Here is a 54,164-nt window from a genome sequence, read left to right as displayed (position 1 = left end):
CGACCTCGATGGAACCGTCACCCGTGACGGCCGCGTGCCGGCGAGCAGCCTGGCTGCGATGGAACTCCTGCAATCGGCCGGCATTCTCACCCTGGCTGTGACCGGACGCCCGGCCGGCTGGTGCGACCTGATCGCTCGCTGGTGGCCGGTCGATGCCGTGATCGGCGAAAATGGCGCCTTCTGCTTTGCCCGCGAGGCCAGTGGGCGGATCACCCGCGACTGGTTTTGCGACCTCTCCGACACACGTCGCGAACAGCTTGAGGGCCTGGCCCGGACCAGTCTCGCCCTCGCCGACAATCTCGCCCCCGCTGTCGATAATGACTGGCGAGCCTGCGATATCGCGGTGGATTTTGCCGAAGACGTCGCCGGTGCCTCCCTGGCCGATGCCGAGCGGGTCCGGCTCCATTTCGAAAAGGCCGGCGCGACGGCCAAGACCAGCTCCATCCATGTCAATGCCTGGTTCGGCGATCACGACAAGAAGACCACCGCCTGCCGCGTCCTGACCGAGCGCTTCGGCCTGGCTGCCGACACCCTCACCCAACATGTCGCCTATATCGGGGACGCGCCCAATGACGAGCCCATGTTCGCGGCCTTCCCGATCAGTTTCGGCGTCGCCGGCGTGCGCCGTTTCCTGCCCCATATGACCGCCCACCCTGCCGAGATCGCCAAAGGTGATGAAGCCCAGGGCTTCGCCGAGATCGCCGGTCGTCTCCTCGCCGCCAGGAAGGCCGCACCCGCATGCTGACCCTGCCCAACCTTCTGACCGCGTCGCGCATCGGCCTCGTCCCACTGCTCTTCCTGGCCCTGTCGCTGGACGGATCAATGCGCTTTGTGGCGGCGCTGGCCATCGCCGTCCTGGCCGAGATCACCGACCTGCTCGATGGCTGGGTTGCGCGGACTTTCAATCAGCAATCGGAGTTCGGCGAGCAATTCGATCCGCTCGCGGACAGTCTCTACCGGATCGGCGCCTTCACCGCGCTGGCGACCGCCGGCCTGATCCCGGTCTGGGCCATTCTGGTCTTTGCCTGGCGCGATGTGCTGGTCAGCTATGCCCGGCTTATGATGCAGTCGCGGGGCGCCGCCGTCGGCGCGCGCCTGTCAGGCAAGCTCAAAGCCATCGTTCAGGGCATTGCCATCATCGCTCTGCTCGGTGCGCCGCTCATCCCGGCCAGCTGGCTGGCGCCGAACCTGGCTGCAAGCCTCGCAGAGGCCAGCTTCTGGGTCGCAGTGGCGGTCACGGTCTGGTCGTGCGTGGATTACCTGGTGGCCGGCGTGAAGCCAGCCTCGGACCGGGCCTGATACGCGCATGTCACTTCCGTCCCAAGCGCTCGAAATCCTTCATCACCGCTCTCTGAATTCGCCGGCAGCCTTCGAGCGCGGCCTGGCACTGGCGGCGCGTCTGCCGGAAGCCAGGCACGCCCATGAGGCCGATATCTGCTGGATCGCCGAGGGTGACGGTCCGCCCCTGCTCTACACCCGCCATCCAGCCATGATGATCGACCGTCTCGGACGCCGCGCCGTCATGCGCGATTGCGCAGCGGGAAGCATGTGGACCCTGGAGGACGCGCTTGCCGCGGCCCGTGGCCACGCGGTGATCCTGGAACTCAAGATCGGCAAGGGAGACCGGCGCACCGCCCTCGCCGAACTGGTCCGCCAGGCCGCCGCCCATGACGCGCCCGTCCTCATCGACGCCTTCTCGCTGGACCTGCTGACGATCACGCGCGAACTCGCGCCCGAGGCCCGGATGAGCGTGCATACCGGCCTCTACACGCCACAAAGAACCACGATCAGTGCGGTCGGCTGGCCGCCTTTCCAGCGTGTCCAAAGTGCGCTCCTGCCGGTCAATGTCGTCTCACTGCGCCTCTATGGCGCCTGGGCGCGCATGCTGCCGCAGATCGCCGCCGTCCATGCCGCAGGCCTGACCCCGCACATGTCGCGCCTGCTCACGCCGGACGAGCTCGTCCTCGGCGCCCGCGCCCCGCTGGCCGCGATCTATGCCGATCCGGAGCCCTATGAGGCCGGGCTCGAGGCCTTGCGCAGCGCCTGCGCGGAACGGCTTGAATCATCGGATGATTTGCTGGTCCGCGCCGATAAAGCACCTTGAGCGGCTGCCGCCCACGGGTCATGATCGAAACTCGCAATTCGGCAGGACTTCATGGCCCAGACGCCCGGTGATGACCCGCACATCCTTGTGGTCGATGATGACGACCGCATCCGCAACCTGCTCAAGCGCTTCCTGCAGGAACGCGGCTATCGCGTCTCGACTGCCCCGAATGCCAACAAGGCGCTCTCTACCCTGAACTCCCTGGCCTTTGACCTGCTGGTGCTGGACGTGATGATGCCCGGCATGGACGGGTTTGAGCTGACCCAGGCCGTGCGCGAGCGCGGTGAAACACCGATCCTGCTCCTGACCGCGCGCGGCGATGCCGAGGACCGGATCAAGGGGCTCTCTCTCGGGGCAGATGATTATCTGCCCAAGCCTTTCGAGCCGGAAGAACTCGTGCTCCGGATCAATGCCATCCTGCGCAGGGCCAAGCCGGCCCAGGCGGCGATCCAGCATGTCAGCTTTGGCGATTGGCGCTTTGATATCCAGCGCGAAAGCCTGACCCGGTCCGGCGATGCTGTTCGCCTGACCGGCGGTGAAGCGGCGCTTCTGGCCGCGCTGGCAGCCTCGGCCGGGCAGACGGTTTCTCGCCTGACGCTGTCAGAGCGCACGGGCGGCGGCGAGCGCGCCGTCGATGTCCAGGTCACACGCCTGCGGCGCAAGCTGGAGAGCGACCCGAAAGAACCCCTCCATCTCCAGACGGTCCGCGGCGAAGGCTATCGTCTCCTCGCCGACCCGATATTCGAGGACTGATCCGGCGTGTCCCTCTTCAAGCGCTTCATGCCCAAGGGGCTGTTCGGACGGACCCTGCTGATCATCGTCCTGCCTGTGGCGATGATGCAGGTCGCGGTGGCCTGGTCCTTCTTCGAGGAACACTGGGAAACGGTGACCAGCCGCCTGTCCGAAGGCGTCGCCGGCGAGATCGCCATGGCGACCCGGCTTTATGAGGAAGAAGGCGGCGAGACCCCGGCGTTCCAGCGCCATATCGAGACGGCGCTCGGCACAACCCGCCTGTCCATCGACTTCCGGCCCGACGATACCCTGCCGACCTCGCGCCGCTCCTCCTTCTTCCGCACGCTGGACATCACCCTGCGCGAGGCCCTGTCACAGCAACTCGACAACCCGGTCTGGTTCGATACCACCCGCTATCCCAGTTATGTCGACATCCGCGTCGAGGTTGAGGGCGGGGTCCTGCGCTTCATCACGCCGCGCGACCGGGTCTTTGCCACGACCGGGCATATCTTTTTGCTGTGGATCATCGGCGCGACGACGCTTTTGACCGCCGTCTCGGTTGTCTTCATCCGCAATCAGGTCAAGCCGATCCGCCGCCTCGCCGATGCGGCCGAGCAATTCGGCCGCGGCCAGGATGTCGCCCATTTCCGCCCCGCCGGAGCCACCGAAGTGCGCCAGGCCGCCCACGCTTTCCTGGAGATGCGGGCCCGCCTGAAACGCCATCTCGAACAACGCACCGCCCTTCTGGCCGCGGTCAGCCATGACCTGCGCACGCCCTTGACCCGACTCAAGCTGCAACTGGCGCTGATGCCGCAAACTGACGAGACCGCCGATGCGCGGCGCGATCTCGACGAGATGGAAGCCATGCTGGACGAGTATCTCGACTTCGCACGCGGTGAAGGTAGCGAGGAAACCCAGCGCATCGACCTGATCGGACTGACCCGCGAAGTGGTCGAGGATGCCCGCCGCCATGGCGGCGATATCCGCTTTGACACGGAGGGCGAGCTCGATGCCGAACTGCGCCCCGGCGCCATCCGCCGGGCGCTCGCCAATCTGATCGGCAATGCCACCAGCTTTGGTGAAATGGTCGCGGTCGCGGTTGAGCCCAATGGCTCACGGATCGAAATCCGGGTCGAGGATGACGGCCCCGGCATCCCGGAAGACCAGTATGACGAGGCCCTCAAGCCCTTCAACCGCCTCGATGAAAGCCGCAACCAGAACCGCAAGGGCGTCGGCCTCGGCCTCGCCCTGGCCCGCGACGTCGCCCGCGGCCATGGCGGGGATATCAAGTTGGGGAAATCGGAGCTGGGTGGTTTGCTGGCGGTGATCAGCCTGCCGCAATAAGTAGCTTTGGTGTTTTGGCGGTGACTCGGCGCGTAGCCGCTAGATGGAGCGGGTGATGGGAGACCGGGACCCAACGACTTTCACTACGGGACGTGTACGGAGGAAATTTCGAACTTCGGAACAATATCATCATGCACTTTGAGATGGAGGGCGAGGTCGCTAACCCCTTCCTCCTCCGAACATAGGTCAACAATCACCTGCCAGTGGTCTTCGAAGCAGATATAGACCGCGTGCTTCCATACGTCCGCGCGCAAAGCGATCAGGGTGCACCCATAGTCACCAATAGATTCCCTGATATAATCTTGGAGCTTTTCACTCGGCGGTTCGACCCGCACATTCAAATCTTCAAAACTGAAATCATTGCGTACAATCGCGCCCACGATGTCGGCAATCATCGGGCGCCATTTTTTGGGAACGGGTAGCTCCCGGTCAGAATTCTTCTGAACACCTTCGGTCATCATTTCCGGACCACTCCAATGTCGTGCGAACGCCAAGCCTATACCCGTCCACCCGATTGTTAGCACGTATGACCCTATCGGGCACAGAATTGCCCCTACTATAAAATTGGCTTAAATTGCCAGTGACTGGAGATGCTCGAATGGCCACCAAGAACGTCGTCCTGACAGACACGCAAACAGATCTCGTCGATCGCCTCGTAGCGACCGGGCGCTTCCAAAATGCCTCTGAAGCACTGCGCGCTGGTTTGCGGCTGCTGGAAAGAGAAGAAGTCGAACTCAGTGACATTCGCGACCGATTGCAACGGGGCCTCGATCAGTATCGGGCGGGGGAGTTCGCCGCGGGTTCGGGAGAGGATGTCATTCGCCGGGCTTTTGCCGCTGCCCGGGATTGAGAATTGGGCCGCGACTGGCGCCTCACACCATTGGCGGAGCAATCACTTCGCGAAATTGCGCGGTGGACAATCGAGACATTTGGTCAAAACCAAGCTGCTGCATACATGAACGACCTGATCGCTCGCTGCTCGGAGCTCGCCAATGGCCAAGCATTCGAGCAGAATTGCAGCCAGCTCGTGGACTCCGCTATGCCGGAAGACATGTGCTTTTCGCGTTGCGGCCAGCATTTCATCGTCTTCGTTCGCGACAGTGATTTCGTCACAATAATCGAAATTTTGCATGCCCGTTCGAATCTACCCGCCAGGTTAAGCAACCTCGGCGAAAAATGACCGTACAAAGGTCGGCAGAAAAACCTACCGCTTGCCCGGATCCTGACCCATCTGCCGCGAACGGCGCTCAGCAGCACCGACCGCCTGACGCACAAGTTCCGGCAGGCCGCCCCCGGCGCCCATGAGGACATCAACGGCGGCTTGTGTGGTGCCACCGGGTGAGGTCACGGCGCGGCGCAATTCCTGGGGCGTCTTGCCGGACTTGGCCAGCAGGGCGCCGGCACCGATGATGGTTTCGCGGGCCAGCTTGTCGGCGAGGTCGCGCGGCAGGCCTTCGGCAAAGGCGGCACCGGCAAGCGCTTCGGCGAGCAGGAAGACATAGGCGGGGCCCGACCCGGAGACCGCGGTCACGGCCCCGATCATGCGCTCATCCGCCACCCATTCGACGGTGCCCACCCCTTTGAAGAGGCGGGTAACCGGTTTTTCCAGCGCTTCGCCGGCATTATTGGCAATACAGACGGTCATGGCCGCGCCGACCGCGGCCGCCGTATTGGACATGGCGCGGATCAGGGGTCGGTCGCCCAGGGCCGTGGCCATGCGGCTGAGGGTGACACCCGGCATGAGTGATATCACGCCGGTTTCCGGCGAAAGACGACCGGCAAGGGCAGCCGCAGCCGGCTCGAAAGCCTGGGGTTTGAGCGCGAAAATGACCAGTTCCAGACCCGCAGCGGCCTTGGCGGTCAGCTCCGGCAGAACAGTAAGACCGGCATTGGCGACGAGGGTCTGGACCGCATCACCGGGATGCGGATCAATAACCAGCAATTCCGGCCCGGTGACCGGACCGCGCTTGGTGCGCAACAAGCCGGCCGCCAGCGCGCCGCCCATATTGCCACCACCGATCAAAGCAATCCGAAAGCTGTCTGCCATAGTCGGTGTCAGGCCTCACCAGCAGTTTCGAACATGGCGGCCGCAACCGCCTCTTCGACGCCCTTGCCGCCCCAGACGAGGAAGTGGAAGGCAGGATAGAAGCGCTCGCCGGCATCGCGGGCAGCCGTGATCATTGCAGCCGCCTGGGACGGCGACACGGTTTCGCCACTGGGCAGGGACAGAGCGTGACGATAAACGATCGAGCCATCCTCGGCCCAGATATCGAAATGCCCAAGCCACAGCTTCTCATTGAGCCGGGCGACCAGCTCACAGACATCGCGGAAGCGATTGGCCGGGACTTTCAGGTCGAGGCTGCCGCAAATATGCAGGGCTTCCAGCTCCGGCCGCCAGGCGAACCAGATCTGATGGTCGCGCCAGGCCCCGGATGCGGTGAGATGGATCTCACCGGTTTCGTCACGGTCATAGGGGTATTGCTCGGCGATCACCGCCTGCTCGACCGCGTCGAGCGGGTCAGTCACAGTCGGCGAAAATTCGTCTGACAGCAGGTCCATCAAAGTGGCTCCATCGTCTGCGCGGCGACTCACACCGTGCCATGACGGTATGTCTGCGCCGCGTCAGGCGCAATAAAAAGCGCGCTGGGCGCGTGTTCGGAAAGGTCAGGCCTTGCCCGTCGCGGACTTGGTCGTTTTGGCCTTGCTGGTGGCCGGCTTGGCAGTTGTTGCTTTCTTGCGGGCCGCCGGCTTCGGCTTGGCTGCAGCCTCGAGCGCCTCGAGGCGTTTGGTCAGGGCGGAGACCTCCTCCTGGGAGGCATCCAGGGCCGCTTTCACAGCGTCGAATTCCTCGCGCGTGACCAGGTCCATCTCGGCGACCATGCGATCGGCGCGGGCCCGGAAAACCGAGCGCGCCTCTTCGCCCATCGCCTGCGCCGCACCGAAGGCGTCGGTCATGAGATCAGCAAAATCATTCAGAAGCGGGTTGCGCGTTTGCATCAAAGAAAGCCATTAGAGTGTTCGACATCGCCTATATGCGGCTCTGGCCCGAAAAGCGCAACGCGCCGTTCCGTCAAAGCTGCACCTCGCCGAGCCACGAGCCGAGTACACCATGCAATATTGCCCGCCAAGCTTTGACCTGATCGATCCCGTCCTGTTCTCGATCGGACCCGACGGATTCGCCTTCGGCAGCCAGGAGGCCATCTGGTTCGCCCTGCGCTGGTATGCGCTGGCCTATATCGCCGGCCTGATGCTGGGCTGGCGCTATATGGTCGCCCTCGCCCGGCGCCCCGCCATTTGGCATGCACCGGGCAAGAAGAAGCCCAAGGCGCCCTTCTCGGAGCCGCAGGTCGATGATCTCTTGATCTGGGCGACGCTGGGAGTGATTGCCGGCGGACGGCTGGGCTTTGTGCTGTTCTACATGCCGGACATGATCTGGGAGCGGCCGCTGGACATTGTCCTGGGCATTACCGATGGCGGCATGTCCTTCCATGGTGGATTGATCGGCGTCTCGCTGGCGCTGTGGTGGTTTGCCCGCGGCCAGAAGCTGGACCTGCTGCGGATTGGCGATGCCGCCGCTGTGGTCACGCCGCTCGGCCTGCTCTTCGGCCGCCTGGCCAATTTCATCAATGGCGAGCTCTGGGGCCGTCCCACTGACGTGCCTTGGGCCATGCGCTTCGCCAATGACCCGCAATGCGCCCTGCGCCATCCCAGCCAGCTGTATGAAGCGGCGCTGGAAGGCGTGCTTCTCTTTGCCATCATCAATATCGCGACCTGGAAATTCCGCTCGCTGGAGAAGCCGGGCCTGAATGCCGGCCTCTTCCTGCTTTTCTACGGTCTGTTCCGGACCTCGCTGGAGCAGGTGCGCGAGCCGGACCTCTACATGCCGGAAGCGCTGCGCGGCTACATCACCATGGGCATGATCCTCTCCATCCCGATGATCATCGCCGGTGCCTGGCTGATCCATCGCGCCCTCAAGAGCCCGACCCCGTCCAAACCATGATCGCCGACACGCTACGTGACCGCATCCGGTCGGGCGGTCCGCTCTCGATAGCCGCTTTCATGACCGAGGCCCTGTTTGATCCGCGGCACGGCTTCTATGCCACCAAGGACCCGATCGGCGCCGGCGCGGACTTCATCACGGCACCGGAGATCAGCCAGATGTTCGGGGAGCTGCTCGGCCTGGTCGCGGCCCAGACCTGGCTCGACATGGGCCGACCGGACACGCTCAAACTGATCGAGATGGGCCCGGGTCGGGGAACGATGATGGCCGACGCCCTGCGCGCCGCGCGTACCGTGCCGGGTTTCCTGGACGCGACCGAAGTCGTGCTGATCGAGGCCAGCGCCGCCCTCAAGGCCGTCCAGGCGCAGACGCTGGGTCCCTCCGGGGCACAGATCCGCTGGGTCGACCGGCTCGAAGCGGTTGCGCCTGGTCCCTCCATCATCCTCGGCAATGAATTTCTCGACTGTCTGCCTGTACGCCAGGCGCTGCGTCATGAGGGCGTCTGGCATGAGCGCCTCGTCGGGCTCAATCCGGACGATGATGGTGCCTTCGTCTTTGTGCTCGGCCCGCCCCTGGGCGAGGACGAAGCCCTGATTCCGGCCCGCCTGCACGAGGCTGAAGACGGCGCCCTGGTCGAGCTGCGCCCCGGTGACCGCCAGGTCGTCGACCTGTTGGCCGCACGCTTTTCCGAACAGCCCGGCCGTGCCCTCTTCATCGACTATGGACCGGCACAGAGCGAGATGGGTGACACGCTGCAGGCCATTCGCGCTCATAAGAAACAACCGCCACTCGAGGCCCCCGGCACGGCGGACCTGACCGCCCGTGTCGACTTCGAATCCCTTTTGCAGGCAGGCCGGGACGCCGGTCTGAAGGCCTATGGTCCGGAATGCCAGGGAGACTGGCTGCTGGGTCTTGGGCTGGAAGCCCGCGCCGCCGCGCTGAGCCAGTCCCAACCCGGCAAGCGCGCGGAAATCGCCCGACAAATCTGGCGCTTAACCGACAATGAGCAGATGGGCGAGTTGTTCAAACTGGTCTGCCTGGACAGTGCGGATCTGCCACTTCCGCCGGGATTCTCCGCAGGCTGATCATTTCAGCTTCATTCCCCGGCGCGCCTCTGTTAAGCAGCCCGCGGTTTCTAAAGACTCGGGGGTCGAAACGATGAAGCTGATGTCGGGCACTGCCAATCCGGACCTGTCCCGGTCCATCGCCGACTATCTCGACGCGCCCTTGACCGCCACCGAGATCGAACGATTCGCCGATGGCGAGATCTTCGTGCGGATCGACGAGAACGTGCGCGGCGAGGATGTCTTCATCCTGCAATCGACCTCCTACCCGGCCAATGACCACCTGATGGAATTGCTGATCTGCATTGACGCGCTGGTCCGCGCCAGTGCCCGCCGGATCACCGCCGTCATCCCCTATTTCGGCTATGCCCGACAGGACCGGAAGACTGGTGGCCGGACCCCGATCTCGGCCAAGCTGGTCGCCAATCTGATCGCCAAGGCCGGCGCTGATCGCGTGCTGACGGTCGATCTCCATGCCGGCCAGATCCAGGGCTTTTTCGACATCCCGACGGATAATCTCTTCGCCACGAAGGTGATGGAGGATGATATCCGCCGCAATTACCAGACCGATAATCTGCTGATTGTCTCGCCGGATGTCGGCGGTGTCGTGCGGGCCCGCGCCCTCGCGAAGCTGCTCGATGCCGAGATCGCCATCGTCGACAAGCGGCGCCCGAAGGCCGGCGTTGCCGAAGTGATGAATATCATCGGTGACGTCGAAGGCCGGCGCTGCATCCTGTTCGACGACATGTGCGACAGTGGCGGCACGCTGGTGAATGCCGCCGACGCCCTGCTGGAAAAGGGCGCGGTGGAAGTCTCTGCCTATGTCACCCATGGCGTGCTGTCGAATGACGCCCAGGGCCGCGTCGCCAAGTCGAAATTGCGCGAGCTCGTGGTGACCGATTCGATCGTCCCGCCGCCGGGGTCGACCGAAACGCCGAAAGTCCGCCGCCTCTCCGTCGCGCCTTTGCTCGGCGAAGCCATCCGCCGCATTGCGAATGACGAGTCGGTGTCGAAGCTGTTCGACTGACACCGCAACTGATGGCGGGCATGAATTCGCTGCTAGTTCCCGTGCAGCGCTGTTGCGTGGGGCGTTTCTATCGGCTATAGCCCGCCGCTCGAAATAACACTGTAGGCATGACGCCTGGATAGATCGCCGCCCGCACTCAATCTGCTGGAGGCGGCGTTTGCATTTAAGGATCTGGACCGATGAGCTCCAACATCGTTCTCACCGTTGACGTTCGTGAAGGCACCGGCAAGGGCGCGGCTCGCGCTGCCCGTCGGGAAGACCTCGTTCCGGGCATCGTTTATGGCGGCAAGCTTGAGCCGGTTTCGGTGACCCTGCGCGGCAATGAAATCCGCAAGGCCCTGCTGGGCGGTCACTTCCTGTCCAACATGATCGAGATCGATCACAACGGTAAGCGCCAGACGGTCATCGCCCGGGACATCCAGTTCCACCCGGTGTCCGACAAGGCGATGCACATCGACCTGTATCGCGTCGATGAAGACACCAAGATCAAGGTCAATGTGACCGTGAACTTCGTCAATGAAGACGCCTGCCCGGCCCTGAAGCGCGGCGGCGTGCTCAACATCGTCCGTCACGATGTCGAGCTGCTCTGCCCGGCTGGCTCCATTCCGGAATCGGTCGAAGCCGACCTCACCGGCCTGGACATTGGCGACTCGCTGCACATCTCGGCGGTCAACCTGCCGAAGGGCGTCAAGCCGACCATTCTGGACCGCGACTTCACCATCGCGACGCTGCAAGGTTCGCGCGCTGTCCTGACGGATGCCGAAGACGAGACCGATGAAGCACCGGCCGAACCGGAAGCCATCAAGCAGAAAGGCGACGAGGAGTAAGCTCCTTCGCTTTTCAGCACTGGAATTGAGATCAGCGAGGCCACACCATGGCTTCGCTGATTTCGTATCCGGCACCTGTTGCCGGTCCTATGGGGAGACCGCGCGATGATGATCCTGGCCGGCCTCGGCAATTACGAGCCCAAATATCTGCGCAACCGGCACAATGTCGGCTTCATGGCGATGGATATCATCGCCCACGCCTGGAGCGCCGGTCCCTGGCGCAAACGCTTCCAGGGCCTTGCCACCGAGCTCACCATCGGTTCGAACAAGCTCCTCCTGCTCAAGCCGCAAACCTTCTACAACAATGCCGGCAATTCGGTCGGTGCCGCAGCCGCCTTCTACAAGGTGAAGCCGGAGAATATCGTCGTCTTTCATGACGAGCTCGATCTGGCGCCGGGCAAATTCCGCATGAAACTGGGCGGTGGCGCGGCCGGCAATAATGGCATCAAGTCGATCACCAGCCAGCTCGGCCCGGACTTCCGCCGCGGCCGAATCGGCATTGGCCATCCCGGCGACCGGAACCGGGTCACCGGCTATGTCCTGTCCGACTTTGGCAAGGCCGAGGAAGACTGGCTGATCGACCTGCTCGACGCCATCGCCGACAGTCTCGATCTGCTGGCAGCGGGTGACTATGACGCGTTTCAGACACGGGTGACGCACAAGGCGCCAGCGCCTGAGGTGGTGAAGCGGGGTTCGGACGGCGAGGATTGAGGGCTCAATATTTCTCGATGTGGTCGAGGGGCGAAACCACCTCGGTCTCAATATCGAAGGTATAGCGATAACCTCGGAAGTCGGTCACATAGACCCTGTCCCCATCTTCGTGCAGGTCAACCAGGTAAGAGTTGGCACGTGTGATCGGTGGAACCTCGATGGTCCTGATCACGCTGCCTGCGCCATCGACCAACACAAGATTCTGGACAAATCTGGGCGCGCGGCTTGGAACGCGGCGAGCCGAACCGGATTCTACGACCTGCCGCAATGCCAGTCCCCGATCGCTTGAGTACATCAAGGTTTTAAAGTGGACCATTGTGCAGGTTAGCATCGTGCCCCCAGAAGAGACCTTATCGGAACGGCGAGCCCCGGCTCGCAATGAACCATAGATCGCTTGTCGGCCAGCAGGCCGTATCCGGTTCTTGCGGTCAAGNNCTTGACCGCAAGAACCGGATACGGCGCACTCCCGACAAGGGATTTATGGAACGGTGGGCGCCAGAGCGCCACGTCTGAAAATCCTCACTTTGGTCGGCCCCTTCGACCCGACGCGTGCGCGTTGGCCCACCTCCCCGCAAGCGGGGGCAAAAAGACCTGCCACTGACTCCACAGTCGACCTTGCGCGCCATCCTCCCTATAACGCGCGCCAGACCACACGAGGGATATCCATCATGGGATTCAAATGCGGCATTGTCGGGCTTCCGAACGTCGGCAAGTCCACCCTGTTCAACGCCCTGACCCAGACGGCAGCGGCGCAGGCGGCGAATTATCCCTTCTGCACGATCGAGCCGAATGTCGGTGATGTCGCCGTGCCCGAACCGCGCCTGGCCAAGCTGGCCGAGATCGCCGGCTCGAAGGAAGTCCTGCCGGCACGGATGAATTTCGTCGACATTGCCGGCCTGGTCGAAGGCGCGTCCAAGGGCGAAGGCCTGGGCAATCAATTCCTCGCGAATATCCGCGAGACCGACGCCATCGCCTATGTGCTGCGCTGTTTCGATGATGATGACATCACCCATGTGAACAACAAGATCGACCCGCTCGCCGATCTCGAAACCGTCGAGACCGAGCTGATGCTGGCCGATCTGGAGAGCCTGGAGAAACGCAAGGCAGGGCTCGAAAAGCGGGCCAAGTCAGGCGACAAGGAGGCCAAGGCTGGTCTCGGCCTGATCGATGTGGCGCTGGCACAGCTCAATGAGGGTCGCCCCGCGCGCTTTGCCGAGATTGCCAAGGATGACCGCAAGGCCTGGCGCGGCCTGCAGCTCCTGACCACCAAGCCGGTCCTCTTCATCGCCAATGTCGATGAGGAAAGCGCGGGTACGGGCAATGCCTATTCCGAGATCGTTCTCAAGCGGGCCGCCGAGGAAGGCGCCCAGGCTGTGGTCATTTCGGCCAAGATCGAGAGTGAGCTGGCGCTGCTGGAGAATGAGGAGCGCGACGAATACATGGAAGCGATCGGCCTGGAAGAACCCGGCCTCGATCGTCTCATCCATACCGGCTACTCGCTGCTGGGCCTGCAAACCTACTTCACCGCCGGCCCCAAGGAAGCCCGCGCCTGGACGATCCGCGAAGGCTGGACCGCCCCGCAGGCTGCCGGCGTCATCCATGGTGATTTCGAGAAGGGTTTCATCCGCGCCGAGACCATCGCCTATGACGACTATGTCACCTGCGGCGGCGAAGCCCCGGCCAAAGAGGCCGGCAAGATGCGCGCCGAGGGCAAGGACTACATCGTCAAGGACGGCGACGTCCTGCACTTCCGCTTCAACGTCTAGACGCGGTAGGCGACAGTCAGGGTAGCCCCATGTCCTCACCCATCCCTGTCCGCGTGACCGAAGCCCGTCTGGCGGCCCGCAAGGAAGCGGCCGAGATGGGGATCACGCGCGAACAGATCTCGGATCTGGTGGAGAGCTTCTACGGTCATGTTCGCAGCGACGATCTGCTCGGACCGGTCTTCGCCCGGGCGATACCGGGTGATTGGGGGCCGCATCTGGAAACGATGAAGTCCTTCTGGTCGGCGCTTGTCTTTCACGATGGCGGCTATGCCGGCCGACCGATGCCGGCGCATGTGAAGCTGAAGCCGCAGATTTCTCCGGCACATTTCGAGCGCTGGCTGGGCTTGTTCGAACAGACACTGGATGACATCGGTGCCACGCCGGCGGCAAAGGCCGCCTTCCTGGAGCGCGCTCATCGTATCGCCGCCAGCTTCCAGGCCCATCTTTTCTACGACCCATACGCAAACGCCTGAGCTGTCATGCACCCGCAAGACTTGCACTTTACGCGCTGAAGTCGCATTTCACCCAAGCGGTATGGTCCCATGCCGCTCCCCGGGAGCCTGTCATGACCCAGCCCAAAAAGGCCGCCGGCGACGCCTTGCCGATGTCGCTTACGGAACTCGTCGCGCTTCTGGTCGCGATGACGGCCGTGGTCGCGCTGGCGATCGACATGATGCTGCCGGCGCTGGATGACATCGCCGGTGATCTTGGTGTCCTGGCCGAGAATGACCAGCAATTCGTGATTGGCGTCTATCTGATCGGCTTCGGGGCCGCCCAGCTCATCTATGGGCCGCTGTCCGACCGCTTCGGACGCAAGCTGGTCATCCAGGGCGCCCTCGCCTTCTTCATCCTGACCAGCCTGATCTGCACGCTGACCCCGACATTCGAGCTTCTGCTCGTCGCCCGCTTTTTCCAGGGCGCCGCCGCGGCGGCCTGCCGGGTCATCGTCACAGCGATCGCACGGGACCTGACATCGGGTCGCCGCATGGCGGAGGTGATGTCGATGGTAATGACGGCCTTCATGGCCGTTCCCGTCCTCGCGCCCATGCTCGGCCAGGCCATTCTCATGATCGCACCCTGGCGCTGGATTTTCGGCTTCCTGGTCGTGTTCGGGGCCGGCTTGATGGTGTGGCTGCAAGTGCGCCTGCCGGAAACCCTGCACCCGGAATTCCGGGTCGCCTTGCGCGTGAAGCCGCTTCTGGCGGCGTTCAAGGAGACATTCCGGCATCGCCTCATGGTCGGCTATACACTCGCCGGCGCCCCCTTCTTCGGCGGGCTGTACGGTTTTCTGGGCTCGTCACAGCAGATCTTCGTCGGGCATTTCGGCCTCTCCGACACGGCCTTCCCCTTCGCCTTTGCTGCCATTGCCGGCGGGATCGGAGTGTCGAGCTATGTCAATTCCAAGCTGGTGATGCGGCTCGGCCAGCGCCGCCTCTCCCACGGTGCGCTGATCGCCTTCACGCTGATCTCTGCCGTCCACGCTGTCATCCTTGCCAGCGGGGTCGACAATTTCGTGCTCTTCCTGATCCTGCTGTCGGCGGCCATGGCCTTCCTCGGCCTGATCGCAGCCAATTTCTCGGCCCTTGCGCTGGAACCGGTCGGCCATGTCGCAGGCACCGCCTCTGCCGTCTACGGATTCACCACGGGGGTCATCGGCGCCGCGATCGGGGCGTATGTCGGTCAGCTCTATGACGGCACGGCCACCCCGCTCGTGATCAGCCAGGCCCTGATGGCCGCCACCGCCCTGCTCATCGTGATCATCACCGAGCGCGGCAAGCTCTTCCAGGTCGGCGAGTAATCCGCTTGCGGGAACCGGACGGGTTTCCCGGCGCCCGGCGACCAGCAGGGATGACAAGCCCGGACCACCACCCCATCATGCGGCAAACGCCACAAGCATGAGGGGGCTCGGTTGGCCTATTCCACGATCCAGTACGATGTCGACGAGCAGATCGCGACCCTGACGATGAACCGGCCACACCGGCTCAACGCCTTCACCTATGAGATGGGTGACGAGATGATCGCGGCGCTGGATGAGGCCGATGCCGATGACAGGGTCCGCGCTATCATCATCACCGGTAGCAAGCCTGCATTCTGCGCCGGTGCCGACCTCTCCACCGGCACCGAGACCTTCAACATGGTTGCCCAGACCCAGCATGACGGGACATTCGATGCGAGCGATCCGAAATGGCGCGATCGGGGCGGTCTGCTCAATCTGCGTATCTGGAACACGCTGAAGCCGGTCATTGGCGCGATCAATGGCGCCGCGGTGGGCATTGGCGCCACCATGATCCTGCCGATGGATATCCGGCTGGCCTCGATGGACGCCAAATTCGCCTATCCCTTCGCCAAGCGTGGCATTGTCTGGGATGGCTGTGCGAGCTGGTTCCTGCCACGGGTTGTGGGCATCTCGACAGCCATGGACTGGGGCCTGACCGGGCGCACCTTCAGCGCCGCCGAAGCGTTCGAATCCGGTCTGGTCGCGCGCGCCCTTCCGGCGGAAGACCTGATGAGCGAGGCCCGCGACCGGGCGCGGATGATTGCCGAGCGCTGTGCCCCGGTCTCGGTCGCCATGATGCGGCGCATGGCCTGGCGGATGCAGGGCGCGGCCCATCCGATGGAAGCGCACCGGGTCGAGACCCAGGGCATCCTGCATGCCGGCATGGGCGCCGATGCCAAGGAAGGCGTGATGTCCTTCCTGGAAAAACGCGCGCCGGATTTCCCGATGACAGTGTCGGAAGACCTGCCACCCTGGCACCCCTGGTGGGATGACGCCGAGGATGAATACGAGTCCAGCTGACAAGACACGGCGCCAAGTGGTACCCTCCGGAAAAATCCCCGGAGGTTGCAATGTCAGAACACGTCCTCTTGATTCATGGCTGGAGCGCCAGCGACAAGTCCATGGCCGGAGTTGGCGAACTCCTCGCCGCAAAGGGATATGAAACCTCGGACGTCTTCCTCGGCGGCTATCCGTCGATGGATGATGATGTCCGCATAGCGGATTCCGGCCGACGCCTGAACGCCGTCATCGCCGAAATGCAGGGTGATGGGCGACTGCCCGCCCGCTTCCATGTCGTCGTTCACTCGACCGGAGCACTTGTCGCCCGCTGGTGGATGGCGGAATATTTCCCCCGCGGTGGTGCGCCGGTCGCCAATTTCCTGATGCTGGCACCGGCCAATTTCGGCTCGCCACTGGCCACGATCGGGCGCTCGACACTGGGGCGACTGACCAAGGGCTTCACCAATGGATTCCAGACCGGCACGCATTTCCTCAACTCACTGGAGCTGGCCTCGCAATTTCAGGAAGACCTCGCCCTCCGCGACCGGCTGAGCGAGGACGGGCACACAGAAAGCCCCTTCTCCGAAAGCGGCACCCGCCCCTATGTCATCGTCGGCGCTGACCCGATCTTCGGAACCGGTATTCTTGGCGAGAAGGCCTGGGACGGGACGGTGCGGGTCGCGACCGCCAATATCGATCCGCGTGGCGTCACGGTCGATTTCTCCAAAGGCTCCATCCTGAAGCCGGATTTCCGCGCCTGGACCCGGCGCGGACCGGATGAAACACCCTTCGCCGTCATCCCGGATCGCAGCCATCTGAGCATTCTCAAACCGGCGCCCAAGGAAAGCGCATCAAAGGACAAGACCGTCTCGGAACGGCTCGAAAAGCTCATCCTGCAGGCCCTCGACGTGAAGGGAGCGGACGGGTATCGCGCCGTGATCGACGACTGGACGGCGATCTGCCAGGAGACCCGCCAGCTCGCCCAGGATGGCGTTGAGGCTGACGCCTTGCGCGACCGTATTCTCGGTCGCGCCGGGGCCGATGGCAGTCGCTTCCGCGAGTTCTACCAGATTGTGGTCGAAGCCGTGGATGATACCGGCCTGCCAGTCGATGACTTCTCGATCTGGCTGACCGCCCCCAAGAAAACCCGTGAGACCCAGTTCAAGGCTGGCAATAGCGTCACCCGAATCGAGATCGACGCCCAGCTCTCCCTGATCCAGGACCGACATGTGAATTCCTGCCACAAGAACCGGCTCTCCCTGCATGTCGACCGCCGCGAACTGCTGGCCAATTTTCTGCGTGACCGCATCCCGCCGAGCTATGAGGCCTCGCTGGCCGCCGGCATCACGGCCGCCTCGCCGGGCAAGCGCGTCGGCTATTTCGACATGGATGGCAAGGAACACAGCGCGCTGATCCGTCTGCGGGCACTCGACCCGGGCGACGAGACCAGGGGCAAGCGCTTCCTCAAGCGCTACACCACCCATTTCCTCAGGGTCATTCTGCCCCGGGCGACCAGCGATGATGTCTTCACCGCGCGATCGCTGCGCTAGCGGATCGCGATCCGCGGCGGTCTAGAGCTTGGTGAACTCAATCAGTGTTTTCCAGGCGACCCGACCGCTATTGTTGAAGCTGCGGGGATCGCCGAATGGCAGCGTGTCATAGCGCATGCCGGCCGCCTCTGCTGCGGTCTCGAAAAAGCTCGGCCCGGCTTCTGAAATGGGGAAACCACGCCACTTTCCCGTGACAGCGAAATCATCACCCTCTTCCTGGACCCTCGCCGTCACCCAAGCCTTGCCACCGGGTTTGAGCATGCGGCCAATCTGCGAAATACAGTCCAGCGCGACGTCTCGAGGCATGTGTATCATCACCTGATAGCACCAGATCCGGTCCGCGAACCCGAACCGGTTCAGCTCGACCCGGCCGAATGTTTCGCTATGGATCAGGCGGGCCTGTTTGCCCTCCAGGCCAAAGCGTCGCACCAACGCCTTGCCTGCCTCGATCGAGCCCGCATCAATATCAATACCGACATAGCGTCCCTCATCGAGATAGTTGATCAACTGGAGACCCGCCCGCAAGGGACCGCATCCCAGATCGACCAGGGTCATGTCCGGACGGAGGCCGAGGTCTGAAAGCTCCTTGAGCTGGGCGTCGCGGGCCTGGGTCCATTTGCCGACGGGGCCGACACGGGCCTCAAGTTCGGTCTCGACCGCCTCGCTCTCCATCTCAAAAGCAACTGGAATCATCGCCGCCCCCACGCGTCTCCGATCTCTAGCCAGCCCGCACATAAGTGACAAGCCGCCGCTCAAGCATGCACGCGGTCGCGCACCGCTCCACTCAGCGGATATCGCCCGTGAACAGCTCGCCCTCGGCGATCTTCACCGCATCCCCACCCAGCATGAGATCGGTCAGCTTGCCGCCTTCATGCTTGAGGCGCAGGCGGATCAGGCTGGGCCGCCCCATCTCGACGCCCTGATAGATGTCGACGCCATGCTCGCCCTCGCCGAGACCGCCCTGCTCGCTGATCAGGCCGGCAAAGGCCGCCGCGGCACCGCCCGTGGCCGGGTCCTCGACAATGCCAAGATGCGGACCGAACATGCGCGCCCGCCAGTCGGTCGTGTGCTCGGTCAGGGTCGCTTTTGAAACCACCAGGGCGCAGACCGGCTCCGCGCCGCCAAACACCTGCTCGAAGGTCGACAGGTCCAGATTGATCGCGGCCAGTCGAGCAGGATCCCGCACCGGCACGATGGCAAAGGGCACGCCGGCCGACCAGATACCGCCGCGCACCGGCGTGTCCAGCAAATCACCGGGCTGAAGACCCAGCGCCGCAGCAATGCCGTCAAACTCCGGCAATTCGCCAACCTGCTCGGGCAGTTTCGGGGCGAAGAAGCGCGCCGAGCCATGGCGCGGTCCATTGACCCGTCCATCGGCGGTGATATCGCCGACCGTCTCCTCGAGTACAAAGCGCTTGCGCTGGCCCTCTGAGGCCCCGCTGGCGAGCGTCAGGGCGATTGTGGCTCCGATGGTCGGGTGTCCGGCAAACGGCAATTCCTCGCGCGGTGTGAAGATGCGCAGGCCGTAATCGGCATCGCGTCCGCGCGGCTCGGAGATGAAGACCGTCTCGGACAGGTTGAACTCGCCGGCGATGGCCTGCATGGCGACGTCGTCGAGATCATCGGCACCGAAAACAACGGCCAGCGGATTGCCGGCCAGGGCCTGGTCGGTGAAAACGTCGAAAATGGCATAGCGATGGGTGGTCACGGAGCAGACTCCTTACGTCTTGAGTCGGTAGCCGGTCTTGAAAATGCGCCAGACAATAACGAGGCAGAGCGCGAAGAAACCGGCAATCGCGGCCAGCGAGATGCCGATATCGACGTCCGCGACACCATAGAAGCTCCAGCGGAAACCGCTGATCAAATAGACGACCGGATTGAACAGGGTGACGGTCTGCCAGAAGGGCGGCAAGACAGAGATCGAATAGAAACTGCCCCCGAGGAAGGTCAGCGGCGTGACGATCAGCATGGGCACGATATTGAGCTGTTCGAAATTATCCGCCCAGATACCGATAATGAAGCCGAACAGGGAGAAGGTCACCGCGGTCATCACCAGGAAGGCCAGCATGACGAACGGGTGCTGGATCTCCATCGGTACGAAGAAGCTGGCCGTTGTCATCACCAGCGCGCCCAGGATCAGCGATTTGGTTGCAGCCGCGCCGACGAAACCGGTGACAATCTCCAGCGCCGAGATCGGCGCCGACAGCAGCTCATAGACCGTGCCGTTGAACTTGGGAAAATAGATGCCAATGGCGGCATTCGAAACCGACTGCATCAGGATCATCATCATCACCAGGCCCGGCACGATGAAGGCGCCATAGCCAATCCCGTCGATCGACTCCATGCGCGAGCCGATGGCGGCCCCGAAGACGACGAAATAGAGCGAGGTCGAGATCACCGGAGCGAGGATGGACTGCATCAACGTCCGCCCGGTGCGGGCCATTTCAGCCTTGTAGATGGTCAGTGCGCCGCGCCAGTTCATGATGCGCCTCCCACGAGATCAACGAAGATCTCTTCCAGCGAACTTTGTTGTGTCTCCAGATCACGGACCGAAACACCGGCCGCATTGAGATTGCTCAACAGGGTGGTGATCCCGGTCCGGTCGGACTGGGTGTCATAGTCGAAATGCAGGGCATGACCGTCCTCGGCCAGGCTCAGCCCGTCCACGGCGAGCGCCTCCGGCAAGGTCGTCAGCGGTTCGGCGAGCTGCAGGGTGAGCGTCTTGCGGCCCATCTTGGCCATCAGGGTGGCGGTCTCCTCGACCAGCACGATCTCGCCCTGGCGGATCACCCCGACCCGGTCGGCCATTTCCTCGGCCTCCTGGATGTAGTGCGTGGTGAGGATGATCGTCTTGCCGCGCTGGCGCAGCTTCTCGACCACCTGCCACATGCCCTGTCTCAGCTCGACATCGACCCCGGCCGTCGGTTCGTCAAGGAAGAGAATGTCGGGGTCGTGCGACAGCGCCTTGGCAATCATCACCCGGCGCTTCATGCCGCCGGACAGGGCGCGCATCTGCTCATTGCGCTTGTCCCAAAGGGACAGGTCCTTGAGCACCTGTTCGATATAGTCGGGGTCGGCCGGCTTGCCGAAGAGGCCGCGCGAATAGGCGACCGCATCCTTCACCTTGGTGAACATGTCGATCGACATTTCCTGCGGCACCAGTCCAATGCGCCCGCGGGTCAGCCGGAAATCGCCGCCAATGTTGTGACCGAACACCTCGACCTGTCCGCCCGACGCGTTGACCAGGCCGCATATAATGCCGATCAGCGTGGTCTTCCCGGCCCCATTGGGTCCAAGAAGTGCGAAAATCTCGCCCTTCCTGATATCCAGGCTGACAGATTTGAGCGCAGTAAAACCACCGGCATAAGTCTTTGAAATTCCGTCGATCGACAGGACAACCCGCGCCCCGCCGGCCGGCGACGTTTGAAGTGTCATGGAAGCATCCAGCCTTGTATCAAAGTCAGTCGCGCACCCCCGCGCGTTGACCCAAGGTGGCGACTTGTTGGCGGAATTCAACCCGCCAGGGAGTGTTGCATGGATAGCTTGCGCGTTCCGCGCCTGCCGCTACCCCAATGAACGCCCGACCGAGGTCAGGCCCCCTACCCGTCCTCGTCCAGATCATCCTCGGTCAGGGCGCCGTCAACGCGCCAGCCATAGCCATCGCCCTGGGCCAGGGTCTCGGCCAACCGCGGAATGGCACTCACCAGCTTGTCTGCCCCGGACACGACGGCAAGCGGGTTGCCGCCCAGGGCCTGATCGGTGAAGACGTCGAGAGTGGCGTAGCGATGAGTCATGGTCCGTCCTGAACAACGCAGATCAAGGAGCGAGGCAAGCACCCCTAGCAACCGGCACAATTGACATGTGTCCGCCAATACGCTCGATGGCTTCAGGGAGATCCGCTCATGTTATCACGCGTTGCACGTTTCAATCCGGGTCTGGTCCTGTGTCTGGTCATTCTGGGACCGCTCACCTACCTGATCCACCAGTTCGGCCACTGGGCGACCGGTGAAGCTCTCGGCGTGGACATGTGGCTGTCCGTCGCCAAGGCTGGCAGCGTCGACAGCGAATTCGGATCCCGGCTCAATCGCATCCTCGTCGTCATGGCCGGGCCGGTTCTGACGGTCCTGATCGCGTCCATCGCCTGGTGGGTGGCGAAGCGGACCGGCTCCATGATCGCCTATGGCGTTCTCTGTTTCCAATTCATGATGAGACTGGTCGCCGGCAGCATCGCCCTGATTTCAGGCAACCTCAACGACGGGGCAACGTGGGCATCGAGCTCGGCATCGGACCCTATCCGGTGTCGGTTGCCGTTACCGCCATCCTTTTCGCGCTGACCTGGATGGCCGCACGGCGGGTTCTCCCGGGCCGGATCCTGACAATCGCCCTCTGTGCCGCAAGTGGTGCGATCGTTTTGGCGATTGTCCATTCTGACCGGTTCGTTCCCGGTCTGGACCAGGTCCGCCTCTAGCGTCGATCAGTTCTAGCTGTCGCCAATATCCTCGAGGTCTTCCTCGGTCAGGCCGCCATCAACGCGCCAGCCATAGCCATCGCCCTGGGCCAGGGTTTCGGCCAGCCAGGGCATGGCGGCGACCAGTTTGTCCTCAAGCGTGAAGGGCGGATTGATGATGACGACGCCGGCACCGGCCAGCTTGCCCTCGGCGGAGAGGTCACGAATCCACAGATCGGCGCGCAGGATTTTCTCCGGCTCGAACTCCTTCTCCGAAATCAGCCATTGGGCGAGACCATTGTCGAAACGGTCCGCGGCCCAGAGGTTTTTCAAAGAGCGCCAAAAGATGAAGGTTCCGGTCGGCCACTTGGCCAGGGCGCCCATCACGGCTTCCGCCATATGGGCCAGCTCGTCGCGATCCTCAAAGGGCGGGTCGATCAGGACCAGGCCGCGCTTTTCCTTCGGCGGCACCAGGCTTTTCAGCGCCTTGTAGCCATCGCGGCGTTCGACCTTTACGCGGGCGTCGCGGCGGTAGCGATTGTCCAGCGTCTCGCTGTCAGCTTCGTGCAGCTCGCACAGATGCACGCGATCCTCGTCCCGCGTCAGGCGGGCGGCGATCTCCGGTGAACCGGGATAAGCGGTGACAGCGTCCGGATTCATGTCGCGGACAATATCGAGCCACGGGCCGAGCATGGCCTGGACCGGCTCGGGCAGGTCGGCATCGACGAGACGGCCGATTCCGTCCTTCCACTCCGGCGAGCGCTCGGCTTCCGACGAGGCGAGGTCATAGCCGCCAATTCCCGCATGGGTGTCGATCACCCGATAGGGTTTCGGCTTGGCGTTGAGATGTTCAAGGCACAGGGCGAGCACCGAGTGCTTGAGCACATCGGCGAAGTTTCCGGCATGGAAGGCGTGGCGGTAATTCATGGCGGCGCTATAGCGCGGAGCGGCGCCGGACGCCACCACCTGCAAAACCGCCCTCGCCTCCGGCGCGGGCTTGTCCTAGCTTTCGCGGGGCTCGGAACAGCATTGAGGGACGCCGCACCATGTTCGTGAAACTCTATCGCCGCCTGCAGGACGAGGCCGCCCATGGCGAGCGCCGGGTTATGAAGGCCGGCTGGTTCCTGAAGGACGACAAATCGAGCCTGATCTGGGATGCGCCGAAGCCGGTCAGCTTCGATCATGACAAGCCGGCGACCTCGAAATCCGCCCTGTCCTGCCCCGCCGCGATCGAGTTCGACCGTCGGCATTATGCCATTCCCTGCCCGATCGATGTGCATCTGCGCATGGTGCGCAACGCCCAGGGCCAGCTCCAGCTGACCAATATCGAGGGCCCGCAGGCCTCGACCCGCCCTGCCGGTCTGCAGCAAATCCTGATGATGTCGCCGCAAAATGAGTGGCGGCATCCGGCCCGGCCGATGCTGCAGCTGGTGACACCCTATGTCTTCGTGTCGGACGATCCGCTCTATGTGAACCAGTTCCCGCCCTTCCTGCATTACGAGACCCAGAGCCGACCCGGCGTCATGCTGTGCGGTCGCTTCCCGGCCGACATCTGGCCGCGCCCCCACATGTGGGCCTTCGAATGGCATGATGTGGAGAAGGATCTCATCCTCAAGCGCGGCGAACCGCTCTTCTATGTCCGCTTCGAGGGCGGCGATCCGGCCGCGCCGCTGCGCCTGGTCGAGGCCGAGAAGACCGAGGACTTGATGAGCTTCATGCGCTCGCTCACCGATGTGACGAATTTCGTCAATCAGAGCTTCCAGCTTTTCAAGACCGCCCGCGAACGCCGGCCCGCCACCTTGCTGGTCGAAAAGAAGCGCTAGCCCCGGCGGTTGCAAAGCCGCACACCATGCGGGCTTTGCCTGATCGCACGAGCGCCCTACTCTCCCCGGCAACCAAAACCGGTCCAATCCTCGGGGAGTTTCACCATGTTCCGACTTATCGCCGCGGCCGCAGCCGCGGTCGCCCTCACCCTGCCGGCCTTCGCCCAGGACGACGCGATGGACGAGCCGCGCAGCTGGGAAAGCCGTGGCCAGGTCACCGTCAATGGCGAGCGTATCCGCTATACCGCTACAGCGGGCGAGACCTGGCTGCGGGATGCGGACGGCAATCCGACCGCCTCCATCTTCGCGACCACCTATATCGCTGACGGCATGGATGACCCGCGCACACGCCCGGTCGCCTTTGTCTTCAATGGCGGTCCGGGCTCCGCCAGCCTGTGGCTGCATATGGGCGTTTTCGGCCCGCAGCGCCTGGTCCTGCCCGACGCGGGTGATGACGGGGCGGCCCCCTTCGACACAGTCGAAAACACGGTCTCCATTCTCGACGTGGCCGACCTCGTTTTCGTCGATCCGGTCGGTACCGGCTGGTCGCACACTCTGGGCGAGGGCTCGACCGAGGATTTCTGGGGCGTCAATGAGGATGGCGAGAGCCTGGCGCAATTCATCCGCATCTGGCTGTCCGAACACCAGCGCTGGAATTCACCGAAATACCTGCTGGGCGAGAGCTATGGCACGCTGCGCATCGGCTCACTGCTGAACCAGCTGGAAGGCGGTTATACCGACGTGGCCATCAATGGCGTGGCGCTGATCTCCACCGTGCTCGATTTCCGCTATGACGACACGTCGAACGGCAATGATATCGGCTATGTCGGCCTGATGCCGGGTTATGCCGCGACCGCCTGGTATCACGGCAAGATCGACCGCTCGGCCTGGAATGATGATCTGGAAGCCTTCCTCGCCGCGTCCCGCGAGTTTGCGATCGAGGACTACATGCCGGCGCTGATGCGCGGCGTGACCCTGGACCCGGCTCGCGAAGCCGAAGTGATCAGCCAGCTCTCCGCTTTCACCGGCCTGTCGGAAACCTTCCTCGACCGCGCCAATATGCGGGTCTCGCTGCAGCGCTTCATGCGTGAGCTGCGCCGGGATGAAGGCCTGTCCGTGGGACGCCTGGACAGCCGCTATACCGGTGTCGAGGTCGACGGTATCGGCGACACGCCGGAGACCGATCCCAGCTTCTATGGCATTGATGCCAGCTTCACCGCCTCCATGCTCGACTACTTCGGCCGCACGCTGGGTGTCGAGATGACGGAATACTATTCCACCATCGGTGGCGTGCGCGGCTGGAACTGGGATGCCGGTCGCTCGGGCAATAACAACTACATCAATGTGGCGCCCTGGATCTCTCGCGCCATGCGCCAGAACAGCGATCTCGAAGTGCTGGTCCAGCAGGGTTATTACGACCTGGCAACGCCCTTCTTCGCGGCTGAGCTGATGTTCAACCAGCCCGGCTTCATCCAGGACCGTGTCCACTTCCGCTACTACGAGGCGGGCCACATGATGTACATCCACGAGCCGTCCCTGATCGAGATGACCGATGATGTGCGGGCGCTGATCGCGGACTGATCCTCCGTATCAGGACAGAGACAGGCCCGTTGCCATGCGCCGGGCCTTTTTTGTGGGCGGGGCCCCTCAGCGGGTCCGTCGGGTCAGGTCACAGATCGCTGCCAGCGCAGCGATGATCAGGAAGGTGATGGTGCCCATGTAACCGGCGGTCGTGAAGTCCTCCGGCACGGGCGTGGTGTGGTTGACGTATTCCGCCAGCGCCAACAAGGCCATGAAGACCCAGGGCCAGACCCGGCCGACCAGCCCCTTCGGCTCGGTCACCCGCAGGTAGAGCCCAAACCCGGTCAGCAGCACCCCGAACTCGACCGCGAGGGCGACGGGGTAGTTGTTCCACAATCCGAACCCGACACGCATCCCGCCCGGCCACAGTTCGAGGTCGGGGACATGAACGATCAGGTCGAGGATCCAGTGCGAGAACACGGCCAGCGCGATGGCGAGGCCGCCGAGCCGTTTCTGCTTCGGCGACACCAACGCCCAGACCAGGCCCGCCAGGACCGACCAGCCCAGCGCTCCGGGCAGGGAATGCGTGATCGGCATGTCATAGAGGTCAAGCGGATTGGCGTCGGTGAAACCGGGCACGATGCGGACATGCTCGATGCCATTGGCGACAAAGATGCCCCACAGCACATCGACGAATTGCACGGCGAGGAAGAAGGCCCAGAGCGGCACCGATTTGGCGATGGACTTGCCGGCAAAGGCCGGACCGTAATGACCGACGAACATGATGTATCTCTCCTCGTCCAGCGCGGAACAAACCAGCCGCAATCAACGCCGGGGCGCCCCCCTACTCGCCCTCGAACGCCACCAGGCTCGACACCGGAACGCCCATGGCCTCGATCCGCTCCGCGCCGCCCAGCTCGGGCAGGTCGATGATGAAAGTCGCGCCAACAACGGTTGCGCCGGCCCGCTGGAGGAGTTTGATCGAGGCTTCGGCGGTGCCGCCGGTGGCGATCAGGTCATCGACCAGAAGGACACGATCACCTTCGGCGATCGCGTCGGCGTGTATCTCGATCGTGTCCTGGCCATATTCCAGCTCATAGTCCTCACGCAGGGTGCGCCAGGGCAGCTTGCCCCGCTTGCGGACCGGGATGAAGCCGACGGAAAGCTGGTGCGCCACAGCACCGCCCAGGATAAAGCCGCGCGCCTCGGTCCCGGCCACCTTGTCGATCTTGGCCCCGGCCCAGGGCTGGACCATGCGATCAACGGCCACGCGGAAAGCACGCGCATCGCCGATCAGCGTCGTCACGTCACGGAACTGGATACCCGGCTTGGGATGGTCGGGAATGGTGCGGATGGCGGATTTCAGGTCCATCGGTCTCGCCTCGATATCGGGTCAGAGGGTGTTTTCGTACGGGTTCGGGAAAGTCTCGGCCTGGGCAGCCTGATGCCAGACGCGATAATCGTCATCGGCCAGCAAGGTGTCACAATAGGCCTGCGCTTCGGCGTGCAGCGGAATGTCATAGGCATAGAAGCGCGCGGCCACCGGTGTGAAGAAGGCATCGGCAATGCTCCAGCGGCCGAACAGCCAGGGACCGTCGACGCTTTTGACATCATGCCAGAGGGCCTGAAGCCTGGCGACATCGAGCTGGGTGGCATCGGTCAGCATGATCGCGGAGGGCGTCCGGCACAGATCCATCGGACAGGTTTCGCGCAGGGCCATGAAGCCGGCATGCATCATCGCGACAGCCGCCCGCGCCTGGCCGCGCTGGCCTTCATGCGACGGCCAGACTTCGGGCGTCTGCTCGGCGGCCCATTCGCAGATTGCCAGCGAATCCCAGATGACCGCATTGCGTATATGCAGCGCGGGAACCGTGCCGCCCGGCGAGATCGCTGACAGCGTCTGGCGCGTGCCAGCCTCGTTCAGCGGCACCAGGTTTTCCTCGAAGGCAAGGCCCGCCTTTCTCATCACCAGCCAGGCGCGCAGCGACCAGCTGGAGAAGCGGCGATTGCCGATATGGAGAAGCGGCGCCTTCATCTCAGCGCTCGGCGAGCTCGTCGGCACGGGCCCGGGTCAGGCTGATCTGGCAATCCAGCGTGATCTCCTCGCGCGAGGCCTCGGACAGGAACATGGCCGCCGATCGGCGCGTGCATTCGGCATCACGATAGGCCGTCCAGGCGGATTGTGCCGTATCGAAGGCCGCGCGGGCGCCAAAGCGTCCGCCGGAATCGGCATCAACGGCATCGGCTTCCTCACTGGCGGCCCCGGCCGCGCTGTCGAGCCGGTCCTCGGCCGTCTCCAGCAGATCACGCAGGCAATTGCGACGCGCATTCCAATTGGTCAGATGCGCCGCACACTCCACCGCAGGGCGCGGCGTCGGGAAGGTCAGGTCCTGGACCGCCAGAGCTGCCAGGTAAATTCCGGAAATCACAATCATGTCCCACTCCCCGTTACGGCCCTTTTATGGACGAGGCCTGCGGACGGGGAAAGGGGCAGCGATCAGCGCGCTGTCTCGGTTTCCAGAAAGGCGATGAGCGTATCGAGAAAATGGTCGGACAGACGGCGTGCGACGCCATAGCGGCGACCGTCATCCTGCAGCATCACATACTGGCCGACATGCAGGCCGACCACATGGGGCACGCCCTTGATCATCGTCACCATGGGCGAGCCTGACAGGCCCGGACGCGAGGGACAGGAGTGCACAATAAGGCGCTCATCGGACCAGTCCTCGATCCGCACGACCCGGCAGGCCTGATTGTCCGTGACGCGATTGACCATGGTCAGGCCGCCCGTCATGCCCGGGCCCGACCCGGCGGCCTGCAGCCGGGTGGTATCGGCGGGCAGGCGCCCGGCTGTGCGCAAAATGGCCCAGTCCTCACCGAACTCATTGTCCTCGTGGGGATTCTGGGGCGCGAGGATCATTTCAATGATCTGCCCCGTCTCCTCGTCCTCACCATAGACCCGGCACTGGCGTTCGCCTGCACGACCGGTCACGCCATGGCGCGCCGCCAGCAGGATGTCATGATCACCCCCCGCGCCCGACACATCCAGCAACACAGCCCGGCTGACATAGGAATGGCCGGTGGCCGCATCCGCGCACAACAGGCGAACCACGCCATTGCGACTGTCGGCGAAACTGTCCGGGTCGAGCGGCATGAAGGACAGACGATCGGCAGCATGCCCGGATGCTGGCAGGATGAGTGCGAGGCCGGCAGCGATCAGGAGGGGCAAGCGGATCAACATGGCGCCATCCAAGCACTGCGCCCGGTGCCGGTCCAGTCAAATGCCCGCGAGCCGCGATCAGAGGACCCGGCCGGCGATCACCTTCAGTCGTTCGATCATTGGCCCGGCCCGCGCCGTGGGCGGCGTGATGATGGCGCTGTCGAGACAGGTCTCGATCCCGTCCGGAGACGGTGTGCGCGGTGTCTGCGCCAGTGTGGCGGCGAGCCGCGCGAGCACGCGTCTGGCGGCGACCGTGTTGGATTGCATGACGGCCAGGACGGCGGCGACATCGACGCTCTCACCCTCGTCGCGCCAGCAATCATAATCGGTGACCATGGCGATGGAGGCATAGGGCAGCTCCGCCTCGCGGGCGAGGCGCGCCTCGGGCATATTGGTCATCCCGATCACATCCATTCCCCATTGCCGGTAGAGCTCGCTCTCGGCGCGGGTGGAAAATTGCGGGCCTTCCATCGCCAGATACGTGCCGCCGCGTGTGACCGGCACGGCCTCGGCCTCACCGGCATCCGCAGCCAGACCCGCCAGACGCGAACAGACCGGCTGGGCCAGCGGCACATGGGCGACACAGCCCGTTCCGAAGAAGGAGCGTTCCCGCCCGACTGTGCGATCAACATACTGGTCGACCATGACGAAGTGTCCCGGCGGCAGATCCTCACGCAGGGAGCCACAGGCCGAGATCGACAGAATGTCGGTGCAGCCGGCCATTTTCAGCGCCGCGATATTGGCGCGGAAGGGAATGTCCGAGGGCGGGATGGCATGCCCGGCCCCATGGCGCGGCAGGAAGACCAGTTCGATCCCGTTCAGCGTACCGCGCGTCAGGGGCGCGGAAGGGGCACCCCAGGGCGTCTCGACGGCATCCGTCCGGACATCGCCGAGCCCGTCCAGCGCATAAAGGCCCGAGCCACCGATAATGCCGAGTGTCCAGGTGCTCATCTCATATCCCTTCAGCGCCCGGTGCCAGCGGGACAAGAAAAGGGGCCACGAACATGGTCCGCGGCCCCTTCAAAGCTTGGTGTCGAGCCGGAAGCCTAGTGCTTCACATTGGCCCAGACCTGACGGTAGGCCAGATAGACCAGGATCGCGAAGATCAACAGGTAGAGGAGAACCATCACACCCATCTGCTTGCGCGTCTCCATGTGCGGGTCACCGGCCCAGCTCAGGAAAGTCGTGACATCCTCGGCCATCTGCTCGACCGAGGCTTCCGTACCATCGGCATATTCGATGATGCCTTCGGCCAGCGGTGGGGCCATGGCGATGGCGCCACCCGCGAAATACGGATTGTAATACATGCCCGGCGCCAGATGACTGTCTTCCGGCTCGTCGTAATACCCCGTCAGCAGCGAGTAGATATAGTTCTCACCATGGCTGCGGGCCTTGACGATCAAGGACAGGTCCGGCGGGTAGGCACCGCCATTGGAGGCCCGAGCCATCTGCGCGTTGGCAAACGGCGCGGGGAAGGCGTCGGACGGCAGACCGGCGCGTTCAACCGGATCACCGTCATCATTGACCTCGTCCTGATCCCAGACACGCGTATAGCTGCCCGCGATCTGCATCACGACCGGATTGTCGTTCGGGTTCGGAAAGGCTTCCTCTTCGAACGGACCGCCGCGCTGGGCCAGATTGCGGAAACGCATCAGGTCCATGGAGTGACAGGACGCACAGACTTCCTGATAGATCTGGTAGCCACGCTGAACAGACTGGCGGTCATACGTGCCAAACGGACCGTCATGATGCCAGTGGTGCTCTTTCGGCGGATACTGCTCGCCTTCGGCGCCCAGCGCCGTACCGGCGAAGCCAAGGGCCGCAATGGCGGCGGCGAAAATGCGGGTCATCTTCATGATCGTCGCTCCCCTCAGGCCTTGTCCGTTCCAAGAACCGCGGCTTCGATCGAGGCCGGACGCTCCTTGGGTTTTTCGATAATGCCCATCACCGGCAGGACGATGATGAAGTAGGCGAAGTAGTAGAAGGTCAGGAATTGGCCGAGATAGAGGAATTTGAAGCCCTCAATACCCAGCACAAAATCATCCGGGTTCACAGCGCCACACCAGCCGAGGCCAAGTGCTGCGACCACGAAGAAGATGAAGAACCAGCGCGTCAGCGGACGGTAGCGCATCGAGCGAACCTTGGACGTGTCCAGCCAGGGCAGGACGAACAGGATGCCGATGGCGCCAAACATGGCCAGCACGCCGCCGAGCTTGGCGTCGATCGGACCGATGTCGAAGGTGATGGCACGCAGGATCGCGTAGAAGGGCAGGTAATACCATTCCGGCACGATGTGAGCCGGCGTCACCAGCGGATCGGCCTCGATATAGTTGTCGGCATGGCCAAGCACGGTCGGCAGGAAGAAGACAAAGACCGCGAAGACCATCAGATAGACGATGATCGCGAAGCCGTCCTTCACCGTGTAGTACGGGTGGAAGGGCAGCGTGTCCTTCTTGTTGTCCTTGCCCTTGCGGGTTTCGAGACCAACCGGATTGCCATTGCCCGGCACATGCAGCGCCCAGATGTGCAGACCGACAACGGCAGCAATCACGAAGGGCAGCAGATAGTGCAGCGAGAAGAAACGGTTCAGCGTTGACTGGCCGACCGAGAAACCGCCCCACAGCCATTCCCGCAATGCGTCACCGATGAAGGGCAGCGCGCCGATCAGATTGGTGATCACCATCGCGCCCCAATAGGACATCTGGCCCCAGGGCAGCACATAGCCCATGAAACCGGTGGCCATCATCAGCAGGTAGATCACGACACCGAGGATCCAGAGGACCTCGCGCGGAGCCTTGTAGGAGCCGTAATACAGCCCCCGGAACATGTGCAGGTAAACCGCCACGAAGAAGAAGCTGGCGCCATTCGCGTGCATGGACTGGATCAGCCAGCCAAACGGCACGTCGCGGGTGATCCGCTGGACACTCTCGAAGGCATAATCCTCATGCGCCACATAGTGCATGGCCAGGACAATGCCGGAGACGATCTGGATCATCAGGAAGACGGCGAGAATACCGCCAAACGTCCACCAATAGTTCAAATTCCGCGGCGTCGGGAAGTCGACGAAGCTGTCATAGCCGAGGCGGATGATCGGGAGACGGTCATCGAGCCATTTCTCGATGCCGGTCGACGGATTGTAGGTCGAAGGTCCGCTCATGATACAGCCCACCCGGAGTTAGACGCTTCTTCAGGCGACAGACCGATTTTGACGGTCGTCTCGGTCTCGAAAAAGTAGTCCGGGACCGGGAGGTTTTCCGGTGCCGGTCCGCGGCGGATGCGCGCCGAGGTGTCATAGTGCGAACCATGGCACGGGCAGTACCAGCCGTCGTAATCGCCGGTATTGGCGCCCAGACCGAGCGGCACGCAGCCCAGATGGGTGCAATTGCCCTTCACGATCAGGAATTCCGGACGCAGGACGCGGTTGGCGTCGGTGCCCGGTGTGCCGGTTGGCAGATTGTCATTGCGGGCTTCCTCGTCGGGCAGAGCATCAAGCTCGACCGACTGGGCCTCGGCAATCTCTTCCTCGGTGCGGTGACGGATAAAGACCGGGCCACCGCGCCACATGACGGTGACTTCCGATCCGACCGCTACCACCGAGACATCGACGCGGATGGACCCCAGCGCGAGCGTATCCGCTGCGGGATTCATCTGGTCGATGAACGGCCAAGCCACGAGACCGCCACCGACGGCGGCCGCGCCGCCAGCAGCGATATAGATGAAGTCGCGGCGGGACGGTTCTTGTCCGTCTGCACCGGGCGCGCCGTTCTCTTCCGTCACGAGCCGACCTCTTCTCTTATCAAATACGGGACCGCGGGATGCGGGCCCTGCCCCAGAAAAACCACGTCTCACTTGACGTACCCGCACATGCGGGGTTTGACGCGGTATAAACTACTCCCGGACGCACTGACCAGTAGGTGGCGCAATGCCGCATGCATGCAGTTGGGTCCAGTCTCAGCGCGGCTTAGAATGCGGATCGTATTTTTTCAACCGGATATTCCGCAAAACCTGGGGGCAGCGATGCGTGTCGCAGCCTGTTTCGGAGCGGAACTCGACATAATAGAGCCCTGTGCCTTTCCCCTGACTGACAAGGGGATTCGACGCGCCGCGATGGACTATAAAGCCGCCATTACACCGCATCGCCATGCCTCGTGGAACGCCTATCAGGCAAGTGCAGAAGCCGCATCCGGCCGCCTCGTCCTGTTCACAACCCGGGGCGCGGGAGAGCTGTGGAATTTTTCATTCAGACCGGATGATCGCCTGCTTTTCGGGCGCGAAAGTGCCGGTGTTCCCGATGATGTCCATGACGCGGCGGAATGTCGCGTCCGGATTCCGATTCGCGAGGGCATGCGCTCGCTCAATGTAACCGTCTCGGCGGGAATCGCCCTGGCCGAGGCGTCGCGGCAGTTGGGCTTGGGTGAGTAAACTGGCGCGGGCTGCGGAACGGTAATCTGGTCAGCCCCGCTGAATGTCCGGCGAAGGCCCGACGCAAGGCGGGGACCTGCGTGATGGCAGGAAGCTGGGTCCCTGACTTGCGCCCCGCCTTCGCGCGGCGTCCATCAGGGATGACCGGAAAGATGCCCGCCCACCACACAGCCTCGCTTGCCCTCACCGGCGACTGCGCTAAACATCGCCCCATGACACACGCCCCTGCCTCTGCTGCCACCGACATCCAGCGCGAATCCGCTGAATGCTGGTTTGAAGACCTGCGCGACCAGATCTGCGCTGAATTCGAGACCCTTGAGCGCGAGGCGCCGGATCAGCTCTATCCGCGTGAGGCCGGCACATTCGAGCGCGAAGCCTGGACCCGTGGCGATGGGTCGAAGGATGAGGGCGGCGGGACGATGGCGATCATGCGCGGGCGCCTGTTCGAGAAAGTCGGTGTGCATGTCTCGGCGGTCCAGGGTGAGTTCTCCGAGCAATTCCGCCAGCAGATACCGGGCGCCGCCGAAGACCCGCGCTTCTTCGCCACCGGAATCTCGCTGATCGCCCATATGTGGTCACCCAAGGTTCCGGCGGTGCACATGAATACCCGTTTCATCACCACGACCGAGTGGTGGTTTGGCGGCGGCATGGACCTCACCCCCGTGCTCGACAGCGCCCGGACCCAGGATCATCCCGACGCGATCGATTTTCACGCCGCCTGCCAAGCAGCCTGCGACGCCCATGGCGATGACTTCCATGCCCGTTTCAAGAAATGGTGCGACACGTATTTCTACCTGCCCCATCGCGACGAGCCGCGCGGCATTGGCGGGATTTTCTATGATCGCCACAATACCGGTGACTGGGACGCCGATTTCGCCTTCACCCGCGATGTTGGCCGGGCCTTCCTCGACATCTATCCGAAAATCGTCCGCCGCCGCATGGGCGAAAGCTGGACCGCCGATGACCGCGAGGAACAACTCATCCGCCGCGGCCGCTATGCCGAATTCAACCTGCTGCACGACCGGGGCACCAAGTTCGGCCTGGAAACGGGCGGCAATGTGAAGTCGATCCTGTCCTCGATGCCGCCTGAGGCGAAGTGGCCGTAGAACTTCAGCGCACCCTGCATCCGATGGTGGGCTGACAGGCATCCTGTTGGCAAAGCTGCCTCCGGATTGTCGATGCCTCTCAACCCCGCCCTGCCCGTCCAGCGCTTTCGCGCCGATATTGTCGCGACGGCGTTCTCGCCACATCGCCATGACACCTACACATTCGCGCTCACCACACGCGGGGTGCAGGATTTCGACTATCGCGGGGCGACGCGGCGCTCGCAGCCCGGTGCGGTCGTCGTACTGCACCCGGACGAATTGCATGATGGACGCCCCGGCGATGCGGAGGGGTTCGGCTATGCCGGTCTCAATATACTGCCGGAAATCCTGACCCGGCATCGCCCGGGAGGCGGTTTGCCCTTCCTTGCAGGCGGGGTCAGCCGCGACCCGGCGCTGATCAGCGCCGTACGGGCCATGCTGGATCTGTCGCCCCGGTCCGACGCCCTGCAACAGGAGAGCGCCCTGATGGACCTGGCCCTGGCCCTGGATCGTCTCAGCGATGCGCCGGTCGAGGCAAACCCGGTGACGACCGCGGTGGTCGAGGCCGCTTGCGAACATATCCACCTCCACAGCGCCCGCGGCGTGTCACTGGACGAGCTGGAACAGCTAACCGGGCTGGATCGCTGGCAATTATGCCGAGACTTTCGAACACTGCGTGGGACCAGTCCGGCTCGCTACCTGACCCAAAGGCGTCTGGATCACGTCCGGCAGGCGATTGCGGGCGGCGACCGCCTGGCTGACGCGGCGCAGGATGCGGGCTTTGTCGACCAGGCCCATATGAGCCGCCATTTCAAGGCCGCCTATGGCATCACGCCGGGTCACTACGCCCGCACGATCGTACAAGACCCGGCCCCGTCCCATCGGCATTCTGTCCTTCACTGACCGCCAACCCGGCGGTCGCGTTGAAGGAAATGACCATGTCTCTCGCCCCGCCCCGTCGCAGCCGGATCGGACTGCTCGTCGAACTTGTCCTGGTAGCGGTCGTGCTGATCGGCTCGAAAGCACTGTACGACCTGGTCGACTGGCGTTTTGCCGGGCCGGTCTCGATGGGCTGCACGATCACGACCATTGCCCTGATCAGCTATTTCCGGAAAGAGAGCTGGGCCAATTTCGGCTTCCGCAAGCTGCGTCGATGGTGGTCCGGACCGTTGATCCTGCCCCAGGCCCTGCTGGGCGTGGTGGTCATTCTCGCGGTCGGGGCCGGCACGGCCTATCTCGGTGATTTACTCGGGATCTGGGACACCGACGGGACGCAGGCCGGTGTCGAAGCCCGGTGGGGCAATGTCGAAGGCAATCTGCCGGTTTACCTGCTGTGGCTGGCCATCATCTGGACCAGCGCCGCTTTCGGTGAGGAAATTTTCTTCCGCGGCTATCTGATCGACCGCATCGGCCGTTTTCTGCCCGATGCCCGCTGGGCCAGCTTCATTGCCATCCTGATCCCGGCCATCATCTTCGGCAGCGTACATGCCTACTATCAGGGCTTCCGCGGGTTTGTGGTGACCGGCCTGATCGGCCTCGCCCTCGGCGCGCTCTACCTGGCCAACAAACGCAATCTCTGGCCCAACATCCTCGCCCACGGCGCCGTCGACACGCTGGGGTTCACGGCGATGTATCTCGGCCTGGATGTCTGACAGGCTGACGTCACGGCAGATAAAAGCCCCGGCCGACCGGCCGGGGCTTTTATCTTTGGTATGTGGGGCAGACCGCCTAGTGCTTTTTCAACTTGGCGATCAGCGCGTCCTTGGTCGGCTCGAACCGGTCGGCGATCCAGAGCGCCTTGAGTTCGTCCAGCGCGTCGCCGAGCATCGGACCGGGCTCATAGCCCAGAAGGATGAGATCGCCACCCTTGACCGGGAATTCCGGTTCTTTCCACTCGCGCGCAAATTTGGCGAGCAGCTGCCAGTCACGCGGCGGCGGGGCCACCTCGCCAGCTGCCTGGAGGCGGGCCTGGTCTTCAAAGGCACGGGCACCGAGCTTCATCAGCGCACGTTCCGCGGCCTGGAGGTCGGAAAAAGCCTCCGTCACGTCTTCCCGGGCCGCGGGGTCGACGGCGCCCTGAAGGCGACGGGCTTCTGCGTTCGACATTTTCATCTTGGCTGCCATGGTCCTGATCCTTTCCGGTCCGCCATCGGCGAGCGCCGCAAATCTGAGCATCGAATCGGGCGCTAATCCGTATTCTACATCTTGCGCAATGATACCGCTCAGGACTCTTAAGGATCCGTTCACTCCAAGCATCAAATCCAGTAGGCCAAAATCACGCATCACCCTAAGGGCCGCTCGCGGATCAGGCGCGGACAGGAGTTTCTTGAGCTCGGACCAGACCCGTTCGGCGGATAATTTATGCAGACCCTGCATGTGTTCGCGGACCGCCCCGAGGGCAGGAGCGTCCGGTGTACCGGTGCCGTACCAGGCCTCGAAACGGAACAGGCGCAGGATGCGCAGATAATCTTCGCGGATCCGGTCACCGGCCTCGCCGACAAACACAAAGCGTCGCTCAGGCAGGTCTGCCAGCCCGCCGGTCGGATCATGCACGACACCGTCGGCATCGGCATAAAGCGCATTGAGCCGGAAATCGCGCCGCTGGGCGTCCTCGGCCCAGTCGCGCGTGAAGGCGACCACGGCGCGGCGACCGTCAGTCGCCACATCCCGGCGCAATGTCGTGACTTCCAGCGGCTCGCCTTCAGCGACCACGGTGATCGTTCCGTGGGCCTTGCCGGTGGGGACAGGTTTGAGACCGGCTGCACGGGCAGCGGCAATGACCTGGTCGGGGTCGAGCTGGGTGGCAATGTCGATATCGGCGACGGGGACGCCCAAGAGCGCATTGCGGACGCAGCCACCGACAAAGCGCGACGCGCCCTGGCCAGCCGCATCGAGCGCCGCCATCACCTTGCGCGTCGATTGTGCTGTCATCCAGCCATGCTGTGCCGGATCAAGCCTGGCGGCCGTCATTGCGGCGCGTCATCCTCGCTTGTGGGCTCGGCACCGTCTTCGTCATCCTCGGCCGGCACGAAATGGCCCGGGACGATCCGGCCGTCGATATTCTGCGGCGGGACGTAGCGCTCGCCTTCATGCCCGGCGCGGCTGGCGTCCAGGATCACCAGGGCCAGCATCGTGATGACGGCGAGACCGGCGCCGGCTGCGGCGAGGCGCAAGGTCGGCAACCGCCCCGCCTCCGGTCTTCGCGAGGACAGGCGCTGCCAGATCATGAAGAGCGCAAAGGGCAGCAGGAAAGAGGCAATTTCGATGAGCGTGATACGGATCATGATTCAACCATATAGCCTGTCATGCAGGGATTTCAGCATGCCTGCTGTCGCCCCCCAGATATAACGCCCCTCCCAGGGCATCGCATAGTAGTGACGCACATGGCCCTGCCATTCGCGTGAATGGCGCTGATGATTGGCCGGGTCCATGAGGAAATCGAAGGGCGTCTCAAAGACATCCGCGACCTCGCCCGGATCGGGCCGCACGGTGAAGCCCGGCTTGATGACACCGACAAAGGGCGTGACGTGATAGCCGGTCACGGTGGCATAGCTGTCGAAGCGACCGACAAGCTCGACATGATGCCCGCCGATCCCGACCTCCTCTTCCAGCTCGCGCACCGCCGCCTGGGCAGCGGTTTCCCCGCCGCCATCGATCCGGCCACCGGGGAAACTGATCTGGCCGGCATGGCGCGGCAGGTGGGACGCACGCTCGGTCAGGAGAAGGCGCGGCGGACCATCATGCAGGATGAGCGGCGCGATCACGGCCGCGGCGCGAATCTCCACATCAGCCAGCTCCGGCGGAACCGGCGCATCGCCATTGAGATCGGCATCACCGAAACGCGGCCCTTCAAGCGGCGCATCAATCGGGTCCAGCCGGTCGCGCAGTCGGGCGACCAGCGCCTCGGTCTCACGCATCGCCGTCGCCATCCTCTTCACCCAGCGGGTAGAAGTCGCCCCCGCTCCACACGCCGGTCCGCCCCTCATGCTCAACCGCGCATTCGGCCAGCTCGTAGAAGACCGGACGGGTCATCAGCGCGTCCAGATTGCCACGGACATGTACGAGCGGTGTCGGTTCACCGGTTTCCCGGTCGATCGACACGGAAATCGGATGATCAGGCCCCGCCTCCGTCAGTTCATCCATATTGGTCGTAAAAATCAGTGACTGGTCGCGACCTTCGCCGACCACGTCGACTCGCACCGCCAGGAAGGGCGCGACCTCCACCTCGATGCCGATTTTCTCAACCGGCGTCACGAGATAATGAACGCCGTCGTCATCTTTCCGCAAGATTGTGGCAAACAGACGTATCAGACGTTCCCGGGTGATGCGCACACCTTCATGCCACCAAGACCCGTCCCGCTTGATGACGAGGTCCATCTCCCCGCAATATTCGGGGTGCCAGCGCTCGACCGGCGGCAGGCCGGTTCCGGCCTCACGGGCCGCCTTGAGCAGCGACTGCATTGGATCACGGGTTTGCGAGTTCGAGGGCATGGACACCTTATCTGCGCAACGCCATGCTGCGTCGCGCCAACTGGCCTATATGGGGTCTGTATCGGAAAGGAATGTAGGACGATGACCGAGATGAATGAACCCGGTGCAGAGCTGATCGCTGAAGCCGACGCTGCGACGGAGCGCCTGAAGGCGGTCAAGGAGTCCATCGGTCGCGTGATCTATGGCCTGGAGAACGAGGTCGAGCTTTGCCTCACGGCCATGCTGTCCGGCGGTCATACCCTGCTTGTCGGCGCGCCCGGCCTGGCCAAGACGCGCCTGGTGGAGACGATCGCTGTGGCGACCGGTATCGATACCAAGCGCATCCAGTTCACCCCGGACCTGATGCCCGCTGATATTCTCGGCTCGGAAATCCTGGAAGAGAGCGATGACGGCAAGCGTCATTTCCGCTTCCTGCCCGGCCCGATCTTCTGTCGCCTCCTGATGGCCGACGAAATCAACCGTGCCAGCCCGCGCACCCAGGCCGCCCTGCTTCAGGCCATGCAGGAAGGACATGTCACGGTCGCCGGCGAACGCCATGACCTGCCCAAGCCCTTCCATGTTCTGGCGACCCAGAACCCGATCGAGCAGGAAGGCACCTACCCGCTTCCCGAAGCCCAGCTTGACCGTTTCCTGCTGCGCGTCGACGTGCCCTACCCGTCGCGCGATGCCGAGCGCGCTGTTCTGCTCGCGACGACCGGTGCCGAGGCGGCCGAATCGGTCACCGTTCTGGACGCCGAGGAAATCCTCAAACTCCAGGCCGTGGTTCGTCGCCTGCCGGTTGGCGAGCGGGTATTGGAATCCATTCTTGACCTTTTGCGTCTGGCCCGCCCGGAAGACACGGACGTGCCGGAAGTGCGCGACGGCGTGTCCTGGGGTCCCGGACCGCGTGCCGGTCAGGCCCTGATGCTCGCCTGTCGCGCCCGGGCCCTCCTTCAGGGGCGCCTCGCGCCGTCGACGGAAGATGTCGCGGCGCTGGCCGAGCCGGTGCTGAAACACCGTATGGCCCTGTCCTTCGCGGCCCGCGCTGACGGGCACACGCTGGAAGGCCTGATCAAATCGCTGGCCGACCGGGCCGCCTGATCATGAGCCAGGGTGCCAATCGACAGGACGAGGCAAGGGTCGTCGCGCTGCGCCATGAAGGCGAAGACGCGGCCGCCAGCCTGCCCTCCCTGCTGGCTGAAGCGGATCGCATCGCCGCGACCGTCGCCCAGGGCGTGCATGGTCGTCGCCGGTCCGGCATTGGTGAGACGTTCTGGCAATATCGGCACCACCGTCCCGAAGATGGCCGCCAGGCGATCGACTGGCGCCAGTCCGCGCGCTCGGACCAGCTCTTTGTGCGCCAGAATGAGTGGGAAGCGGCCAATACAATCTGGCTGTGGCGTGATGGGTCGGCGTCGATGCGCTACGCCTCCAGCCGCAATCATTCCGCCAAGATCGACCGCGCAGCCGTCTGCCAGATCGCGGTTGCAGCCCTGCTGACCCAGGGCGGCGAGCGCGTCAGTGTTCTCGGCGAGTCGGCCATTGCCCGCACCGGCGCGCTGGGGCTGGAACGCGCCTCACGCCGGCTGGCACTGGGTCCCGGTGACGCGTCTGCCGTCGAGGCGCCCAATATCTCCCGTTATGGCCGTGTCGTACTGGCCAGTGATTTCCTCGATCCGATCGAGACCTGGGCATCGCGCCTGTCACGTTTTGCCGCCATGGAGGCGCATGGCGTCCTGCTGCGGGTCGTCGATCCGGCGGAGGAGGACTTCCCCTATGCCGGCCGCACCCGTTTCGAACACCCGGGCGGCGGCGAGAGCCTTCTCTTTGGCCGGGCCGAGGAGGCCCGCTCGGCCTATCGCCAGCGCTGGGCAGAACATGGCGAACGCCTCGCCGACCTCGCCCGCCAGTATGGCTGGAGCCTGGTAACACACCGCACCGACCGGCCGGCGACCAGCGCCGTGCTCGCCCTTTTCCGCGCCCTCGCGAGGGATGTCTGACCTGATGTTTGCTCTCGGCCCCCTCTCCTTCGGCGCCCCGCTGGCGCTGGCCGGCCTTGTGACCCTGCCCCTGTTGTGGCTGTTGTTGCGCGCCACGCCGCCGGCCCCCAAACGCGCCATCTTTCCACCCCTGCGCCTGCTGCTCGGTGCGCCGGATGACGCCGAGACCCCGCAACACGCACCCTGGTGGCTGATCCTTTTCCGCCTGTTGATTGCAGCGCTGGTCATCATCGCCCTGGCCCGTCCGGTCTGGACCCCGCCCAGTGTCGAGGAAGAAACCCGCCCGGCCCTGATCGTCATGGATAGCGGCTGGGCCAGCGCGGCAGCCTGGAATGACATGCGCCAGGAAGCCGAACGCCTGATCGATGAAGCCGAGCGCGATGGGCGAGCCGTGACCCTGGTCACAACGGCCGCGACCGGTCAGGCCATCCCGGCCCTGCGCCCGGGCAATGCCGACAGTGCGCGTCGCCAGCTCGAAACCGCCGCCCCCCAACCCTGGCCCGCTGACCGCGGTGCCACCGCCGAGCGCCTCAATGAGGCCCGCTCCAATGATGCCCTGAACGCGCCGATGGCGGTGACCTGGCTGAGCGACGGTGTCGACAGCCGCGATGCTGTGGACCTCTCGCGCGCCCTCGACGCTCTGGGTGACCTCACCGTGATCGAACCCGATGCCGGCCGTGCCCCATTGGGTCTGGCGGCGCCGGAACCGGCTGCGGACGGGCTGACTGTCTCCGTCCTGCGCGCCGGGCGTGATTTCCCGCGCACCGTCGCCGTAACGGCCCTGGGCAGTGACGGACGCGCCATTGCCCGCACCGATCTGCAATTTGCAGCTGGCGAGGGCATGGCCAGCGCCGATATCGGTCTGCCGCTCGATCTGCGCAATCGCATTGCCAGCCTGCGCCTTGATGGCAGCAGCTCCGCCGCCTCGGTCCGCCTGCTCGGCGATCAATGGCAGCGTCCCCGGGTCGGCCTGATCACGCTGGAAAGCGATGAAGGGCAACCCCTTCTTTCCGACCTGCATTATGTGCGCAGCGCGCTGGGCCCGCATGCCCAATTGATCGATGGCGATCTCGACGCCCTTCTGGCGGAGGATGTCTCGGTCCTCATCATGACTGACAGCGCCCGCTCGGACGATCAGCGCATTGTCGATTTCGTCAATGAAGGCGGGGTCCTGATCCGTTTCGCGGGTCCGCGCCTGGCCGCCCAGGGAGATGACCTTCTGCCCGTCATCCTGCGCGAGGGCGGACGTCTCTTCGGTGGCTCGCTCAACTGGGATGAGCCCCAGCGTATTGCCGGCTTCCCGGACACCTCGCCCTTTGCCGGCCTGCCCGCCGACAATTCCGCCACGATTGACCGCCAGGTCCTGGCCCAGCCCGGCAGTGCCACGCCGGACCGCGTCTGGGCCCGCCTGGTCGACGGCACCCCGCTCGTCACTGCCGAACGTCGCGCCCGCGGCTGGATCGTGCTCTTCCATGTCACGGCCAGCCCGGACTGGTCAGACCTGCCGCTCTCCGGCCTCTTCCCGCGTATGTTGCAGCGTCTGATGGGCTTGTCCCAGGGCGGTTCTGCCTCTGTGCCCGGCAATGGGGCCTGGGTGCTCGATCAGGCGCTTGATGCGGGCGGCCAGCTGGTCTCGGCACCGGTCAGTGCGAGACCGGTTCCCGCTGCCGCCTTCGACACCACAATCGTTTCCCCCGTCGCGCCCCCCGGCCTCTACCGGCTTGGCTCGGCGGCCTCTGCCCTCAATGTGATCGGAGCGGATACCCGCATGGAGCCTCTGCCCCGCGACCTTCCCGGCGCCCGTTTCGCGGGTCTTGATGGCCCTCGCGCCCAGCATTTCGACGCCTGGCTTCTCGCCGCGGCCCTGATCATGCTCGCACTCGACGTGTTGATCGCCCTGGGCCTTGCAGGTCGGCTTCCGGCGCGTTTCGGCGCCGCCACGGCGGCCGCCCTGCTCGCGCTTGGCCTGTTGCCGCTGGCGGTCGCGCCTCCGGTCCAGGCCCAGGACACGCCCCCCGAGCGTGTCGCCCTCAGCGACGAAATGATGCAGGCCGCCCTCACCTTGCGGTTCGGCTATGTGACCACAGGCGACACTGCGATCGACACTCGCAGCGAGGCCGGTCTCGCCGGCCTGTCGCAGGAGATTTTCCGGCGCAGCGCCATGGAGCCGGAACCGCCCCTGGCCGTGAATGTGAATACGGATGAGTTGATCTTTTTCCCGATGCTCTACTGGCCGGTCACCCGTGATGCAGGCCCGTTGAGCCCGGAGGCCTCGCGCCGTGTGGCCGCCTATCTGGCCGCTGGCGGGCTGATCATCTTTGATACCCAGGACGCCGATATCTCCATGCTTCGCGCCGGCGCGCCACATCCCGGCCTGGTCAATGTGCTCGACAGCATTGATGTCCCGGCCCTGTCGCAAATCCCGGCGGACCACGTTTTGACACGCGCTTTCTATCTGCTGCAGGAATTCCCCGGTCGCCATACCGGCTCACCGGTCTGGGTCGAGGCCAATCCCGATGGCGCCTCACGTGATGGCACATCCGGCGTGATTATCGGATCGCATGACTGGGCCACGGCCTGGGCGCGCGGCGATGGCGGCGGCGCGGCCGCACCCATTGAAGGCGGCGAACGCCAGCGCGAAATGGCGATCCGGTTCGGCGTCAATATCGCCATGTATGCGCTGACCGGAAACTACAAGGCGGATCAGGTCCATGTTCCCGATATCCTGGAAAGGCTCGGCCAATGAGCGTGACCCAGAGCCTGCCCCTCGGCGCGACGGTTTCCGCGCTCGATTTCGCCCCGCTCCTGCCCTGGTCGGTGATTGGCGGACTGGCCGGTATCGCGCTGCTGGCCATCGCGATCGGCGGATTGCAGAAAATGTCCGGCTGGATCTGGCGCTCGCTCGGCGTCTTGATGATTGCGCTTGTCCTGGCCAATCCATCGCTCGTGGAAGAAGAACGCGACCCGCTGCCAGATGTCGCCGTGCTGGTCACAGACACCTCTGCCTCGATGACGGTGGGCGGCCGCCGCGAAGCGTCCGGGGAAATGGCCGAGGCCTTGCGCCGTGAAGCCGAGAATGACCCCATGCTCGACCTGATCGAGGTCGAGGCTGGCGAAACCGCCGACGGCACGATGTTGTTTGACGGCGTCAATGCGGCCCTGGCGTCCGCTCCGCCGGACCGGCTCGCCGGTGTGGTCCTGGTCACGGACGGGCAGATCCATGACGCCCCGCTTGATACCGATGCGTTGAATGTCGACGCCCCCATCCACCACGTGATGACCGGCGACCGCTCGGCCGGCGATCGCCGGCTGGTGATCGAGGAAGCCCCGCGCTACGGCATTGTCGGCCAGACCGTATCCTTTGTGATCCGCGTCGAAGATGATGCCATGCAGGGCACAGCCTCCGTGGCCTTCCGCTTTGAGGGCGGCGATCCGCAAATCCACCCGATCCCGATCGGCCGCTCGACCCGGGTTGAAGTTCCGGTGGAACGCCGCGGCCAGAATGTGATCGAGGCCGAAGTCGAGGCCGGCCCGCAGGAACTCTCCCTGATCAATAACCGCGCTGCGGTCTCCGTCTCGGGCGTACGCGATCGTCTGCGTGTGCTTCTGGTCACCGGTGAACCGCATAATGGTGCCCGCGCCTGGCGTGACCTGCTGAAGTCCGACCCCTCGGTCGATCTGGTTCACTTCACGATTCTGCGGCCGCCGGATCGCCGCGATTCGACCCCGGTCGACGAGCTGGCCCTGATCGGCTTCCCGGTCCAGGAGCTCTTCGTCGAGCGTCTGAGCGAATTCGACCTGGTGATCTTCGACCGCTATCGCCGGCGGAATATCATGCCGCCGCTCTATTTCGACTATATCTCGCGCTATGTGGAAAATGGCGGCGCCTTGCTGGTGACTGCCGGTCCGCCCTTTGCCGGTCCGCCCAGTCTTTACCGCACCCCCCTGGCCGCCGTTCTTCCCGTGCGCCCGACAGGTTATATCACCGATGCGCCCTTCACTCCGGAGCCGACCGATACCGGTCTGCGCCATCCGGTCACGGCCGGGCTGGCCGGTGGTGGTGAAAGCCCGCAATGGGGCCGCTGGCTGCGCCATATCCACGGCACGGCCCTGGGCGGTGAAACGCTGCTTGAAACACCCGATGGCGATCCACTCCTGGTGGTCCAGCGCTCGGGCCAGGGGCGCGCCGCCATCGTCATGTCGGATCAGACCTGGCTGTGGTCACGCGGCTTTGAGGGCGGCGGACCCTATGCCGAAATGTTCCGCCGCGTCGCTCACTGGCTGATGCGCGAACCGGAGCTCGACGAGGAGCGGCTGACCGCCTTCGCCACCGATGGCGAATTGCAGGTCGACCGGGTCACGCTGTCCGATACGCCGCCGCCCTTGCAGCTGACCTGGCCCGATGGCCGGCAGGACGTGGTCACCATGACCGAAACCGAGGGCGAGCCGGGTCATTTCGCGGCCCGTGTCCCGGCCAGTGGATCCGGTCTGGTGCGTTTGCGTTCCGGCGATCTGACAACCGTCGCGGCCCTGGGCCCGATCAATCCGATGGAATATGCCGACCTGCGCCCGAATGCGGATCTGCTTGACCCCTTCGTGGACGTCACGGGCGGTGGCCTGTTCGCCATTGGCGATGGTCCCGGTGCCAATCTGCCGGGCCTGCGACGCACGCGCGCGTCCGCCGATCAGGCCGGACGGTCCTGGCTCGGCCTGCAACGCAATGAACGCTATGTCGTGCGCGCCTCGACCCGCATCCCGCTTCTGCCGGGTCTGCTCATGGTGTTGCTGATCGCGGCCATGCTGGGTCTGGGCTGGTGGCGCGAGGGACGCTGAGGCCTGGCACCCCTGCGGGGGTGACGGCCGCATTCACCATGCGGAAACACCTGGTCTGGCATGACAGGGGTGATTGAACCGGAGAGAGCCATGCGCCGCATTCTGACCCTGATCGCCATTCTCGGCCTCGCCCCGACCCTGTCGGGCTGCATCGTTGTTGGTGCCGCGGCCCTGGCGACCGATGTCGCCGTCGGTACGGCCGGCGCTGCGGTTCGCACCACGGCGGCCGTGGGAGGCGCGGCCATCGACGTCATCACGCCGGGTGATGACGATGATGACCATGATCATGACCACGATCACGACTAGATGAAGCTTACAGGCGCGCCATCGCCTGTCTGTGCCTTCTCAATCACCCCCTGATACTGCTACACTGCGCCTTGAGGGACTGCTTGCAGACGTATCAAGGAGGCACGTGATGTTGCGCACAATGACGGCCATTCTGGCACTGGGTGCCCTGTCCAGCCCGTCGCTGGCAGACCAGCCCGTGGCCATTGGCGAAATCGGCTATGGACCGGAACTTATAGAAAGTGCAGAGGATTTCGGCGAGCGCGAACTCGAGCGCCTGTCCGGCTATCTGCGCACGGCGCTGGAGCGCGAGCTCCGCGGCCAGATCGGCGATGGTGGTTATACGCTGAACGCGACCATTCTCGACGCCCAGCCCAACCGCCCGACCATGGCGCAGATGGGCGGGACCCGCGCCCTGCACCACTCCTCCATCTCCGTTGGTGGTGCTGAAGTCGAAGCCGAACTCGTCTCGGCCGATGGCGAAGTCCTCGAAACCTACAGCTATGGCTGGCGCAGCTGGAATATCCAGGACGTCACCGGCTATGCCCAGTGGACCGATGCGCGGCGGACTTTCTCGCGCTTTGCGGACCAGATCTCTGACAGTCTGGATGAGCGGGCCGACACCGGCTCCTGATTACGCCGGATCGCCGGATGAAACGGACGCGCCTTCGCGGGTGCGTCCGTTTTTTATTGTGCTGCAGCAAGGAAATCGCGAGCAGGGCCCTGATGCCGGACACGCAATTGTGATAGGATGATGCGATCGCAGGGGGGACATGAACCCAGGAGAGACCGACATGCGTACTCTCGTTTGTGTACTTGCGTTGTATTGCCTGACCTCGCCAGCCCTGGCCCAGAATGGCGACGCCTTCCAGGCCGACTTCCAGAGCGAGGCCAGCGGATCCATCGAGATTGGCCGGATCGGTTTTTCCGATCTTGTACGGGCCAAGGCTGACAGTCTGGGCGAAGTCGAGCTGGCTCGCCTGGCTCGCTATCTGCACGATGATCTGTCGCGGGCCCTGATCGATGCCGACTGGCATGGCGTGGCCACCCGGGAAACCGTGCTGAGCGTCACCATTACCGATGTCGTGCCAAACCGGCCGACCATGAACCAGATCCAGGTCATGGACACCGCGCACTACTCCGAGCACGCCAATGGTGGCGCGTCACTGGAAGCGGTCTTGCGCGATGCCAATGGTGAATTGATCGCCTCCTTCACCTATGCCTGGTTCAACCCGGACAGCGGTGACGGGGCCGGTTATGGCGTCTGGACAGACACTAGGCTTGCCTTCCACGCCTTCTCGACCGCGCTGGCCGAAAGCCTTGGCGCAGCGCCGATGCCCGGCAGCTGACCGGCTAGCCGATCAAGGCGCGCCGATCCATTTATGGGTCTGCAGGGAGAGCGACCATTTGGGATGGGCCAGGCAGTAATCGAAGGCCGCTTGGGCATTCTCCATCATGTGCGGCCCATCCATGGGCTGCAGGGAGAAGCGCTTGAAGTCCCAGCCTTCAAATGCAGACGGGTCAAGTTCCGGTTGCGGGTAAACAAGTTTGAGCTCATGGCCGGAGGTCTGGACCACAGGCGCCGTGCCTTTCGGGCTGACCGTGATCCAGTCTATGCCTTCGGGAGCCGCGAGGGTCCCATTGGTCTCCACCGCGATCTCGAAGCCGCGCGCATGCAGGGCGTCGATCAAGGGCTTGTCGAGCTGCAGGAGTGGCTCGCCGCCCGTGCACACCACCAATGGTGCGCCGCCACCCGGCCAGAGTTCCGCGACCGCTTCAACAAGGTCTGAAGGCGTCTGAAAGCGCCCGCCGCCGGGCCCGTCCATGCCGATGAAATCAGTGTCGCAGAAATTGCAGACGGCCTTGTGGCGGTCCTGTTCGCGGCCGCTCCACAGATTGCAGCCGGCGAAGCGCAGAAAAACCGCCGGTCGGCCGGCCTGGGCGCCTTCGCCCTGGACGGTCAGAAAGCGTTCCTTCACCGAATAGGTCATGCTGATACACCCGCCTTCCACGCCGCATGGCCACGCGCCCGCAGCTCGCAGGCCGGGCAGTCATCACAGCCATAGCCCCAGTCATGCCGCGCCCCGCGTTCGCCGCGATAACAGGTATGGCTGGCCTCCTCGATCAAGTCGGTCAGGGTCGCACCACCAAGCTCGTCAGCCAGCGCCCAGGTCTGCGCCTTGTCGAGATGCATGAGGGGTGTGGCGATGCTCAGCGCGGTGTCGAGACCAAGGCCGAGGGCAGATTGCATGGCGTCAATCGTCTCGCGCCGACAATCGGGATAGCCGGAATAGTCCGTCTCGCACATCCCGCCCACAAGAACACCATGACCGCGCCGATAGGCCAGCGCCGACGCGACCGTGAGAAAGACCAGGTTTCGGCCCGGGACGAAGGTGCTGGGCAGGCCGTTGGCCTCCATTTCGATGGCGCGGTCGGCGGTCAGCGCGCTCTCGGCTATGGCGCCATAACCGGAGAGATCGATGACAAAGTCCTCGCCGAGGCGCTCGCCCCAGACCGGAAAGTCCTCGTGGACACCGGAGCGAACCTGCTGGCGGGCGTCCATCTCGACATGATGACGCTGGCCATAGTCGAAACCCACCGTCTCAACGCGCTCGAAACGGTTCAGCGCCCAGGCCAGGCAGGTCGCGGAATCCTGGCCGCCGGAAAACAGGACAAGGGCTGATCGACTGGCGATTGCAGGGGTGGAGGTCTGGCTCATGCGGCGCTTATATACCGATGGGGAGAAATTTGGCCATGCACAGCCTACGCCTGATCTACACGACCTGGCCGGATGCCGAGAGCGCAGGTGCCGCAGCCACGGCTGTCGTCACCGAGGGATTATGCGCCTGCGCCAACATCCTGCCCGGCATGACAAGCGTTTATCGCTGGCGGGGCGAGATCGCAAAGGCAAGCGAATGCGTGGCCGTGTTCAAGACGACCCAGAGCGCCGCGAAGGCACTTGTCGTCCGCCTTGCCGAACTCCACCCCTATGACGAGCCTGCCTTGATCGGCCTGCCCGTCGACGCGGACAGCAGCGCCCCGGGTTTTCTTGCCTGGGTGGCTTCGGAGGCCGACGTACAATGACAGCGCCACGGTCGATCGATTTCGAAAATGCGCAGACACGCCCCGCCGATGAGGCCATCACCCGGGGCACGCCTCGTCCCGACTCGCCCGACAGTCGGACGGGCGGCGAGACAGTCACGCAGGAAACCGGCCGGAGCCCATGACAACATCAGCCATACTGGAAATCCTCGCGCGCGGCGGCACAGTCGGCCTGGCCCTGATGATGGCGCTGATCTTCCTGCGCGATGCCGGCCGAGCGGTCGGCGCCCGCCTCGGCCTGCTTTTCGCGCTCGGCGTTGCCGGTTATGCGCTGGTCTCCTCCAACCTGATCTCCGAGGCGCTCGGCCCTGCCACCCTGCTCCTGAACCTGCTCGCCATCCCGACCGGGGTCTTGTTCTGGTGGTTTGCCACCGCCCTGTTCGACGATCATTTCGTCTGGCGGAGCTGGCGCCTCATACCACTCGGCCTGATTGTCCTGGCCGCCACCGGTCATTTCCTGCCCGATGAGGGGTCGCGCCTGTCGGTGATCTCGATCCTGCTCTGGCAGGCGGTGAATATCCTCCTGATGGCTCACGCAGCCGTGCTGGCGATCCGCGACTGGCCGGACGACCTGATCGAGCCGCGTCGCCGCTTTCGAATCGCCCTGGCCGGCCTCGTGGCGATTTTGGGAATCACGATCTCGGTCATGGAAGTGCGCTTTGCCGGGTCTGTTTTCCCGGACTGGGTCTTCCAGGCGCATGGCATGACGCTGTTCGGCCTTGCCGTCCTGTTTACGGGCTGGCTGATCGCGGCCCCGACCGACCTCTTCCCTCCCGACAGCTCTGGCAAGCAGCCCGGACCGGACATGGTCCGGCTGGCGCCGGAGGACAGGCCGCTTGCCGCACGGCTGGAACAGGCCATGACTGACGGGCTCTATCGGGAGCCCGGCCTCACGGTCGGCGCCCTCGCCGGGCATCTGGGTACGCGCGAGCACCGGCTTCGGCGCCTGATCAATCAGGGCCTGGGATTTCGCAATTTCTCGGCCTTCCTGAACAAGCACCGCCTGGCCGAAGCCAAACGCCTGCTGGCGTCACCGGAGCGCGCGCATGACCAGGTCCTGACCCTTGCACTCGATCTGGGTTACGGCTCCATCGCGCCTTTCAACCGGGCTTTCCGGGCAGAGACCGGCACGACGCCGACCCTCTTTCGCCGTGCCGCGCTCGCACGCGCCTGATCAAAACCGGATTTTTCGCATCGATTTCAAGAAAGATTGAGCGCGTTCGCCAACGCCGCGACGGGCGTCCATTCGGCCCTCAATCTGGCCCCTCACACACGCCATGAGGTACCAGATGTTGACCAATCCACCCGCCCTGCCAGACGTTCTGATCGAGGCCTACTCAACCGCGCCGGATCTCTTTCTGAGCGATCTCATGCGCTATGTCCTGGGCGCCGGGATCGTCTATCTCGTTATCCATGTCTGGCTGGCGCGGATCCTGGCACCGCGACGCATCCAGGCGCGCCTGCCGCGGCCGGGGCAGATCCGGCGCGAGATACTGGCCTCGCTGCGATCCGTCACGGTCTTTGCGATCATCGGACCGCTGGTCGTGCTGGAAATGCTCATCGGGGTGTCGCAAGCCTATGCGGACCCCATGGCCCGCGGCCCGGTCTGGTTCATCGTCTCGCTCGTCGGTCTCATCCTGGCCCATGACACCTGGTTTTACTGGACACATCGTCTCATGCACCAGCCGCACTGGTTCCGGCGTTTTCATCGCCTGCATCACCAATCGCGCACGCCGACCCCCTGGACAGCCTATGCCTTCAATGTGGGCGAAGCCGCCCTGCACGCGCTCTTCCTGCCGGTCATCCTGCTCGTCCTGCCCGTGCCACTGCCCGTACTCTTCCTGTGGGGCATCCACCAGATCGTGCGCAATGCGATCGGGCATTGTGGCGTCGAGATATTCCCGGCTCGCCAGGACGGGCGACCGCTCGTCGACTGGATCACGACCGTCACCCATCACGATCTTCACCACGCCCAGCCGGGCACGAATTTCGGTCTCTACTTCACTTGGTGGGATCGCTGGATGGGCACGGAAAATCCGGACTATCACGCCCGCTTCGCGGCAACTGTCCGGCGCCGGTCTGACCCGCTGGCTGACACCTTCCCCGCCGCGCGGTCGACAGGCAAGGCGTGACGGGACGGTGCGGGTCTCTGTGAGGCAAAGCCAACCGCGTCGCGGAGACCCGTCCTCTGGCTCGGGTCAGAGGTCCGGTTCGGAATGGCGCGAGGCGTCCCAGGCGGCTTCGTCAAAGCCGCGGCGGCGCGAAATGATGAGAACCGCGGAGAGTGCGCCGCCGAGCGCGAGACTGACCGCGCTGCCCAGACCGAGGGCGATCCAGCCATGCACGGTCATGACCACTCCGGATAGCTTGACCATGCCAAAGATCACGAAAGCGGCGCACATGGACAGCACAATGACCGCGGCGATGACGGACAGGATATTGGAACGCGACATGGCCGAGGCCTCCGGAAATGGCAAGCTGCCTATATGGGTCGGCGCGCCCGACCTTGCCACCCGTCAAGCGGCCGCAGGCGGATATGTCGCACGCCGCGCATAGGCCTGTTCGGGTGTCGGCTTGCCGTGATCTGGAGGGGGAAATGGTGGCGAGGGAGAGACTTGAACTCTCGACCTCACGATTATGAGTCGTGCGCTCTAACCAGCTGAGCTACCTCGCCACACCTGCCTCTCCGCAAGGGAGAGGCACGCCGTATACGCGCAGCGCCCACGGCTGGCAAGCCGTGGGCGCTGGCGGATTTCAGTTCTCTCGCAGTTAGGCCGCGCGGACCTCTGTGAGGAATTGCTCAACGGCACTCTTGAGCGAGTCCGACTGACGCGACACGGCCAGAGAGGCCTCAAGCACTTCGCCTGCGCTCTCCCCGGTTTCCGAGGTCGCCTGATCGACTTCCTGGATATTGGTGAAGACCTCGCTGGTGCCGTCGGCCGCTTCCTGGGCCGAACGGGTGATCTCGCCCGCCGCCGCACGCTGCTCTTCCATGGCAGCGGCAATCGCCGTGGCAATCTCGCTCATCTCGTGGATCGTGCCGCCAATCGACGACATGGCTTCGACCGCCTTGGCCGTCGCGCCCTGGATGCCCGAGATGTGTTCGGAAATGTTCTGCGTGGCCGCACCGGTCTGGCTGGCCAGTGCCTTGACCTCGGAGGCGACGACCGCAAAGCCCTTGCCGGCTTCACCGGCGCGGGCCGCTTCAATCGTGGCGTTGAGGGCCAGGAGATTGGTCTGCTCGGCGATGTCGTTGATGAGGCTGACGATATTGTCGATCGACTTGGCCGCATCATCGAGGCGCTGAACATCCCCATTGGTCTGCTCGACCTGGTCAACCGCCGAATCGGCGATTTCCGTTGAGCGGGAGATCTGCTGGGAGATCTCGCCAATCGAAGACACCATTTCCTCGGCAGCCGCGGCCACGGTCTGGACGTTCTGGGACGCCCCTTCCGAGGCCTGGGCGACAGCGGCGGATTTGCCTGTGGTCGCGGCGGCGGTCGAGCTCATCGCCCGGGCTGAGGTCTCCATGCGCGTCGCGGCTTCGGCCACCTGGCCAAGTGCGTCGCTGGAAGCCTGCTCGAAAACCTGGATCAGGCTCTCGACTGCAGCCGAGCGCTTTTCCTTCATGCGGCGCTCTTCTTCGGTCTCCGCCTCGAGGCGGGCTCGCTCGATGGCGTTCTGGCGGAAGACATCCACCGAGCGCGCCATGTCGCCGATTTCGTCCTTGCCGGGCGTAAAGCCAAGATTCACATCGCTATTGCCCTCGGCCAATGCACCCATGGTGCGGGCCATGGCGCTGAGGCGCGTGAGCAGCATGTTGTTGACGTAGAACCAGGCAATCGCGGCAGCGACAACCAGGCCAATGGCGGCGATGGCAATCAGCAGGATGCGACCGGTGATCACGGCAGCGTCTGCGGCGGCCGTCGCATCGGACACACGATCCGCAACTTCCGTCTTGAAGTCCTGGACGCTGGCCAGCAGGGTTTCGGCCGAGATGCGGGCTTCCTCAGCCACGACTTCGGCGGCGGCCACGGCGGCCAGCTCGGCCTTGCGCAATTCAAACACGCCGGACCGGCCTTCACCGAAATTGATCAGATTGTCGGCCTGGGTCTGCATGATGTCGGTAACGATCGGGCCGAGAATGGCAAAATTGACGTCGAGCTCGCCGGCGGCTTCATCGAACCGGTCGAAGACGCCATCAACCGCACCCGTGGTTGCCGAGGTATCGACCTCATTGAACTGGATCATGATCTGGTTGGCGGCGATGAGGGCCCGCAACAGGCTTTCAATATCGGCTTCGTCGCTGGAATCGAGGGCGCCCTCGACGCTGGCGGCCAGATCGGCCCGGGCCGTGCGCGCTGCGGCAGTGACATCGCGGCGGCTGTCGCGAATTTGCAGGCGACGCTCGACCACCTCATTCATGCCTTCGACCAACTCGTTCAGATCGGTAACAGCGGCCTGCAGGGCTGCCGTCTCGCTCGTACCGGACAGCGCCTGGAGCTCCGAGAGGCTCTGGCTCAGGGAGTCGCGATAATCCGTGACGCGGTTGTAGTTTTCGAGGCGGGCCTCAACCGTGGTCGATCCTGCAAACTGACCGAGCGCACCGGTCAGACCGACACTGTCCTCGGACAGGCGATCCACCGCCTGGGTTTCAGGTATCGCGCGATTGGTGATCTGCTCGACGGCATGGTTGGCCGAGTTGAAGCCGGTCACACCGACAATCGCAGCAATCAGGGTCATCAAAGACGTCAGCGCGAATGCGGCGAGGAGCCGGACCCGGATACTGGTCGTCTTGTCGAAGAATTTGGCGAACACAGAATTCATTGCAAGGCCCCTAGGGTTAATGCCCCGATTCAAAAAGATACGGCGACGCTAACGCGCCGCCGTAAATGAATTCTTATGATGGTAAACGCTTTTCAGTTCTTTCGCTGATTAGCGTTTGGCCTTGGGGCTTTAGCCGCCCAGGCTGAAGTCGAAACGCTGCTGTACACCTGCGGTTGCCGCTGCAGCCGGGGCATATTCCCAGCCTTCGATGGCGCGCAGGACGGCGCG

62 protein-coding genes and 1 tRNA gene (2 of these 63 only partly in view) are annotated in these 54,164 nt (G+C 64.0%); 34 read left to right on the top strand and 29 right to left on the bottom strand.

Annotation, left to right across the window (positions count from 1 at the left end; all coding sequences use genetic code 11):
• The 5 genes in view from JXQ94_RS03165 to JXQ94_RS03145 are tightly spaced (at most 51 nt apart) and all read left to right on the top strand, a layout consistent with a single transcriptional unit that may run on beyond the window.
• On the top strand, nt 1-745 hold the 3' portion of the coding sequence (locus JXQ94_RS03165; RefSeq protein ID WP_421922366.1) for an HAD-IIB family hydrolase. It extends 56 nt beyond the left edge of the window; 745 of the gene's 801 nt are visible here — the last part of the coding sequence; the start codon falls outside the window, past its left edge; it ends in the stop codon at nt 743-745.
• Nucleotides 739-1,299 carry a CDP-diacylglycerol--glycerol-3-phosphate 3-phosphatidyltransferase gene (gene pgsA, locus JXQ94_RS03160; RefSeq protein ID WP_421922365.1) on the top strand — a complete coding sequence of 187 codons (561 nt, stop codon included), beginning with the start codon at nt 739-741 and terminating at the stop codon, nt 1,297-1,299. The genes JXQ94_RS03165 and pgsA overlap by 7 nt, the downstream gene beginning before the upstream one ends.
• A 7-nt stretch (nt 1,300-1,306) precedes the next feature.
• On the top strand, nt 1,307-2,104 hold the full coding sequence (locus JXQ94_RS03155; RefSeq protein ID WP_421922364.1) for a hypothetical protein: 798 nt from the start codon (nt 1,307-1,309) through the stop codon (nt 2,102-2,104).
• A gap of 51 nt (nt 2,105-2,155) precedes the next feature.
• Nucleotides 2,156-2,857, top strand: a complete 702-nt coding sequence (locus JXQ94_RS03150; protein WP_421922363.1) for a response regulator transcription factor — start codon at nt 2,156-2,158, stop codon at nt 2,855-2,857.
• Nucleotides 2,858-2,863: 6 nt separating this feature from the next.
• On the top strand, nt 2,864-4,180 hold the full coding sequence (locus JXQ94_RS03145; RefSeq protein WP_421922362.1) for an ATP-binding protein: 1,317 nt from the start codon (nt 2,864-2,866) through the stop codon (nt 4,178-4,180).
• An 83-nt stretch (nt 4,181-4,263) separates the two neighbouring features.
• Here JXQ94_RS03145 and JXQ94_RS03140 read toward each other — a convergent pair whose 3' ends face one another.
• Nucleotides 4,264-4,641: a DUF7668 domain-containing protein gene (locus tag JXQ94_RS03140; RefSeq protein ID WP_421922361.1), complete on the bottom strand. Its 378-nt coding sequence runs from the start codon at nt 4,639-4,641 to the stop codon at nt 4,264-4,266.
• 137 nt (nt 4,642-4,778) lie between these two features.
• Here JXQ94_RS03140 and JXQ94_RS03135 point away from each other — a divergent pair, with 137 nt between their 5' ends.
• Entirely contained in the window at nt 4,779-5,030 is a 252-nt protein-coding gene (locus tag JXQ94_RS03135; protein WP_421922360.1) for a type II toxin-antitoxin system ParD family antitoxin, read from the top strand.
• A gap of 3 nt (nt 5,031-5,033) precedes the next feature.
• Nucleotides 5,034-5,360: a type II toxin-antitoxin system RelE/ParE family toxin gene (locus tag JXQ94_RS03130; RefSeq protein ID WP_421922359.1), complete on the top strand. Its 327-nt coding sequence runs from the start codon at nt 5,034-5,036 to the stop codon at nt 5,358-5,360.
• 24 nt (nt 5,361-5,384) lie between these two features.
• Here JXQ94_RS03130 and proC read toward each other — a convergent pair whose 3' ends face one another.
• The 3 genes from proC to JXQ94_RS03115 all read right to left on the bottom strand — a co-directional run bounded on the left by proC (nt 5,385) and on the right by JXQ94_RS03115 (nt 7,177).
• Complete coding sequence (gene proC, locus JXQ94_RS03125) at nt 5,385-6,227, bottom strand: pyrroline-5-carboxylate reductase (protein ID WP_421922358.1); 843 nt, start codon at nt 6,225-6,227, stop codon at nt 5,385-5,387.
• Between the two features lie 8 nt (nt 6,228-6,235).
• On the bottom strand, nt 6,236-6,739 hold the full coding sequence (locus tag JXQ94_RS03120; protein WP_421922357.1) for a YbjN domain-containing protein: 504 nt from the start codon (nt 6,737-6,739) through the stop codon (nt 6,236-6,238).
• Nucleotides 6,740-6,844: 105 nt separating this feature from the next.
• On the bottom strand, nt 6,845-7,177 hold the full coding sequence (locus JXQ94_RS03115) for an accessory factor UbiK family protein (RefSeq protein WP_421922356.1): 333 nt from the start codon (nt 7,175-7,177) through the stop codon (nt 6,845-6,847).
• A 112-nt stretch (nt 7,178-7,289) separates the two neighbouring features.
• Between JXQ94_RS03115 and lgt the strand changes: the two genes are divergently transcribed.
• From lgt to JXQ94_RS03065, 10 genes are all read left to right on the top strand, one after another.
• Nucleotides 7,290-8,180 carry a prolipoprotein diacylglyceryl transferase gene (lgt, locus tag JXQ94_RS03110; protein WP_421922355.1) on the top strand — a complete coding sequence of 297 codons (891 nt, stop codon included), beginning with the start codon at nt 7,290-7,292 and terminating at the stop codon, nt 8,178-8,180.
• A complete protein-coding gene (locus JXQ94_RS03105) occupies nt 8,177-9,265 on the top strand; it encodes a class I SAM-dependent methyltransferase (RefSeq protein ID WP_421922354.1) in 1,089 nt (362 codons plus the stop codon). Before lgt ends, JXQ94_RS03105 begins: the two co-directional genes overlap by 4 nt.
• A gap of 73 nt (nt 9,266-9,338) precedes the next feature.
• Nucleotides 9,339-10,271, top strand: coding sequence for a ribose-phosphate pyrophosphokinase (locus JXQ94_RS03100; RefSeq protein WP_421922353.1), 933 nt, complete (start codon nt 9,339-9,341; stop codon nt 10,269-10,271).
• A gap of 179 nt (nt 10,272-10,450) precedes the next feature.
• Nucleotides 10,451-11,098, top strand: a complete 648-nt coding sequence (locus JXQ94_RS03095) for a 50S ribosomal protein L25/general stress protein Ctc (RefSeq protein WP_421922352.1) — start codon at nt 10,451-10,453, stop codon at nt 11,096-11,098.
• Between the two features lie 105 nt (nt 11,099-11,203).
• Complete coding sequence (gene pth / locus JXQ94_RS03090) at nt 11,204-11,809, top strand: aminoacyl-tRNA hydrolase (RefSeq protein WP_421922351.1); 606 nt, start codon at nt 11,204-11,206, stop codon at nt 11,807-11,809.
• 668 nt (nt 11,810-12,477) lie between these two features.
• A complete protein-coding gene (gene ychF, locus JXQ94_RS03085; RefSeq protein WP_421922350.1) occupies nt 12,478-13,575 on the top strand; it encodes a redox-regulated ATPase YchF in 1,098 nt (365 codons plus the stop codon).
• A gap of 29 nt (nt 13,576-13,604) precedes the next feature.
• Nucleotides 13,605-14,048 (top strand): group III truncated hemoglobin, encoded by a 444-nt coding sequence (locus tag JXQ94_RS03080; RefSeq protein ID WP_421922349.1) that lies wholly within the window; start codon nt 13,605-13,607, stop codon nt 14,046-14,048.
• 92 nt (nt 14,049-14,140) lie between these two features.
• The gene (locus JXQ94_RS03075) at nt 14,141-15,373 is read left to right on the top strand and encodes a multidrug effflux MFS transporter (protein ID WP_421922348.1); all 1,233 of its coding nucleotides are present in this window, start codon (nt 14,141-14,143) and stop codon (nt 15,371-15,373) included.
• 111 nt (nt 15,374-15,484) lie between these two features.
• A complete protein-coding gene (locus JXQ94_RS03070; protein ID WP_421922347.1) occupies nt 15,485-16,372 on the top strand; it encodes an enoyl-CoA hydratase-related protein in 888 nt (295 codons plus the stop codon).
• A gap of 50 nt (nt 16,373-16,422) precedes the next feature.
• Nucleotides 16,423-17,901, top strand: coding sequence for an esterase/lipase family protein (locus tag JXQ94_RS03065; RefSeq protein WP_421922346.1), 1,479 nt, complete (start codon nt 16,423-16,425; stop codon nt 17,899-17,901).
• Between the two features lie 21 nt (nt 17,902-17,922).
• Here the strand turns inward: JXQ94_RS03065 and JXQ94_RS03060 are convergent, their stop codons facing one another.
• From JXQ94_RS03060 to JXQ94_RS03040, 5 genes are all read right to left on the bottom strand, one after another.
• Nucleotides 17,923-18,594 (bottom strand): SAM-dependent methyltransferase, encoded by a 672-nt coding sequence (locus tag JXQ94_RS03060; RefSeq protein ID WP_421922345.1) that lies wholly within the window; start codon nt 18,592-18,594, stop codon nt 17,923-17,925.
• A 91-nt stretch (nt 18,595-18,685) separates the two neighbouring features.
• The gene (locus tag JXQ94_RS03055; RefSeq protein ID WP_421922344.1) at nt 18,686-19,609 is read right to left on the bottom strand and encodes a PhzF family phenazine biosynthesis protein; all 924 of its coding nucleotides are present in this window, start codon (nt 19,607-19,609) and stop codon (nt 18,686-18,688) included.
• A 12-nt stretch (nt 19,610-19,621) separates the two neighbouring features.
• A complete protein-coding gene (locus JXQ94_RS03050) occupies nt 19,622-20,383 on the bottom strand; it encodes an ABC transporter permease (RefSeq protein WP_421922343.1) in 762 nt (253 codons plus the stop codon).
• Nucleotides 20,380-21,336: an ABC transporter ATP-binding protein gene (locus JXQ94_RS03045; RefSeq protein WP_421922342.1), complete on the bottom strand. Its 957-nt coding sequence runs from the start codon at nt 21,334-21,336 to the stop codon at nt 20,380-20,382. The genes JXQ94_RS03050 and JXQ94_RS03045 overlap by 4 nt, the downstream gene beginning before the upstream one ends.
• A gap of 164 nt (nt 21,337-21,500) precedes the next feature.
• Nucleotides 21,501-21,695, bottom strand: a complete 195-nt coding sequence (locus tag JXQ94_RS03040; RefSeq protein WP_421922341.1) for a hypothetical protein — start codon at nt 21,693-21,695, stop codon at nt 21,501-21,503.
• Between the two features lie 108 nt (nt 21,696-21,803).
• Between JXQ94_RS03040 and JXQ94_RS03035 the strand changes: the two genes are divergently transcribed.
• Nucleotides 21,804-22,235 (top strand): hypothetical protein, encoded by a 432-nt coding sequence (locus JXQ94_RS03035; RefSeq protein ID WP_421922340.1) that lies wholly within the window; start codon nt 21,804-21,806, stop codon nt 22,233-22,235.
• Nucleotides 22,236-22,381: 146 nt separating this feature from the next.
• Here JXQ94_RS03035 and JXQ94_RS03030 read toward each other — a convergent pair whose 3' ends face one another.
• Nucleotides 22,382-23,275 (bottom strand): 23S rRNA (adenine(2030)-N(6))-methyltransferase RlmJ, encoded by an 894-nt coding sequence (locus JXQ94_RS03030; RefSeq protein ID WP_421922339.1) that lies wholly within the window; start codon nt 23,273-23,275, stop codon nt 22,382-22,384.
• Between the two features lie 119 nt (nt 23,276-23,394).
• On the opposite strand from JXQ94_RS03030, the gene JXQ94_RS03025 reads away from it, so the two are divergent.
• Complete coding sequence (locus tag JXQ94_RS03025; protein ID WP_421922338.1) at nt 23,395-24,171, top strand: hypothetical protein; 777 nt, start codon at nt 23,395-23,397, stop codon at nt 24,169-24,171.
• A 105-nt stretch (nt 24,172-24,276) separates the two neighbouring features.
• Complete coding sequence (locus tag JXQ94_RS03020; protein ID WP_421922337.1) at nt 24,277-25,752, top strand: S10 family peptidase; 1,476 nt, start codon at nt 24,277-24,279, stop codon at nt 25,750-25,752.
• A 66-nt stretch (nt 25,753-25,818) separates the two neighbouring features.
• Here JXQ94_RS03020 and JXQ94_RS03015 read toward each other — a convergent pair whose 3' ends face one another.
• From JXQ94_RS03015 to petA, 9 genes are all read right to left on the bottom strand, one after another.
• Nucleotides 25,819-26,475 carry a metal-dependent hydrolase gene (locus JXQ94_RS03015; protein WP_421922336.1) on the bottom strand — a complete coding sequence of 219 codons (657 nt, stop codon included), beginning with the start codon at nt 26,473-26,475 and terminating at the stop codon, nt 25,819-25,821.
• Nucleotides 26,476-26,536: 61 nt separating this feature from the next.
• On the bottom strand, nt 26,537-27,064 hold the full coding sequence (locus JXQ94_RS03010) for an adenine phosphoribosyltransferase (protein WP_421922335.1): 528 nt from the start codon (nt 27,062-27,064) through the stop codon (nt 26,537-26,539).
• Between the two features lie 21 nt (nt 27,065-27,085).
• Nucleotides 27,086-27,727: a glutathione S-transferase family protein gene (locus JXQ94_RS03005; RefSeq protein WP_421922334.1), complete on the bottom strand. Its 642-nt coding sequence runs from the start codon at nt 27,725-27,727 to the stop codon at nt 27,086-27,088.
• A 1-nt stretch (nt 27,728) separates the two neighbouring features.
• Nucleotides 27,729-28,127 (bottom strand): lysozyme inhibitor LprI family protein, encoded by a 399-nt coding sequence (locus tag JXQ94_RS03000; protein WP_421922333.1) that lies wholly within the window; start codon nt 28,125-28,127, stop codon nt 27,729-27,731.
• Between the two features lie 62 nt (nt 28,128-28,189).
• Complete coding sequence (locus JXQ94_RS02995) at nt 28,190-28,933, bottom strand: trypsin-like serine peptidase (protein WP_421922332.1); 744 nt, start codon at nt 28,931-28,933, stop codon at nt 28,190-28,192.
• Between the two features lie 57 nt (nt 28,934-28,990).
• Nucleotides 28,991-29,863, bottom strand: coding sequence for an S-methyl-5'-thioadenosine phosphorylase (gene mtnP, locus JXQ94_RS02990; protein ID WP_421922331.1), 873 nt, complete (start codon nt 29,861-29,863; stop codon nt 28,991-28,993).
• A 95-nt stretch (nt 29,864-29,958) separates the two neighbouring features.
• Nucleotides 29,959-30,768 carry a cytochrome c1 gene (locus tag JXQ94_RS02985; RefSeq protein WP_421922330.1) on the bottom strand — a complete coding sequence of 270 codons (810 nt, stop codon included), beginning with the start codon at nt 30,766-30,768 and terminating at the stop codon, nt 29,959-29,961.
• A gap of 14 nt (nt 30,769-30,782) precedes the next feature.
• Nucleotides 30,783-32,069, bottom strand: coding sequence for a cytochrome b (locus JXQ94_RS02980; RefSeq protein ID WP_421922329.1), 1,287 nt, complete (start codon nt 32,067-32,069; stop codon nt 30,783-30,785).
• A complete protein-coding gene (gene petA / locus JXQ94_RS02975) occupies nt 32,066-32,689 on the bottom strand; it encodes a ubiquinol-cytochrome c reductase iron-sulfur subunit (RefSeq protein WP_295695354.1) in 624 nt (207 codons plus the stop codon). The genes JXQ94_RS02980 and petA overlap by 4 nt, the downstream gene beginning before the upstream one ends.
• Nucleotides 32,690-32,776: 87 nt before the next feature.
• Here petA and JXQ94_RS02970 point away from each other — a divergent pair, with 87 nt between their 5' ends.
• The 4 genes from JXQ94_RS02970 to JXQ94_RS02955 all read left to right on the top strand — a co-directional run bounded on the left by JXQ94_RS02970 (nt 32,777) and on the right by JXQ94_RS02955 (nt 36,071).
• A complete protein-coding gene (locus tag JXQ94_RS02970; RefSeq protein ID WP_421922328.1) occupies nt 32,777-33,334 on the top strand; it encodes a tRNA (cytidine(34)-2'-O)-methyltransferase in 558 nt (185 codons plus the stop codon).
• 212 nt (nt 33,335-33,546) lie between these two features.
• The gene (gene hemF, locus JXQ94_RS02965) at nt 33,547-34,440 is read left to right on the top strand and encodes an oxygen-dependent coproporphyrinogen oxidase (RefSeq protein WP_421922327.1); all 894 of its coding nucleotides are present in this window, start codon (nt 33,547-33,549) and stop codon (nt 34,438-34,440) included.
• Between the two features lie 72 nt (nt 34,441-34,512).
• Complete coding sequence (locus JXQ94_RS02960) at nt 34,513-35,322, top strand: AraC family transcriptional regulator (RefSeq protein WP_421922326.1); 810 nt, start codon at nt 34,513-34,515, stop codon at nt 35,320-35,322.
• Nucleotides 35,323-35,357: 35 nt separating this feature from the next.
• Nucleotides 35,358-36,071: a CPBP family intramembrane glutamic endopeptidase gene (locus tag JXQ94_RS02955; RefSeq protein ID WP_421922325.1), complete on the top strand. Its 714-nt coding sequence runs from the start codon at nt 35,358-35,360 to the stop codon at nt 36,069-36,071.
• Nucleotides 36,072-36,147: 76 nt separating this feature from the next.
• On the opposite strand, the gene JXQ94_RS02950 is transcribed toward JXQ94_RS02955, so the two are convergent.
• Genes JXQ94_RS02950 through JXQ94_RS02935 form a run of 4 tightly spaced genes read right to left on the bottom strand, consistent with a single transcriptional unit; the run spans nt 36,148 to nt 38,880 of the window.
• Nucleotides 36,148-37,350 (bottom strand): CCA tRNA nucleotidyltransferase, encoded by a 1,203-nt coding sequence (locus tag JXQ94_RS02950; RefSeq protein ID WP_421922324.1) that lies wholly within the window; start codon nt 37,348-37,350, stop codon nt 36,148-36,150.
• A 35-nt stretch (nt 37,351-37,385) separates the two neighbouring features.
• Nucleotides 37,386-37,703 (bottom strand): DUF6111 family protein, encoded by a 318-nt coding sequence (locus JXQ94_RS02945; protein WP_421922323.1) that lies wholly within the window; start codon nt 37,701-37,703, stop codon nt 37,386-37,388.
• Between the two features lie 3 nt (nt 37,704-37,706).
• The gene (locus JXQ94_RS02940) at nt 37,707-38,348 is read right to left on the bottom strand and encodes an NUDIX hydrolase (protein WP_421922322.1); all 642 of its coding nucleotides are present in this window, start codon (nt 38,346-38,348) and stop codon (nt 37,707-37,709) included.
• Nucleotides 38,329-38,880: a DUF1285 domain-containing protein gene (locus JXQ94_RS02935; RefSeq protein ID WP_421922321.1), complete on the bottom strand. Its 552-nt coding sequence runs from the start codon at nt 38,878-38,880 to the stop codon at nt 38,329-38,331. Before JXQ94_RS02935 ends, JXQ94_RS02940 begins: the two co-directional genes overlap by 20 nt.
• A 111-nt stretch (nt 38,881-38,991) precedes the next feature.
• Between JXQ94_RS02935 and JXQ94_RS02930 the strand changes: the two genes are divergently transcribed.
• The 7 genes from JXQ94_RS02930 to JXQ94_RS02900 all read left to right on the top strand — a co-directional run bounded on the left by JXQ94_RS02930 (nt 38,992) and on the right by JXQ94_RS02900 (nt 47,356).
• Nucleotides 38,992-39,990 carry an AAA family ATPase gene (locus JXQ94_RS02930; RefSeq protein ID WP_421922320.1) on the top strand — a complete coding sequence of 333 codons (999 nt, stop codon included), beginning with the start codon at nt 38,992-38,994 and terminating at the stop codon, nt 39,988-39,990.
• Nucleotides 39,991-39,992: 2 nt separating this feature from the next.
• The gene (locus JXQ94_RS02925) at nt 39,993-40,889 is read left to right on the top strand and encodes a DUF58 domain-containing protein (RefSeq protein ID WP_421922319.1); all 897 of its coding nucleotides are present in this window, start codon (nt 39,993-39,995) and stop codon (nt 40,887-40,889) included.
• The gene (locus JXQ94_RS02920) at nt 40,882-43,635 is read left to right on the top strand and encodes a DUF4159 domain-containing protein (RefSeq protein ID WP_421922318.1); all 2,754 of its coding nucleotides are present in this window, start codon (nt 40,882-40,884) and stop codon (nt 43,633-43,635) included. The genes JXQ94_RS02925 and JXQ94_RS02920 overlap by 8 nt, the downstream gene beginning before the upstream one ends.
• Nucleotides 43,632-45,722: a glutamine amidotransferase gene (locus JXQ94_RS02915; protein WP_421922317.1), complete on the top strand. Its 2,091-nt coding sequence runs from the start codon at nt 43,632-43,634 to the stop codon at nt 45,720-45,722. Before JXQ94_RS02920 ends, JXQ94_RS02915 begins: the two co-directional genes overlap by 4 nt.
• Before the next feature lie 90 nt (nt 45,723-45,812).
• Nucleotides 45,813-46,028, top strand: a complete 216-nt coding sequence (locus JXQ94_RS02910) for a hypothetical protein (RefSeq protein WP_421922316.1) — start codon at nt 45,813-45,815, stop codon at nt 46,026-46,028.
• 109 nt (nt 46,029-46,137) lie between these two features.
• Nucleotides 46,138-46,641: a hypothetical protein gene (locus JXQ94_RS02905; protein WP_421922315.1), complete on the top strand. Its 504-nt coding sequence runs from the start codon at nt 46,138-46,140 to the stop codon at nt 46,639-46,641.
• Between the two features lie 160 nt (nt 46,642-46,801).
• Complete coding sequence (locus JXQ94_RS02900) at nt 46,802-47,356, top strand: DUF3313 family protein (RefSeq protein ID WP_421922314.1); 555 nt, start codon at nt 46,802-46,804, stop codon at nt 47,354-47,356.
• 12 nt (nt 47,357-47,368) lie between these two features.
• Here JXQ94_RS02900 and queE read toward each other — a convergent pair whose 3' ends face one another.
• Together queE and queC are read right to left on the bottom strand one after the other, a co-directional pair.
• Nucleotides 47,369-47,998 (bottom strand): 7-carboxy-7-deazaguanine synthase, encoded by a 630-nt coding sequence (gene queE, locus JXQ94_RS02895; protein WP_421922313.1) that lies wholly within the window; start codon nt 47,996-47,998, stop codon nt 47,369-47,371.
• The gene (queC, locus tag JXQ94_RS02890) at nt 47,995-48,726 is read right to left on the bottom strand and encodes a 7-cyano-7-deazaguanine synthase QueC (RefSeq protein WP_421922312.1); all 732 of its coding nucleotides are present in this window, start codon (nt 48,724-48,726) and stop codon (nt 47,995-47,997) included. Before queC ends, queE begins: the two co-directional genes overlap by 4 nt.
• Before the next feature lie 35 nt (nt 48,727-48,761).
• Between queC and cutA the strand changes: the two genes are divergently transcribed.
• The 3 genes from cutA to JXQ94_RS02875 all read left to right on the top strand — a co-directional run bounded on the left by cutA (nt 48,762) and on the right by JXQ94_RS02875 (nt 51,241).
• Entirely contained in the window at nt 48,762-49,091 is a 330-nt protein-coding gene (cutA, locus tag JXQ94_RS02885) for a divalent-cation tolerance protein CutA (protein WP_421922311.1), read from the top strand.
• 139 nt (nt 49,092-49,230) lie between these two features.
• Nucleotides 49,231-50,283, top strand: coding sequence for a helix-turn-helix domain-containing protein (locus JXQ94_RS02880; protein ID WP_421922310.1), 1,053 nt, complete (start codon nt 49,231-49,233; stop codon nt 50,281-50,283).
• 115 nt (nt 50,284-50,398) lie between these two features.
• Nucleotides 50,399-51,241, top strand: coding sequence for a sterol desaturase family protein (locus JXQ94_RS02875; protein ID WP_421922309.1), 843 nt, complete (start codon nt 50,399-50,401; stop codon nt 51,239-51,241).
• Between the two features lie 66 nt (nt 51,242-51,307).
• On the opposite strand, the gene JXQ94_RS02870 is transcribed toward JXQ94_RS02875, so the two are convergent.
• The 4 genes from JXQ94_RS02870 to JXQ94_RS02855 form a co-directional block, all read right to left on the bottom strand.
• Entirely contained in the window at nt 51,308-51,562 is a 255-nt protein-coding gene (locus tag JXQ94_RS02870) for a hypothetical protein (RefSeq protein ID WP_421922308.1), read from the bottom strand.
• 144 nt (nt 51,563-51,706) lie between these two features.
• Nucleotides 51,707-51,783 (bottom strand) — tRNA-Met (locus JXQ94_RS02865).
• Nucleotides 51,784-51,878: 95 nt separating this feature from the next.
• A complete protein-coding gene (locus JXQ94_RS02860) occupies nt 51,879-53,936 on the bottom strand; it encodes a methyl-accepting chemotaxis protein (protein ID WP_421922307.1) in 2,058 nt (685 codons plus the stop codon).
• A gap of 129 nt (nt 53,937-54,065) precedes the next feature.
• Nucleotides 54,066-54,164: the end of an energy transducer TonB gene (locus JXQ94_RS02855; protein WP_421922306.1), read on the bottom strand. 234 nt of this gene lie beyond the right edge of the window; only the last 99 of its 333 coding nucleotides appear in the window; its start codon lies beyond the right edge, outside the window; the stop codon is at nt 54,066-54,068.

It is taken from the genome of Maricaulis maris, assembly GCF_049116555.1.
Taxonomy (GTDB): domain Bacteria; phylum Pseudomonadota; class Alphaproteobacteria; order Caulobacterales; family Maricaulaceae; genus Maricaulis; species Maricaulis maris_C.
Note: the sequence above shows the minus strand (reverse complement) of the source record. Positions and strands in the feature narration are given on the sequence as shown.

Excerpts from the sequence above, each read along its gene's own strand:
- pgsA (WP_421922365.1), top strand. The coding sequence starts at position 739 with ATGCTGACCCTGCCCAACCTTCTGACCGCGTCGCGCATCGGCCTCGTC.
- JXQ94_RS03155 (WP_421922364.1), top strand. The coding sequence starts at position 1,307 with ATGTCACTTCCGTCCCAAGCGCTCGAAATCCTTCATCACCGCTCTCTG.
- JXQ94_RS03150 (WP_421922363.1), top strand. The coding sequence starts at position 2,156 with ATGGCCCAGACGCCCGGTGATGACCCGCACATCCTTGTGGTCGATGAT.
- JXQ94_RS03140 (WP_421922361.1), bottom strand. The coding sequence starts at position 4,641 with ATGATGACCGAAGGTGTTCAGAAGAATTCTGACCGGGAGCTACCCGTT.
- JXQ94_RS03135 (WP_421922360.1), top strand. The coding sequence starts at position 4,779 with ATGGCCACCAAGAACGTCGTCCTGACAGACACGCAAACAGATCTCGTC.
- proC (WP_421922358.1), bottom strand. The coding sequence starts at position 6,227 with ATGGCAGACAGCTTTCGGATTGCTTTGATCGGTGGTGGCAATATGGGC.
- JXQ94_RS03120 (WP_421922357.1), bottom strand. The coding sequence starts at position 6,739 with ATGGACCTGCTGTCAGACGAATTTTCGCCGACTGTGACTGACCCGCTC.
- JXQ94_RS03115 (WP_421922356.1), bottom strand. The coding sequence starts at position 7,177 with ATGCAAACGCGCAACCCGCTTCTGAATGATTTTGCTGATCTCATGACC.
- lgt (WP_421922355.1), top strand. The coding sequence starts at position 7,290 with ATGCAATATTGCCCGCCAAGCTTTGACCTGATCGATCCCGTCCTGTTC.
- JXQ94_RS03105 (WP_421922354.1), top strand. The coding sequence starts at position 8,177 with ATGATCGCCGACACGCTACGTGACCGCATCCGGTCGGGCGGTCCGCTC.
- JXQ94_RS03100 (WP_421922353.1), top strand. The coding sequence starts at position 9,339 with ATGAAGCTGATGTCGGGCACTGCCAATCCGGACCTGTCCCGGTCCATC.
- JXQ94_RS03095 (WP_421922352.1), top strand. The coding sequence starts at position 10,451 with ATGAGCTCCAACATCGTTCTCACCGTTGACGTTCGTGAAGGCACCGGC.
- pth (WP_421922351.1), top strand. The coding sequence starts at position 11,204 with ATGATGATCCTGGCCGGCCTCGGCAATTACGAGCCCAAATATCTGCGC.
- ychF (WP_421922350.1), top strand. The coding sequence starts at position 12,478 with ATGGGATTCAAATGCGGCATTGTCGGGCTTCCGAACGTCGGCAAGTCC.
- JXQ94_RS03080 (WP_421922349.1), top strand. The coding sequence starts at position 13,605 with ATGTCCTCACCCATCCCTGTCCGCGTGACCGAAGCCCGTCTGGCGGCC.
- JXQ94_RS03075 (WP_421922348.1), top strand. The coding sequence starts at position 14,141 with ATGACCCAGCCCAAAAAGGCCGCCGGCGACGCCTTGCCGATGTCGCTT.
- JXQ94_RS03065 (WP_421922346.1), top strand. The coding sequence starts at position 16,423 with ATGTCAGAACACGTCCTCTTGATTCATGGCTGGAGCGCCAGCGACAAG.
- JXQ94_RS03060 (WP_421922345.1), bottom strand. The coding sequence starts at position 18,594 with ATGATTCCAGTTGCTTTTGAGATGGAGAGCGAGGCGGTCGAGACCGAA.
- JXQ94_RS03050 (WP_421922343.1), bottom strand. The coding sequence starts at position 20,383 with ATGAACTGGCGCGGCGCACTGACCATCTACAAGGCTGAAATGGCCCGC.
- JXQ94_RS03045 (WP_421922342.1), bottom strand. The coding sequence starts at position 21,336 with ATGACACTTCAAACGTCGCCGGCCGGCGGGGCGCGGGTTGTCCTGTCG.
- JXQ94_RS03040 (WP_421922341.1), bottom strand. The coding sequence starts at position 21,695 with ATGACTCATCGCTACGCCACTCTCGACGTCTTCACCGATCAGGCCCTG.
- JXQ94_RS03035 (WP_421922340.1), top strand. The coding sequence starts at position 21,804 with ATGTTATCACGCGTTGCACGTTTCAATCCGGGTCTGGTCCTGTGTCTG.
- JXQ94_RS03030 (WP_421922339.1), bottom strand. The coding sequence starts at position 23,275 with ATGAATTACCGCCACGCCTTCCATGCCGGAAACTTCGCCGATGTGCTC.
- JXQ94_RS03025 (WP_421922338.1), top strand. The coding sequence starts at position 23,395 with ATGTTCGTGAAACTCTATCGCCGCCTGCAGGACGAGGCCGCCCATGGC.
- JXQ94_RS03020 (WP_421922337.1), top strand. The coding sequence starts at position 24,277 with ATGTTCCGACTTATCGCCGCGGCCGCAGCCGCGGTCGCCCTCACCCTG.
- JXQ94_RS03015 (WP_421922336.1), bottom strand. The coding sequence starts at position 26,475 with ATGTTCGTCGGTCATTACGGTCCGGCCTTTGCCGGCAAGTCCATCGCC.
- JXQ94_RS03010 (WP_421922335.1), bottom strand. The coding sequence starts at position 27,064 with ATGGACCTGAAATCCGCCATCCGCACCATTCCCGACCATCCCAAGCCG.
- JXQ94_RS03005 (WP_421922334.1), bottom strand. The coding sequence starts at position 27,727 with ATGAAGGCGCCGCTTCTCCATATCGGCAATCGCCGCTTCTCCAGCTGG.
- JXQ94_RS03000 (WP_421922333.1), bottom strand. The coding sequence starts at position 28,127 with ATGATTGTGATTTCCGGAATTTACCTGGCAGCTCTGGCGGTCCAGGAC.
- JXQ94_RS02995 (WP_421922332.1), bottom strand. The coding sequence starts at position 28,933 with ATGTTGATCCGCTTGCCCCTCCTGATCGCTGCCGGCCTCGCACTCATC.
- mtnP (WP_421922331.1), bottom strand. The coding sequence starts at position 29,863 with ATGAGCACCTGGACACTCGGCATTATCGGTGGCTCGGGCCTTTATGCG.
- JXQ94_RS02985 (WP_421922330.1), bottom strand. The coding sequence starts at position 30,768 with ATGAAGATGACCCGCATTTTCGCCGCCGCCATTGCGGCCCTTGGCTTC.
- JXQ94_RS02980 (WP_421922329.1), bottom strand. The coding sequence starts at position 32,069 with ATGAGCGGACCTTCGACCTACAATCCGTCGACCGGCATCGAGAAATGG.
- JXQ94_RS02970 (WP_421922328.1), top strand. The coding sequence starts at position 32,777 with ATGCGGGGTTTGACGCGGTATAAACTACTCCCGGACGCACTGACCAGT.
- hemF (WP_421922327.1), top strand. The coding sequence starts at position 33,547 with ATGACACACGCCCCTGCCTCTGCTGCCACCGACATCCAGCGCGAATCC.
- JXQ94_RS02960 (WP_421922326.1), top strand. The coding sequence starts at position 34,513 with ATGCCTCTCAACCCCGCCCTGCCCGTCCAGCGCTTTCGCGCCGATATT.
- JXQ94_RS02955 (WP_421922325.1), top strand. The coding sequence starts at position 35,358 with ATGTCTCTCGCCCCGCCCCGTCGCAGCCGGATCGGACTGCTCGTCGAA.
- JXQ94_RS02950 (WP_421922324.1), bottom strand. The coding sequence starts at position 37,350 with ATGACAGCACAATCGACGCGCAAGGTGATGGCGGCGCTCGATGCGGCT.
- JXQ94_RS02945 (WP_421922323.1), bottom strand. The coding sequence starts at position 37,703 with ATGATCCGTATCACGCTCATCGAAATTGCCTCTTTCCTGCTGCCCTTT.
- JXQ94_RS02940 (WP_421922322.1), bottom strand. The coding sequence starts at position 38,348 with ATGGCGACGGCGATGCGTGAGACCGAGGCGCTGGTCGCCCGACTGCGC.
- JXQ94_RS02935 (WP_421922321.1), bottom strand. The coding sequence starts at position 38,880 with ATGCAGTCGCTGCTCAAGGCGGCCCGTGAGGCCGGAACCGGCCTGCCG.
- JXQ94_RS02930 (WP_421922320.1), top strand. The coding sequence starts at position 38,992 with ATGACCGAGATGAATGAACCCGGTGCAGAGCTGATCGCTGAAGCCGAC.
- JXQ94_RS02925 (WP_421922319.1), top strand. The coding sequence starts at position 39,993 with ATGAGCCAGGGTGCCAATCGACAGGACGAGGCAAGGGTCGTCGCGCTG.
- JXQ94_RS02920 (WP_421922318.1), top strand. The coding sequence starts at position 40,882 with ATGTCTGACCTGATGTTTGCTCTCGGCCCCCTCTCCTTCGGCGCCCCG.
- JXQ94_RS02915 (WP_421922317.1), top strand. The coding sequence starts at position 43,632 with ATGAGCGTGACCCAGAGCCTGCCCCTCGGCGCGACGGTTTCCGCGCTC.
- JXQ94_RS02910 (WP_421922316.1), top strand. The coding sequence starts at position 45,813 with ATGCGCCGCATTCTGACCCTGATCGCCATTCTCGGCCTCGCCCCGACC.
- JXQ94_RS02905 (WP_421922315.1), top strand. The coding sequence starts at position 46,138 with ATGTTGCGCACAATGACGGCCATTCTGGCACTGGGTGCCCTGTCCAGC.
- JXQ94_RS02900 (WP_421922314.1), top strand. The coding sequence starts at position 46,802 with ATGCGTACTCTCGTTTGTGTACTTGCGTTGTATTGCCTGACCTCGCCA.
- queE (WP_421922313.1), bottom strand. The coding sequence starts at position 47,998 with ATGACCTATTCGGTGAAGGAACGCTTTCTGACCGTCCAGGGCGAAGGC.
- queC (WP_421922312.1), bottom strand. The coding sequence starts at position 48,726 with ATGAGCCAGACCTCCACCCCTGCAATCGCCAGTCGATCAGCCCTTGTC.
- cutA (WP_421922311.1), top strand. The coding sequence starts at position 48,762 with ATGCACAGCCTACGCCTGATCTACACGACCTGGCCGGATGCCGAGAGC.
- JXQ94_RS02880 (WP_421922310.1), top strand. The coding sequence starts at position 49,231 with ATGACAACATCAGCCATACTGGAAATCCTCGCGCGCGGCGGCACAGTC.
- JXQ94_RS02875 (WP_421922309.1), top strand. The coding sequence starts at position 50,399 with ATGTTGACCAATCCACCCGCCCTGCCAGACGTTCTGATCGAGGCCTAC.
- JXQ94_RS02870 (WP_421922308.1), bottom strand. The coding sequence starts at position 51,562 with ATGTCGCGTTCCAATATCCTGTCCGTCATCGCCGCGGTCATTGTGCTG.
- JXQ94_RS02860 (WP_421922307.1), bottom strand. The coding sequence starts at position 53,936 with ATGAATTCTGTGTTCGCCAAATTCTTCGACAAGACGACCAGTATCCGG.